The sequence below is a fragment of the Planococcus sp. YIM B11945 genome, from assembly GCF_050864155.1.
Lineage (GTDB): Bacteria > Bacillota > Bacilli > Bacillales_A > Planococcaceae > Planococcus.
In genome coordinates this window covers 1-55,326 of the sequence record NZ_JBOZWR010000001.1, presented here as the reverse complement: position 1 = coordinate 55,326, position 55,326 = coordinate 1, and the positions used below count along the sequence as shown (strand labels likewise).

At 46.6% G+C, this 55,326-nt stretch carries 54 protein-coding genes, 20 tRNA genes, 2 rRNA genes, 1 riboswitch and 1 other annotated feature (1 of these 78 only partly in view); of the genes, 15 read left to right on the top strand and 61 right to left on the bottom strand.

Translation table 11 applies throughout. From position 1 onward, the window contains the following. The 12 genes from ACRRQV_RS00380 to ACRRQV_RS00325 form a co-directional block, all read right to left on the bottom strand. Window positions 1–151, bottom strand: the 5' portion of a protein-coding gene (locus tag ACRRQV_RS00380; RefSeq protein ID WP_432526516.1) for a bifunctional 3-deoxy-7-phosphoheptulonate synthase/chorismate mutase. 935 nt of this gene lie to the left of the window's left edge; 151 of the gene's 1,086 nt are visible here — the first part of the coding sequence; the start codon lies at window positions 149–151; the stop codon falls past the left edge of the window. 235 nt (window positions 152–386) lie between these two features. Further along, window positions 387–716: a bacillithiol system redox-active protein YtxJ gene (ytxJ, locus tag ACRRQV_RS00375; RefSeq protein ID WP_432526514.1), complete on the bottom strand. Its 330-nt coding sequence runs from the start codon at window positions 714–716 to the stop codon at window positions 387–389. A 17-nt stretch (window positions 717–733) separates the two neighbouring features. Continuing rightward, a complete protein-coding gene (locus ACRRQV_RS00370; protein ID WP_432526512.1) occupies window positions 734–1,627 on the bottom strand; it encodes a YtxH domain-containing protein in 894 nt (297 codons plus the stop codon). A 32-nt stretch (window positions 1,628–1,659) separates the two neighbouring features. After that, window positions 1,660–2,151, bottom strand: coding sequence for a DUF948 domain-containing protein (locus ACRRQV_RS00365; RefSeq protein ID WP_432526510.1), 492 nt, complete (start codon window positions 2,149–2,151; stop codon window positions 1,660–1,662). A gap of 138 nt (window positions 2,152–2,289) precedes the next feature. Then, window positions 2,290–3,603 (bottom strand): UDP-N-acetylmuramate--L-alanine ligase, encoded by a 1,314-nt coding sequence (gene murC / locus ACRRQV_RS00360; RefSeq protein WP_432526508.1) that lies wholly within the window; start codon window positions 3,601–3,603, stop codon window positions 2,290–2,292. A 154-nt stretch (window positions 3,604–3,757) separates the two neighbouring features. After that, window positions 3,758–6,301 (bottom strand): DNA translocase FtsK, encoded by a 2,544-nt coding sequence (locus ACRRQV_RS00355; protein WP_432526506.1) that lies wholly within the window; start codon window positions 6,299–6,301, stop codon window positions 3,758–3,760. Window positions 6,302–6,307: 6 nt separating this feature from the next. Continuing rightward, complete coding sequence (ytpR, locus tag ACRRQV_RS00350; RefSeq protein WP_432526504.1) at window positions 6,308–6,916, bottom strand: YtpR family tRNA-binding protein; 609 nt, start codon at window positions 6,914–6,916, stop codon at window positions 6,308–6,310. Continuing rightward, the gene (locus tag ACRRQV_RS00345) at window positions 6,913–7,728 is read right to left on the bottom strand and encodes a DUF1444 family protein (RefSeq protein ID WP_432526502.1); all 816 of its coding nucleotides are present in this window, start codon (window positions 7,726–7,728) and stop codon (window positions 6,913–6,915) included. Before ACRRQV_RS00345 ends, ytpR begins: the two co-directional genes overlap by 4 nt. Before the next feature lie 62 nt (window positions 7,729–7,790). Next, a complete protein-coding gene (locus tag ACRRQV_RS00340; protein WP_432526500.1) occupies window positions 7,791–8,108 on the bottom strand; it encodes a thioredoxin family protein in 318 nt (105 codons plus the stop codon). A 12-nt stretch (window positions 8,109–8,120) separates the two neighbouring features. After that, window positions 8,121–8,636: a hypothetical protein gene (locus tag ACRRQV_RS00335; protein WP_432526498.1), complete on the bottom strand. Its 516-nt coding sequence runs from the start codon at window positions 8,634–8,636 to the stop codon at window positions 8,121–8,123. A 60-nt stretch (window positions 8,637–8,696) separates the two neighbouring features. Next, window positions 8,697–9,218: a DUF84 family protein gene (locus tag ACRRQV_RS00330; protein ID WP_432527689.1), complete on the bottom strand. Its 522-nt coding sequence runs from the start codon at window positions 9,216–9,218 to the stop codon at window positions 8,697–8,699. A gap of 63 nt (window positions 9,219–9,281) precedes the next feature. Then, window positions 9,282–10,355, bottom strand: coding sequence for a M42 family metallopeptidase (locus ACRRQV_RS00325; RefSeq protein ID WP_432526496.1), 1,074 nt, complete (start codon window positions 10,353–10,355; stop codon window positions 9,282–9,284). A 170-nt stretch (window positions 10,356–10,525) separates the two neighbouring features. Between ACRRQV_RS00325 and ACRRQV_RS00320 the strand changes: the two genes are divergently transcribed. Then, window positions 10,526–10,840, top strand: coding sequence for a PepSY domain-containing protein (locus tag ACRRQV_RS00320; RefSeq protein ID WP_432526494.1), 315 nt, complete (start codon window positions 10,526–10,528; stop codon window positions 10,838–10,840). A gap of 426 nt (window positions 10,841–11,266) precedes the next feature. Here the strand turns inward: ACRRQV_RS00320 and ACRRQV_RS00315 are convergent, their stop codons facing one another. The 6 genes from ACRRQV_RS00315 to pepV all read right to left on the bottom strand — a co-directional run bounded on the left by ACRRQV_RS00315 (window position 11,267) and on the right by pepV (window position 16,603). Then, a complete protein-coding gene (locus ACRRQV_RS00315; protein WP_432526492.1) occupies window positions 11,267–12,121 on the bottom strand; it encodes a YtnP family quorum-quenching lactonase in 855 nt (284 codons plus the stop codon). Between the two features lie 18 nt (window positions 12,122–12,139). Next, window positions 12,140–12,790, bottom strand: a complete 651-nt coding sequence (gene trmB / locus ACRRQV_RS00310) for a tRNA (guanosine(46)-N7)-methyltransferase TrmB (RefSeq protein ID WP_432526490.1) — start codon at window positions 12,788–12,790, stop codon at window positions 12,140–12,142. Next, complete coding sequence (locus ACRRQV_RS00305) at window positions 12,787–13,719, bottom strand: diacylglycerol/lipid kinase family protein (RefSeq protein WP_432526488.1); 933 nt, start codon at window positions 13,717–13,719, stop codon at window positions 12,787–12,789. Before ACRRQV_RS00305 ends, trmB begins: the two co-directional genes overlap by 4 nt. 32 nt (window positions 13,720–13,751) lie before the next feature. After that, window positions 13,752–14,291 (bottom strand): RNA 2',3'-cyclic phosphodiesterase, encoded by a 540-nt coding sequence (gene thpR / locus ACRRQV_RS00300; RefSeq protein WP_432526486.1) that lies wholly within the window; start codon window positions 14,289–14,291, stop codon window positions 13,752–13,754. Window positions 14,292–14,363: 72 nt separating this feature from the next. After that, complete coding sequence (gene dat / locus ACRRQV_RS00295; protein ID WP_432526484.1) at window positions 14,364–15,212, bottom strand: D-amino-acid transaminase; 849 nt, start codon at window positions 15,210–15,212, stop codon at window positions 14,364–14,366. Between the two features lie 17 nt (window positions 15,213–15,229). Further along, a complete protein-coding gene (pepV, locus tag ACRRQV_RS00290; RefSeq protein ID WP_432526482.1) occupies window positions 15,230–16,603 on the bottom strand; it encodes a dipeptidase PepV in 1,374 nt (457 codons plus the stop codon). Between the two features lie 301 nt (window positions 16,604–16,904). On the opposite strand from pepV, the gene ACRRQV_RS00285 reads away from it, so the two are divergent. Next, a complete protein-coding gene (locus ACRRQV_RS00285; RefSeq protein ID WP_432526480.1) occupies window positions 16,905–17,126 on the top strand; it encodes a DeoR family transcriptional regulator in 222 nt (73 codons plus the stop codon). Between the two features lie 166 nt (window positions 17,127–17,292). Here the strand turns inward: ACRRQV_RS00285 and ACRRQV_RS00280 are convergent, their stop codons facing one another. Next, window positions 17,293–18,006, bottom strand: coding sequence for a pseudouridine synthase (locus tag ACRRQV_RS00280; RefSeq protein WP_432526478.1), 714 nt, complete (start codon window positions 18,004–18,006; stop codon window positions 17,293–17,295). A gap of 9 nt (window positions 18,007–18,015) precedes the next feature. Continuing rightward, entirely contained in the window at window positions 18,016–19,623 is a 1,608-nt protein-coding gene (locus ACRRQV_RS00275) for a putative polysaccharide biosynthesis protein (RefSeq protein WP_432526476.1), read from the bottom strand. A 129-nt stretch (window positions 19,624–19,752) separates the two neighbouring features. Between ACRRQV_RS00275 and ACRRQV_RS00270 the strand changes: the two genes are divergently transcribed. Next, a complete protein-coding gene (locus ACRRQV_RS00270) occupies window positions 19,753–21,030 on the top strand; it encodes an NAD(P)/FAD-dependent oxidoreductase (RefSeq protein WP_432526474.1) in 1,278 nt (425 codons plus the stop codon). A gap of 361 nt (window positions 21,031–21,391) precedes the next feature. Here the strand turns inward: ACRRQV_RS00270 and leuS are convergent, their stop codons facing one another. From leuS to ACRRQV_RS00250, 4 genes are all read right to left on the bottom strand, one after another. Next, window positions 21,392–23,803 (bottom strand): leucine--tRNA ligase, encoded by a 2,412-nt coding sequence (gene leuS, locus ACRRQV_RS00265; protein ID WP_432526472.1) that lies wholly within the window; start codon window positions 23,801–23,803, stop codon window positions 21,392–21,394. A 44-nt stretch (window positions 23,804–23,847) separates the two neighbouring features. Further along, window positions 23,848–24,054 (bottom strand) — a binding site (T-box leader). Window positions 24,055–24,099: 45 nt separating this feature from the next. Further along, entirely contained in the window at window positions 24,100–24,753 is a 654-nt protein-coding gene (locus ACRRQV_RS00260) for a 3-oxoacid CoA-transferase subunit B (RefSeq protein ID WP_432526470.1), read from the bottom strand. Window positions 24,754–24,771: 18 nt separating this feature from the next. Then, a complete protein-coding gene (locus ACRRQV_RS00255) occupies window positions 24,772–25,464 on the bottom strand; it encodes a CoA transferase subunit A (RefSeq protein ID WP_432526468.1) in 693 nt (230 codons plus the stop codon). Window positions 25,465–25,594: 130 nt separating this feature from the next. Then, window positions 25,595–26,791: an MDR family MFS transporter gene (locus tag ACRRQV_RS00250; RefSeq protein ID WP_432526466.1), complete on the bottom strand. Its 1,197-nt coding sequence runs from the start codon at window positions 26,789–26,791 to the stop codon at window positions 25,595–25,597. 561 nt (window positions 26,792–27,352) lie between these two features. On the opposite strand from ACRRQV_RS00250, the gene ACRRQV_RS00245 reads away from it, so the two are divergent. The 6 genes from ACRRQV_RS00245 (at window position 27,353) to ACRRQV_RS00220 (ending at window position 32,564) form a co-directional block, all read left to right on the top strand. Beyond that, complete coding sequence (locus ACRRQV_RS00245) at window positions 27,353–28,306, top strand: TIGR01212 family radical SAM protein (RefSeq protein ID WP_432526464.1); 954 nt, start codon at window positions 27,353–27,355, stop codon at window positions 28,304–28,306. Then, window positions 28,303–28,866: a class I SAM-dependent methyltransferase gene (locus ACRRQV_RS00240; RefSeq protein WP_432526462.1), complete on the top strand. Its 564-nt coding sequence runs from the start codon at window positions 28,303–28,305 to the stop codon at window positions 28,864–28,866. Before ACRRQV_RS00245 ends, ACRRQV_RS00240 begins: the two co-directional genes overlap by 4 nt. Before the next feature lie 147 nt (window positions 28,867–29,013). Continuing rightward, the gene (locus ACRRQV_RS00235; protein WP_432526460.1) at window positions 29,014–29,436 is read left to right on the top strand and encodes a MarR family winged helix-turn-helix transcriptional regulator; all 423 of its coding nucleotides are present in this window, start codon (window positions 29,014–29,016) and stop codon (window positions 29,434–29,436) included. A gap of 12 nt (window positions 29,437–29,448) precedes the next feature. Next, window positions 29,449–30,672, top strand: a complete 1,224-nt coding sequence (locus ACRRQV_RS00230) for an MFS transporter (protein ID WP_432526458.1) — start codon at window positions 29,449–29,451, stop codon at window positions 30,670–30,672. Between the two features lie 254 nt (window positions 30,673–30,926). Then, window positions 30,927–31,985, top strand: coding sequence for an LLM class flavin-dependent oxidoreductase (locus ACRRQV_RS00225; protein ID WP_432526456.1), 1,059 nt, complete (start codon window positions 30,927–30,929; stop codon window positions 31,983–31,985). Between the two features lie 12 nt (window positions 31,986–31,997). Further along, window positions 31,998–32,564 (top strand): NADPH-dependent FMN reductase, encoded by a 567-nt coding sequence (locus ACRRQV_RS00220; protein ID WP_432526454.1) that lies wholly within the window; start codon window positions 31,998–32,000, stop codon window positions 32,562–32,564. Between the two features lie 119 nt (window positions 32,565–32,683). On the opposite strand, the gene ACRRQV_RS00215 is transcribed toward ACRRQV_RS00220, so the two are convergent. Further along, window positions 32,684–33,691: an LLM class flavin-dependent oxidoreductase gene (locus ACRRQV_RS00215; RefSeq protein WP_432526452.1), complete on the bottom strand. Its 1,008-nt coding sequence runs from the start codon at window positions 33,689–33,691 to the stop codon at window positions 32,684–32,686. An 18-nt stretch (window positions 33,692–33,709) separates the two neighbouring features. Then, window positions 33,710–34,513, bottom strand: a complete 804-nt coding sequence (locus ACRRQV_RS00210) for an alpha/beta fold hydrolase (RefSeq protein ID WP_432526450.1) — start codon at window positions 34,511–34,513, stop codon at window positions 33,710–33,712. 105 nt (window positions 34,514–34,618) lie between these two features. Here ACRRQV_RS00210 and ACRRQV_RS00205 point away from each other — a divergent pair, with 105 nt between their 5' ends. Then, window positions 34,619–35,155 (top strand): gamma carbonic anhydrase, encoded by a 537-nt coding sequence (locus ACRRQV_RS00205; RefSeq protein WP_432526448.1) that lies wholly within the window; start codon window positions 34,619–34,621, stop codon window positions 35,153–35,155. A 164-nt stretch (window positions 35,156–35,319) separates the two neighbouring features. Here the strand turns inward: ACRRQV_RS00205 and metK are convergent, their stop codons facing one another. Next, window positions 35,320–36,519, bottom strand: coding sequence for a methionine adenosyltransferase (gene metK / locus ACRRQV_RS00200; protein WP_432527687.1), 1,200 nt, complete (start codon window positions 36,517–36,519; stop codon window positions 35,320–35,322). Between the two features lie 190 nt (window positions 36,520–36,709). Next, window positions 36,710–36,822, bottom strand: a riboswitch (SAM riboswitch). 236 nt (window positions 36,823–37,058) lie between these two features. On the opposite strand from metK, the gene pckA reads away from it, so the two are divergent. Next, entirely contained in the window at window positions 37,059–38,648 is a 1,590-nt protein-coding gene (gene pckA / locus ACRRQV_RS00195; RefSeq protein ID WP_432526446.1) for a phosphoenolpyruvate carboxykinase (ATP), read from the top strand. Window positions 38,649–38,762: 114 nt separating this feature from the next. Here the strand turns inward: pckA and ACRRQV_RS00190 are convergent, their stop codons facing one another. From ACRRQV_RS00190 to ACRRQV_RS00180, 3 genes are all read right to left on the bottom strand, one after another. Continuing rightward, window positions 38,763–39,539, bottom strand: coding sequence for an alpha/beta hydrolase family protein (locus ACRRQV_RS00190; protein ID WP_432526444.1), 777 nt, complete (start codon window positions 39,537–39,539; stop codon window positions 38,763–38,765). Beyond that, window positions 39,520–39,981, bottom strand: a complete 462-nt coding sequence (gene ytkD / locus ACRRQV_RS00185; RefSeq protein ID WP_432526442.1) for an RNA deprotection pyrophosphohydrolase — start codon at window positions 39,979–39,981, stop codon at window positions 39,520–39,522. The genes ACRRQV_RS00190 and ytkD overlap by 20 nt, the downstream gene beginning before the upstream one ends. Window positions 39,982–40,048: 67 nt before the next feature. Continuing rightward, on the bottom strand, window positions 40,049–40,495 hold the full coding sequence (locus ACRRQV_RS00180) for a Dps family protein (RefSeq protein ID WP_432526440.1): 447 nt from the start codon (window positions 40,493–40,495) through the stop codon (window positions 40,049–40,051). Between the two features lie 110 nt (window positions 40,496–40,605). Between ACRRQV_RS00180 and yidD the strand changes: the two genes are divergently transcribed. The 3 genes from yidD to ACRRQV_RS00165 all read left to right on the top strand — a co-directional run bounded on the left by yidD (window position 40,606) and on the right by ACRRQV_RS00165 (window position 42,350). Continuing rightward, window positions 40,606–40,836 (top strand): membrane protein insertion efficiency factor YidD, encoded by a 231-nt coding sequence (yidD, locus tag ACRRQV_RS00175; protein WP_432526438.1) that lies wholly within the window; start codon window positions 40,606–40,608, stop codon window positions 40,834–40,836. An 88-nt stretch (window positions 40,837–40,924) separates the two neighbouring features. Beyond that, on the top strand, window positions 40,925–41,872 hold the full coding sequence (locus tag ACRRQV_RS00170) for a metal ABC transporter solute-binding protein, Zn/Mn family (protein ID WP_432526436.1): 948 nt from the start codon (window positions 40,925–40,927) through the stop codon (window positions 41,870–41,872). Window positions 41,873–41,966: 94 nt separating this feature from the next. Then, window positions 41,967–42,350 (top strand): iron chaperone, encoded by a 384-nt coding sequence (locus tag ACRRQV_RS00165; protein WP_432526434.1) that lies wholly within the window; start codon window positions 41,967–41,969, stop codon window positions 42,348–42,350. Window positions 42,351–42,385: 35 nt separating this feature from the next. Here ACRRQV_RS00165 and ACRRQV_RS00160 read toward each other — a convergent pair whose 3' ends face one another. From ACRRQV_RS00160 to ACRRQV_RS00120, 9 genes are all read right to left on the bottom strand, one after another. After that, window positions 42,386–42,787: a group-specific protein gene (locus ACRRQV_RS00160; RefSeq protein WP_432526432.1), complete on the bottom strand. Its 402-nt coding sequence runs from the start codon at window positions 42,785–42,787 to the stop codon at window positions 42,386–42,388. Beyond that, entirely contained in the window at window positions 42,788–43,507 is a 720-nt protein-coding gene (locus tag ACRRQV_RS00155; RefSeq protein ID WP_432526430.1) for an AAA family ATPase, read from the bottom strand. A 72-nt stretch (window positions 43,508–43,579) separates the two neighbouring features. Further along, complete coding sequence (locus tag ACRRQV_RS00150) at window positions 43,580–44,239, bottom strand: MOSC domain-containing protein (RefSeq protein WP_432526428.1); 660 nt, start codon at window positions 44,237–44,239, stop codon at window positions 43,580–43,582. Window positions 44,240–44,329: 90 nt separating this feature from the next. Next, window positions 44,330–45,394: an o-succinylbenzoate synthase gene (gene menC / locus ACRRQV_RS00145; protein ID WP_432526426.1), complete on the bottom strand. Its 1,065-nt coding sequence runs from the start codon at window positions 45,392–45,394 to the stop codon at window positions 44,330–44,332. Next, the gene (locus ACRRQV_RS00140) at window positions 45,385–46,818 is read right to left on the bottom strand and encodes an o-succinylbenzoate--CoA ligase (protein ID WP_432526424.1); all 1,434 of its coding nucleotides are present in this window, start codon (window positions 46,816–46,818) and stop codon (window positions 45,385–45,387) included. Before ACRRQV_RS00140 ends, menC begins: the two co-directional genes overlap by 10 nt. 64 nt (window positions 46,819–46,882) lie before the next feature. Beyond that, the gene (gene menB, locus ACRRQV_RS00135; RefSeq protein WP_432526422.1) at window positions 46,883–47,701 is read right to left on the bottom strand and encodes a 1,4-dihydroxy-2-naphthoyl-CoA synthase; all 819 of its coding nucleotides are present in this window, start codon (window positions 47,699–47,701) and stop codon (window positions 46,883–46,885) included. Window positions 47,702–47,712: 11 nt separating this feature from the next. Then, window positions 47,713–48,525: a 2-succinyl-6-hydroxy-2,4-cyclohexadiene-1-carboxylate synthase gene (menH, locus tag ACRRQV_RS00130; RefSeq protein ID WP_432526420.1), complete on the bottom strand. Its 813-nt coding sequence runs from the start codon at window positions 48,523–48,525 to the stop codon at window positions 47,713–47,715. Then, window positions 48,516–50,222 carry a 2-succinyl-5-enolpyruvyl-6-hydroxy-3-cyclohexene-1-carboxylic-acid synthase gene (gene menD, locus ACRRQV_RS00125; protein ID WP_432526418.1) on the bottom strand — a complete coding sequence of 569 codons (1,707 nt, stop codon included), beginning with the start codon at window positions 50,220–50,222 and terminating at the stop codon, window positions 48,516–48,518. The genes menH and menD overlap by 10 nt, the downstream gene beginning before the upstream one ends. Next, window positions 50,209–51,600 carry an isochorismate synthase gene (locus ACRRQV_RS00120; RefSeq protein WP_432526416.1) on the bottom strand — a complete coding sequence of 464 codons (1,392 nt, stop codon included), beginning with the start codon at window positions 51,598–51,600 and terminating at the stop codon, window positions 50,209–50,211. Before ACRRQV_RS00120 ends, menD begins: the two co-directional genes overlap by 14 nt. 161 nt (window positions 51,601–51,761) lie before the next feature. Here ACRRQV_RS00120 and ACRRQV_RS00115 point away from each other — a divergent pair, with 161 nt between their 5' ends. Continuing rightward, window positions 51,762–52,682, top strand: a complete 921-nt coding sequence (locus ACRRQV_RS00115) for a 1,4-dihydroxy-2-naphthoate polyprenyltransferase (protein WP_432526414.1) — start codon at window positions 51,762–51,764, stop codon at window positions 52,680–52,682. A 313-nt stretch (window positions 52,683–52,995) separates the two neighbouring features. On the opposite strand, the gene ACRRQV_RS00110 is transcribed toward ACRRQV_RS00115, so the two are convergent. The 22 genes from ACRRQV_RS00110 to ACRRQV_RS00005 all read right to left on the bottom strand — a co-directional run. Beyond that, window positions 52,996–53,067: transfer RNA gene (locus ACRRQV_RS00110), tRNA-Glu, on the bottom strand. 6 nt (window positions 53,068–53,073) lie between these two features. Next, window positions 53,074–53,164, bottom strand: a tRNA-Ser gene (locus ACRRQV_RS00105). 4 nt (window positions 53,165–53,168) lie between these two features. Next, window positions 53,169–53,243, bottom strand: a tRNA-Asn gene (locus ACRRQV_RS00100). 1 nt (window position 53,244) lies between these two features. Then, window positions 53,245–53,321, bottom strand: a tRNA-Ile gene (locus ACRRQV_RS00095). Window positions 53,322–53,335: 14 nt separating this feature from the next. Further along, window positions 53,336–53,409: transfer RNA gene (locus ACRRQV_RS00090), tRNA-Gly, on the bottom strand. 4 nt (window positions 53,410–53,413) lie between these two features. Continuing rightward, window positions 53,414–53,489 (bottom strand) — tRNA-Phe (locus tag ACRRQV_RS00085). 20 nt (window positions 53,490–53,509) lie between these two features. Continuing rightward, window positions 53,510–53,585, bottom strand: a tRNA-Asp gene (locus ACRRQV_RS00080). A 3-nt stretch (window positions 53,586–53,588) separates the two neighbouring features. Then, window positions 53,589–53,665, bottom strand: a tRNA-Met gene (locus ACRRQV_RS00075). A 162-nt stretch (window positions 53,666–53,827) separates the two neighbouring features. After that, a tRNA-Ser gene (locus ACRRQV_RS00070) sits at window positions 53,828–53,920 on the bottom strand. Between the two features lie 15 nt (window positions 53,921–53,935). Beyond that, window positions 53,936–54,012: transfer RNA gene (locus ACRRQV_RS00065), tRNA-Ile, on the bottom strand. An 8-nt stretch (window positions 54,013–54,020) separates the two neighbouring features. Continuing rightward, window positions 54,021–54,094 (bottom strand) — tRNA-Met (locus ACRRQV_RS00060). Between the two features lie 20 nt (window positions 54,095–54,114). Next, window positions 54,115–54,190: transfer RNA gene (locus tag ACRRQV_RS00055), tRNA-Ala, on the bottom strand. Between the two features lie 7 nt (window positions 54,191–54,197). Further along, window positions 54,198–54,274: transfer RNA gene (locus ACRRQV_RS00050), tRNA-Pro, on the bottom strand. 27 nt (window positions 54,275–54,301) lie between these two features. Next, window positions 54,302–54,378: transfer RNA gene (locus ACRRQV_RS00045), tRNA-Arg, on the bottom strand. Between the two features lie 24 nt (window positions 54,379–54,402). Further along, window positions 54,403–54,491, bottom strand: a tRNA-Leu gene (locus ACRRQV_RS00040). Window positions 54,492–54,522: 31 nt separating this feature from the next. Beyond that, a tRNA-Gly gene (locus ACRRQV_RS00035) sits at window positions 54,523–54,597 on the bottom strand. Between the two features lie 5 nt (window positions 54,598–54,602). Then, window positions 54,603–54,687, bottom strand: a tRNA-Leu gene (locus ACRRQV_RS00030). 22 nt (window positions 54,688–54,709) lie between these two features. Further along, window positions 54,710–54,785: transfer RNA gene (locus ACRRQV_RS00025), tRNA-Lys, on the bottom strand. Between the two features lie 7 nt (window positions 54,786–54,792). Beyond that, window positions 54,793–54,868, bottom strand: a tRNA-Thr gene (locus ACRRQV_RS00020). 7 nt (window positions 54,869–54,875) lie between these two features. Beyond that, window positions 54,876–54,951, bottom strand: a tRNA-Val gene (locus ACRRQV_RS00015). Between the two features lie 9 nt (window positions 54,952–54,960). Continuing rightward, window positions 54,961–55,076: ribosomal RNA gene (gene rrf / locus ACRRQV_RS00010) — 5S ribosomal RNA — on the bottom strand. A 131-nt stretch (window positions 55,077–55,207) separates the two neighbouring features. Continuing rightward, a 23S ribosomal RNA gene (locus ACRRQV_RS00005) occupies window positions 55,208–55,326 on the bottom strand; the annotation flags it as partial.

The window sequence follows — 55,326 nt, the reverse complement described above, 5'->3', positions numbered from 1 at the left end:
CGCGAAGTGGATCATAACGATTGATTCCTTGTTTTTCTTTTAGTTTACCGATATCTTGGACGATCGAAGCCCTCTCGTTGATAAGAGACAAGATTTCCAAATTCACCTTGTCAACTTTTTCTCTTAGTTGTTCTAAATCTAAATGGCTCATACTGTCTACTTCCCCTTTCGCAAATCACCTTTACTTAGTGACTCATCTTAACATATTAGAACTAGTATAAGCAAAAAATTCGGTAAAGTCACGAAAAATGTTTTAACGATTCAACGCGCTAAAGTGTTTTTGTTAATAAAACCTGAAGTGAAGGAATTTTTAACACGGTTAGCTAGAAATTTACAATAAAACAAGCTTAAACAAAAAAAGCTGAAGCCCGAGGGCTCCAACTTTTTTATGCGATAAACTCTTGCATCGCTTTGCTTTTGATGTCGTTATGGGAAGCATGCCAATCGACTTTTTGATTCGAAAAATGAAACACTTGGGGTGATTCGTGTTTGATATTCGTAATCGTTTCAATCGAAGTAGACAATTCCCGGTCTTCTTGTACTACTAGAAATAAAAACAATTGGTTCGGATGCAGCGAGCAATACTCGTTGTATTCATTCCAAGCAGCTGCCGATACCGGGCATGTGCTGCTATGTTTGAATAGCCAGTAATGTTCCGTGCTTGTAGTAGCATTTTTCAAACTGTCTAAGTCTTGAACGCGCACTAAGTTTTTCATGAAACCCGCTCCCAGATTTATTTCGTTGAATTGCCTTTTTTGTTGTTCGAGTTGTTCGAGTTGTTTGAGTTATTTGAGCTTGAATTATTTGATGATTTGTTTGAATTGTTTGAGCCCGAGTTGTTTGACGATTTGTTTGAGTTGTTCGAGCCTGAATTGTTTGATGATTTGTTTGAGCTGTTTGAGTTGTTCGAACCTGAATTGTTTGAGCTGCTTGCACTTCCAGTAGAACCTGAAGTGCTGCCGCTTGCAGAAGAGCCTGACGTGCTGCTCGTTGTCGAGCCTGCATTCTTATCGTCTTTCACTTCTTCCACTGCTTCTCTTAGCGCTGCTGCTGTTGAAGTGAATGATTCTGTATCGGTATCATTGACTGTGCTGTGCACTGTAACCGTGTCCAGCATTTCAATTGATTCTTCTCCTTCAGAAGAAGCTGTGCCGTCGTCCATCGGCGATTTTCCGCCTTTGAGATTTTTCACTTTGTCGACAACTTTCGATGTTTGGTCTTTTACTTGCTGAGTGATGCCGCCGCCTGAAGAATCCGATCCGCCTGAAGTTTTTTCTTTAATGGCATCTGTATAACCAGACGTTTTTTCTTTCAATGTAGACGCATGGGTGTTCAAATCAGAACGGAATTCTTTCCCTGATTTTGGCGCTAAGAACAATGCTGTTGCTGCACCGATGATGCCGCCGATAATCGCTCCAAGGATAAATCCTTTTGAGCCTGCTTCTTCTTCGTAGTCATATAAGTCATCGTAGCGGTTGGACATGCCGTATGATTGAGGCACATAATCGCTTTGGCCGTAGTCTTGGCCATTTTGAGCATTAAAATCTTGGTTGTAGCTTGTCGATTCGTACGAATTGCTTTGCTGCTGGTTGTTTTGGTTGTCGCGGTTGTTTTGGTTTTGAGTCATTATCCATTCCTCCAATAATTTGTTAGAATCAATTAAAATTGTTCGTTATGTGGCAATTGCTTTTGTCCAGGTACTGGTTCGTACGTGGACGTTGCACGTGCTTCATAAATCTTGCGCTCTTTCAATGTGTCGCGAATTCCCATAAGTACGTTGCTCCATTGAACGACCTGTGCGATTTTTTCTTTGTTCCCTTCAACTTGTGTTGCCACAGATGTCGTAATTTGGCGTACAGATGAGTTCAAATCAGTAACTGAATTGCCGACACCTTTGACTGCATCCACTACCGAGTTCAGCTTGACCGATTTCTCTGCAATATCTTCTGCCAACTCATTTGTTTTGTGCAACAGGTTAGTAGTTTCCAATGTAACCCCCTGCAACTGGTTTTCTAATCCAGCCACTGTGCCTGAAACTTCGTTCAAAGTTTTCTTGAGCGAATTCAAGGTCATCGCTAAAGCTACGCATAGAATTAAAAATCCGACTGCAGCCACGATAGCGGCTATGTAAAGCAGTATTTTCCAATCCATTGCTTATTCCTCCTTTTTAACTATCGGTTATATAGTTTTCTACCCCTACTGTAGTTGGACTAAACCAACCCCTTTACTATAATTCCACAAAAACATGTGAATTCCTTCCCAAATAGAAAAAACAGTTTAACTCGAAAGTTAAACTGTTTTTTCTATTTGTATAGAGTTTTCAAACGCTTCTTGGAATTTCGTGACATCCCCAGCTCCCATAAACAAGAACACGGCGTTGCCATGATCAAGCAGTGAGCTAATCTCTTCTTCTTTCAGGATATGGCTGCCTTCTACTTTATCTGCCAAGTCGCCGATGGTCATTGTCCCGGCTGCCTCGCGGGCTGACCCAAAAATATCGCAAAGGTAGACGTGGTTCGCTTCGCTTAAACTATCTGCAAACTCTTGCAAGAAGGTTTGCGTGCGGCTAAACGTGTGCGGCTGAAAAATGGCAATCAATTCACGATCCGGGTATTTTTGGCGAGCCGACTGCAGCGTTGCCCGAATTTCTGTCGGGTGATGTGCGTAGTCGTCGATTAAAATGCGGTCGCCTATTGATGTTTGCGTAAAGCGTCTGTTCACTCCGCCAAAATCAGCAAATTGCTGCTGAACAATGTTTGCCGGAATGTTTTCGTAATGGCATAGCGAAATTACGGCAAGCGCATTTAAAATCGCATGGTCGCCGAACATTGGAATGGTAAACGTATGGTAGAACTCGTTGCGGATCACCACATCAAATGTCGTGCCTTCTGTGGTTTTGATGATGTTTTGCGCTTGGAAATCATTTTCAGCGCCCATGCCATAATAGACGACCGGAATCGGCGCTTGGATTTTTTGCAAATGTTCATCATCGCCGCAAGCAATAATGCATTTTTTCACTTGCTGGGCCATTTCCTCAAACGCATTGAACACATCGTCAATCCCTGAGAAATAATCCGGGTGGTCAAAATCGATGTTGGTCATGATGGCGTAATCCGGATGGTAGGCTAGAAAATGACGGCGGTATTCGCAAGCTTCGACGACGAAGAAATGCGAATCCTCCATGCCGTATCCTGTGCCGTCCCCAATCAAATAAGAAACGGGTTTGTAGCCGTTCAATACGTGCGCCATCAAACCGGTCGTAGAAGTTTTTCCGTGCGCCCCTGTAATGGCTACAGAAACGTATTGCTTCATCAAATCGCCAAGGAACGTGTGGTAGCGGATAACCGTTGCCCCAAGCTCTTTCGCTTTTACAAGTTCTGGGTGTTCATCATTAAAGGCATTGCCTGCAATGATAGTCATGTTTTCTTCAATATTGTTTGCGTCAAACGGCAAGATTGTAATGCCTCTTTCACGAAGGCGGTCTTCTGTGAAAAAATGCTGTTCTATATCGGAACCTTGTACTTGTTCCCCCATGTCATGCATGATTTGTGCAAGCGGGCTCATACCGGAACCTTTTATGCCGGTAAAGTGTAAGACTGTCATAAACGAACCTCCTGTGGGAGTTAGAAATGAGTCTGCAGTAGCGATTCGAGGCTGCTGCAGCTGGTAGAAATTAAACATCATCAGCACATTATATCATATTCTTATTAATTCTTTAAATAACCAATAGTTTTTACTATTTCGGCAATAGAAGATATTATTGAAATACTTCGGCCATATCGTCTTCAGTAATCAAAACTGAACGCGCTTTGCTGCCGTTTTGTTCGGAAATAAAGCCATGCTGTTCGATCAAATCCATCAACCTGGCTGCCCGGTTGTAGCCGATATGGAATTTCCTCTGCAACAGTGACGTCGAAGCCGTGCCTTGCGCAATGATGAAACGGCAGGCCTCTTCAAACAAATCGTCCTGCTCTGCAGGCGACTGATTGCGCTTAATCAATTCTTCTTCTTTGAAAAAGTATTCCGGTTCGCCTTGTTTACGAACATGGGCAATGACGGCTTCAATTTCTTCATCGGTCACAAAAGTTCCTTGTAAACGGACGGGTGCGGACATGCCATTTCCTAAGTAAAGCATGTCTCCCCTGCCGAGAAGGCGCTCAGCTCCTTGTGAATCTAAAATGGTCCGGCTATCGACTTGAGACGATACCGAAAAGGCGATGCGCGTCGGAATATTGGATTTGATCAATCCCGTAATGACATCTACCGACGGGCGCTGAGTGGCAATAACCAAATGGATTCCGCATGCACGCGCTTTTTGGGCAATGCGGCAAATGGCGTCTTCTACATCCGAAGGCGACATCATCATCAAATCGGCCAACTCATCGATGATAATTAAAATATACGGCAAATGCTGGGCATGGTCGCCTTTTTCTTTCACCATTTTGTTATAGCGGCCAAGATCGCGGACGCCAACATGGGCAAACAATTGATAGCGCCGCTCCATTTCTTCTACAGCCCACTTAAGCGATGCCGTGGCTGCTTTGACATCGGTAATGACCGGGCTGACCAAATGCGGAATATGGTTATAAGGTGCAAGTTCCACCATTTTCGGATCGATCAACAGCAGTTTCAAATCACGCGGCGATGATTTATACAATAAACTTACCAGTAGCGAATTGATGCACACACTTTTTCCTGAACCGGTTGCGCCGGCAATCAGGCCATGCGGCATTTTACGAAGATCCAGTGTAACAGGCTTTCCGGTCAAATCCAGTCCGAGTGCCGCTTCCATCGGAGATTCCGAATCCTTGAATACCAAACTGTCGATGATTTCCGAAATTCTGACCGCACGCGATGTCCGGTTCGGAATTTCAATGCCGATCGAACTTTTCCCCGGAATCGGGGCTTGAATACGGATATCTTTTGCAGCTAAGGCCAGTTTTAAATCATCCGCCAAATTGCGGATTTTGCTGACTTTTACGCCTTGGGCGACAGTCAATTCAAATTGGGTGACTGCTGGTCCTTGGACAATGCTTAAAATGGAAGCTTGAATTTGAAAATGCGACAACGCTTCAATGAGCCGTTCGCCTTGCTCTTCCATCCACTCATCGTCTTTGCGGTCATCTTCCGGTGCTAACAGCATGCTGCTGTCCGGATGCAAATAAACCGCGGGCTCAGCTTCTTTTTCAATCGGCATGTGAGCAGAATGATGGTTTATTGGTTCACTTTGTTTTTGCGGAGTCATATCTTGTACAACTTCTGTTGGCTTTACTTCTTCCTGTTTTCTTAGAAGAGCCGGAACGGCTTTTTTCAAACGTTCTTTGTCTGACTTCAGCATCAAGACATTAAACGGAACGATCTTTTCGCGTTTTTTCTCTGGAGCCGCTGCCTCTACTAGGTCTTGCTTCGATTCTTGTGCTGCAGTCGTATGTACTTCTTTTTCAACTACTGCCATCGGCTGTTCTCCCGCTGCCAGAACTTCTTGTTCTCTTGGTTCTTCGATGTGGGGCTCAGCTTCTTTTTCAGCCGTAAGCTCTTCCGTCATACCCACGTCTTCCAGAAGAAGAGGGATATTTTCTTTGTTCGGTTCTGCTAGTTCAACAGAAATTTCCGTTGCCGGCATTTCTTCTACAACCACTTGTTCTTGAACAACTGGAGTTTCCTCAGCCTCAAACACATCTGGATCAACCGGAGTTTCTTCAACAACAGTTGCACCCTTAAAAATCGGAGCTTCTTCAGCCATTGGCTCCGTGTGAATAACTGGTTTTTCTTCCACAACTGGCGTAGAAACGATCGGCTCCCCTTGGCGTCTTGGTTGTTCTGCGATAACCGGCTTTACTTCTACAGAGCGAAGTTCTGGTTCTGACACTTTATTTTTCGGGTAAAAGTGAACGTCTTTTCGTTCCAGCAATTTTTCAATTGGGGCAGGCCGCACTTCATCAAATCCATAAATGGGAGATGGCACACGCGTCGGCTCAAAGCGACGCGTTTTTTTGAAGGCCTTCGGCTCATTTTTGGGAGCTTGCCATACGGGAGCAGACGATTCGATCCGAGTAGGCTTGCGTCTTGGTGCTGTTTCAATCCGAACCGGCTCTTGGTAAAATGCAGGCTCTGGTTTAATCGATTCAGCTGCAGCTTCACGATTTATAAACACGTCTTTTTCGTTATCAGGAATCAGCGGAAAACGAAACGGCGGAGCAGTTTTTTTAGCTGCTGGCACTTCTTCCCGTTCTACTTGTACATTTTCCTCTTCGGCGTCGTCGGGAAACATACGGTTCCAAATATTTTTAATCCAACTCAATTTGCGTCACGCCTTTACTTCAAATGGCGAACCGACTTCTGCATCTGCCGGCAAAACGAGAATGCCCTTTTCCTGAGGCGCATCCGGCAGCGCCAATTCTTTTGCCGAACAAATCATTCCACTTGATGCCACTCCGCGAAGTTCCGCATCTTTGATCAACAAACCTGAAGGCATAACAGCTCCGACTTTTGCCACTACCACTTTTTGCCCTTGCTCAACGTTTGGCGCCCCGCAGACGATTTGCAATTGTTCCGTGCCGACCGAAACCTGGCAGACATTTAATTTATCCGCATTGGGGTGTTTTTCTTTCGCTTCAACATACCCAACAACGAATTTCGGGGAAAGGTCCACTTCAAGCGTAAAATCAATGTCATTTTTCTCCAACGCATTTTGCAAAGACGTCACCAATTCTTCAGACAAGTCGATGGCTTCCGTTTCCGGGAAATCGATGTAGCTAGAAGCCTGGAACAAGTTAAATCCAACAATTGTCCCTTCTGCATCTTTGATTAACGTGATGTCGCCTGATTGTTCTGTTTGGATTTCTTCTGGTTTTTCAGTCTGTAATTGAACCAGCAGCACATCGCCGATTCCGTTTTTATTGTAAAAAGCATTCATTTTTTATCGTTCTCCTTATTTGGTCTGTTTTTCGCCATAATGAAGATTGGCTCTAATTCGCCTTTTTCGTAAATAAAAGATAAAGACGTAATCGGCACTTTGCCGTTTGTAAAGAAATGCATGGCCATTTGAGCCAGCACATCATATCCGGATTCATTGCGGATATCCCCAATAATCAGCACGTCTTGGTGAGGCACTGATACGGTCATATCGCCGGTGATTTTTGATTTCATGTCATTTAGGAACGGCTCATTCAAGATGCGCGAGGCATCGTATCCGTCATTTTCGTTTAAAAAATAAAAGACGTTGCCCGCTACGTGGTCTTCTTTCACGGCAGTTTTCAGTTTTCTCACTTGAAATTTCGCAATTTCTTGAATCTGCTCTTCAGTGAGACTTAATGAATTTAACACATTTTCATCAATTAAGCGATAGGTTGTGCCAGCGTCCAGCGCAAAATAAATCCGTGTTTCTGCTGTATGCTCCGCTGTAATGAACTTATGCCCTTCCTTCGATTCAAGCGGGAAAGACGTCGAACGGATCACGGGATAAATATGCTCGGACGACTGAAGTTTGCCTTCCGCTTCTTTTTTCATGGCATCGAAGGTTTCATTGATGGTATAGACGATTTCCTGGATCGCTGAATCGCCTTTGGCTTGATGGCGGTTGATCACTTGAGGCAGCGAAATGGAGATGCCTTTTTTCAGCTGTTCGTGGCGGATGTGAAGCATATCTTTTTCGCGGTCAAAGCGCCATTCCAACTGGCGGTCCGGCATCCGTTCTCTTAAGAGATTCACTAGTTCCGTCGATTTCATCAGTCTTCACCCTTTCTTTCAAAAATAAACGGCTCAGCCTTTTCAGGCGAACCGTCTTGATGCTACTTCGGCAAGGCTGCCAGGAATGATTCAATTTCTTCTTGGGTTTTCCGGTCTTTGCTGACAAAACGGCCGCTTTCCTTGCCATTGTTGAATGCTAAAAAGCTTGGAATGCCGTAAATGTCTTGTTCGATGCACAAATCGATAAATTCATCGCGGTCTACTGATACGAATGTAAATTCGTGAAAAGATGTTTCGATGTCTGGCATCACTGGATCAATCACTCGGCAATCCGGGCACCATCCGGCTGTAAACATAAAGACCACCGGTGTTTCATTTGTTAATTGCTGAAATTCTTCTGTGGATTGCAACTTTCTCATTCTTTTTATCCCCTATTCTTCAGAAGTAATGGAGCGGACCGTTTTCATCATCCAATCCATGTTCTCCCTTAATTTACCTTCTTCGGCAACGGTAGTCATTTTTACGCCACCTGCGTTTTCGGTGATTTCGTACCGGCCATCAGCTACTGCGCGGACCGTCGTAAACCCGAAGCGCCCATTTTGCTCAAAGGTTTCATCAACGAGCCATTTATGGTCAGCTGCTGCTTTTTGAAGCTCATAGAAAAACGTGCTGTCGCTTTTTTCATTCGGATTAATCGACAACGCAAAAGAATCGCTGCCTTTGGTAATGATGATGTCTTGGTCGTCCGAAGGCTCTTCAACCGTGTAGCCGCCAGGAAGATACATTTCATGGCCCTCTACCGTTTCGTTTGTGTTCATCGGAGCTTGTTCAAATGCTTTTTTCGCCTGCACGAGGCCATCCGAAATTTGTTCTTCCGGTGAAGGCATACAGCCTGCCAATGCAACAGCCGCTAGTACAAGCATTCCCGTTAATCTCTTTTGAGGCACAGTATTTCCCCCTTACCTTTGCTTGTTCCTATTTTAAAGATGTTTTTAGGGACATGCAACTTAATCGGTGCCGAACAAATATTGACCCAGCAAAAGTTTAACGACATGTTGGAACATTTCATCTCGGTTGATGAGCCCTGCAGTCAATATGCCGACCGCTCCTTTATGGTGCCGGATCCCTTTTTCGTTTGTGTACGCATCCATGATCGGACCAAGTTCCACACCGGTTTTTAATTGCTCTGCGATTTCATTCGGAAGTGGAAGTTGGGCGCCTCCCGCTGTATAAAGCTGTCCTTCTTTTGTAGCAAGCGCTCCCCAATTGCACAGGTAAAGGCCGTTCTCCATTTCAAATACGCCGCCTTCCAAGCCAATTGCCACATCAAAGCCTGCTTTGACGGCGGTTTGTGCCCGGTTAACCGCACCGTGGCGCGTTTCCTCGATAGAAAAAGGCTGGGCGGAAACGCCGGAAGCTGCATCTACCGGCTGGAGATCAAAATCAAAGTTTAGTTCGGTTAAAACAGTGGAAACCGCATTGATTTTTGCAGGGTTATTCGATGCGATGGCTGCATGGATTTTTCTCATCAGTTTCATTCCTTCCCTTCTAGCTGGCAGTGGGCAAAAAAAAGAGCCCGAAGGCACTTTTTCTTACACGTTTTGTTTAATTGTTTCGACTGTTGTCCGGTCTGCAGCTTTAACCAGTTTCGTCAGCAATTCTTTTGCTGCCGCATAATCGTCCGTGTGGATAATCGATGCGGAGGTGTGGATATAGCGCGAGCAGATGCCGATTACGGTACTCGGGACGCCTTCGTTTGATGTATGAACGCGCCCTGCATCCGTTCCGCCTTGCGAAACAAAAAACTGATGCGGAATGTTGTGGGTGGATGCGGTGTCCAAGATAAATTCCCGCATGCCGCGGTGAGTAACCATGCTTTTATCTGTGATGCGGATCAATGTGCCTTTGCCGAGTTGGCCAAATTCGTTTTTATTGCCGTTTGCGTCGTTGGCCGGGCTCGCGTCAAGCGCAAAAAACAGATCCGGATTGATCATTGTAGCAGCTGTTTGGGCTCCTCGGAGACCGACTTCTTCCATCACCGTCGCTCCAGAATATAATGTATTCGGCAAAGTTTCCCCTTTTAATTCTTTTAGCAATTCAATCGCAAGTCCGCAGCCGTAGCGGTTATCCCATGCTTTTGCCATGATTTTCTTTTCGTTCGCCATCGGAGTGAACGGGCTGAACGGCACAATTTGCTGCCCTGGGCGAATGCCGATTGCTAGCGCGTCTTCTTTATCGTCTGCGCCGATATCAATCAGCATGTTTTTTATCTCCATTGGTTTTTTGCGCATTTCCTCGCTCAATAAATGCGGAGGAATCGACCCGATAACACCCGGAATGATTTTATCGCCTGCCATGATTTCGACGCGTGTTGCAAGCATCACTTGGTTCCACCAGCCGCCAAGCGGTTGGAAGCGGATCATGCCGTTATCGGTAATTTGCGTCACCATAAAGCCGACTTCGTCCATATGCCCTGCCACCATAATGCGCGGGCTGCCTTGTTCGCCGTGTCTAACGCCAAAAATGCTGCCCAATTTATCTTGCACGATTTCATCTGAGTAGGTTTCAAGTTCTTGCTTCATAAATTTTCTGACTGCATGCTCATTTCCTGGAGTACCTGGAAGTTCTGTCAATGTTCTGAATAAATTCATTGTTTCATTGTTCATATCACTAATTCCTCCTAAATGCATTGCCTTTCACTAGTTTAGAGGTTTTTACAAGTAATTTCCACCCTTATATTTCGTTGCGCGAAACGAATTTAACGAAGCGGCACTTTAGTACCTTGCCGCCATTTTTTTATGTTACAATTTATTCAGCACGTATAGGAGGGATTCTAGTGAAAAATCGTGATTTATTGATCGGATTTGCAGCAGGCGCGGCCGCTACTTTTCTAGTGAAAGAGGCATACGACCGCAAAGAAAAGCTCTACCCAGCAGACGATGTGCTCAAAAATGTCAAAGAAGCGTTTAAAGAAGAAGGGCCGATTGATGGCTCCTGGATTTTCATGAAGACCGAACCATACAAACAACACGCCATCACAACAGAAGTTTATAAAGGCGGCATCACGCGCCACTACCAAGATGCATTAGAACAATACGAATTTTTAGCAGACGCTTACACCGGCGCTGTGCTTGAAGTGAAAAAAGTATAAGGAAAAGGAGCCGCAGCTGGTTGCTGCGGCTCCTTTCGGACTGTAGACAAATTCTGGTATAGATGAATGGTAATGAATAAACCCAACCGGCACGGCCTTAGCCGCTTCACTCGCAAAGCTCGCTCCAGGGTCTGCGGCTCGTGTCGCTTCGCTGCTCCCACAGGAGTCTCCGTGGCCGAACCGGTTAGGGCGTCGCTTTCAATTCAAGGCGACGAATGAGTTAGAGTTCATCAAATGAATAAGTAAGATATCTTTTAGTGTGCGATACTTGAGGATCTGGAGCGAAAGCCGGCGACGCCTGCGGCAAGCGTCCGGCTGAAGCGTAGGATCCGCGATTTCACCGCTGTACCTGTATAAAGAGTTATTGGTCTTAATATAAATTCTTTTGTTTACAAGCTTAAAGGAGCCGCAAATGCGGCTCCTTTTTTAAATCTCTTTTTCTTTTCGCACAATTGATTCGATGATTTCTTTGCCGTCTTTGCTCCATTTCAGCACGCGGTAATAGGCATCGTGGTAAAAGAAGAAATAATAATCGTTTTCAAGTGCTTCTTTCATCAGCTTTTCTTTTGCGTAGATCGAGTCCATCGGATAATCGTCAAAAGCGAGCACCCAAAGCGGGTTTTGGTGGGCATGTGTCGGCATGATGTCGGCCATGTGAAGCATCGTTTCGTTTTCTTGCTGTAATTTCACGACACTATGGCCGTTCGAATGGCCGCCGGTGTGGATCATTGTAATGGCGTCAAACAGCGTGAGTTCCCCTTCAAAGGTTTCCACTTGGCCGACGATCGGCTCCCAATTTTCTTTCCAATATGTATTTTTGGATCGAATATTCGGATGCTGCATTTCTTCCCATTCAACGGCAGAGACGTATATAGTGGCGTTCGGGAAAAAAGAAATATAGCTATCTCCGTCGCGTTTGGTCAAGCCCGCAGCATGGTCGCCGTGCAAATGCGTCATCAGCACTGTGTCAATGTCTTCCACCGTTAGTCCGAGTTCCGCCAAGTTTTCTTCGATTTTAGACTCCGAAGAAACGCCCAAATTGCGCTTTTGTCGATCCGTCAGCTTGCCAGCGCCTAAACCGCTGTCGATGACAATATTATGGTTTTTGTATTGAACCAAAATCGGATGCGCCGGCAGTTCGATTTGATTGGCTACATTAACTGGATATTTTCTCGACCAAACCGCTTTTGGCACTACCCCAAACATCGTGCCGCCATCAAGCCAAGTCGTTCCCCCATCTAACCATGTCAATGCCATATCGTGAAATTGAAATTTCTCCATCATCCATCCCCCTAAGAATTAGTTCGTCTGAAATTGCGCTTCCATCCGGTAGATCGGCTGGCCTTTTTTTGAGAATTTTTCTTCGTATTCCGTCATGATGTTCCACTCGGGTTCGTTGGCATGCAAATCCAGCGACACATCTTTTAATAGCATGCCGTATTCAGAAATGCTGGTAAGCGAGTATTCAAAAAGGCCGCGGTTATCCGTCTTGAAATGGATTTCTCCGTTTGCTGGAAGAACCGACTCGTACAGCCGCAAAAACGTTTCATGCGTCAAACGCCGTTTGGCATGGCGTGTTTTTGGCCAAGGATCCGAAAAGTTCAAATACACCCGGTCCACTTCCCCTTTTTCAAAAAAAGAAGCCATTTCTTTCGCATTCACTTTCAGCAAACGAAGGTTTGGAATGCCGCCTTCTTCTTCCAAAACGCGTTCCAAAGCCGTCACGATGACGCTATCGAACAGTTCAATGCCAATGTAATTAATTTCGGGATTCATTTTGGCCATGCCGACAATAAAACGGCCTTTTCCGGTTCCCGCTTCAATATGCAGCGGATTGCTGTTGTCAAACTCTTCCTGCCATTTTCCTTTAACCGTTTCCGGCTGCGGTATAACGATTTCGGGATGGGATTCGATTAATTCCAAAGCCCATGGTTTAAAACGTGATCTCATTTTGCATCCTCTTTCTTTTCTATAATTGCTGATTTCCAGTGATTATTGCTGACAGAATAAATTGCTGCTTCATTCATCGGTGTCTTTCCAGCTCCATCGCCGTCCACATGGCGATAAACCGCTCGATCGGAAGTTAATTTGAATTCAGGGCCGCTCATTTGCACAACTTCCTTGAACCGTGTATGTGTTCCGGTAAATACCGTACCAAAAATGAATAAGAGTTTCAAACGCCGCAAATTATGTACGAGGGTCAATTCCATTAAACCGTCATCCGTTTTGGAGTTCGGCGAAATTTTCATGCCGCCGCCAAAATATGGCTGATTGCTGACCGTGGCAAACCAAACGTTTTCGAAGGTGCGCTGTTCATTGGCCGTTTCGACCGTTAATTGAAATTGTTCAAATCTCGCTAAGGTTTTAATGACATACAACAAATAAACAATTTTTCCGGCTCCGATTTTATTCAGCCATTTTTTAGCGGGCGAGCGGTTCACGAGAACGGAAATTTCCGCATCAAATCCGATGCCCGAACTGCTGACAAATTGCCACCTGCCATCATTTGTGAACTCGCCTAAATCTTCGGACAGCCACTTCGGTCCTTCCAAAAAAACAGCAATTGCTTTGGCATCCAGAAACGAATAAAATCCTCTGCCAAAATCGTTGCCAGACCCGGCAGCAACCGATCCCACAATCAAATGGTCGGCCCCGGCTGCGCCAACGATGATTTCACGCAATGTGCCGTCTCCTCCAAATCCGACGATCAGCACCGATTCGCTCAAAAAGTGCAGCGCTTTGACCATTTCAGTGGCATGGCCATGATGCTTAGTCAGCTTCATTTCATATGGAAAATGGATGGTTTCTTTAAATTGCCGCCACTTTTTTAACGCTTTGCCGTTGCCGGCAGTTGGATTGATAATGAATAGCGTTTTCATGGTTCCTCCTGTACAGCACTGCATCACAGCGCCTAACTCTCTGCTTTTAATGGATACGTATGAATCGGTATATACCGCGGCACTTCGGAAGGTTCGATTTGAAATATCGAGAATTCAGTTACTTCAAACGACTGCTCTTCAACTGCCAATTGTTCCTCGATCGGTTTTCCGCCTTTCCATTTTCCGGCGAGTGTAATATGCGGGACAAACGGTTTAGCATCTAAATGAAAGCGGTAAGGCTCCAGCGCCTGCCTTACTTGTTGCTGCAAGTGATTCAACTCCATGCTGTTTTCGACGGAGGCATAAATAATGCGAGGCGTTGATGGATTGCCAAACGTTTTGACTCCGTTGACTGTCAGCCGAAAAGGAGCTTGTTCCACATTTCGCAGCGATTTTGCCGTTTCTTGAATGTCTCCATGCGCATCGTTTCCGATAAAAACGAGCGTAATGTGCATATCGATTGCCGGTGTATAGCGCTTATGGCTTGTCAGATTCCAACTTTTGCGATCAGCGTCTAATTTGGCCGCAGCAGCTGCGGGAATTTTAATGCCGATAAAATAATGTTTGGACATTTTGGCCACCTCTCTTCAGTTTAACATTTGAAGCACTGTAAAAAAATAGCGATCGGCTTTCGCCGATCACTTTTATGCGTTGACGCCTATATGCAAATTTCGTGTAAACGCCGTTTGGATTTTCCGTGTTACCGTTCCAGGCTGGCCGCTTCCGATTGCTTGGCCGTCAATTGCCGTGATGGGAATAATTTCAGCGGTGGTTGAAGATAGGAAAAATTCATCCATTTCTAGCGCCTCTGTTTTAGTAAAAGCGATTTCCCTTACCGGGATGCCGTTTTCTTCGCATAAGGTTAAAATAACACCTCTTGTAATGCCATGGAGAATTAAGTTATTGGCCGGATGCGTGAACACGACACCGTCTTTTATTCCATACATATTCGTCGATGAACCTTCTGTCACCGTTTCGCCGCGGTGAAGGACGGCTTCGTAAGAGCCATGGTCATGCGCTTCTTGTTTCGCTAAAACATTGCCAAGCAGATTCAAGCTTTTGATGTCGCAGCGCAGCCAACGGACATCTTCTACAAATTTCGCCTGCACACCAGTTTCCATCAGCGCAACCGGACGTTCCACTGTTTTCGTATAAGCAATCAATACCGGCGGGCAATCCACTGGAAATTGGTGCTGTCGGATAGAAGCTCCGCGCGTAATTTGAACGTATACTTGGCCCGTTGTGATTTCATTCATTTCCACCAAATCGTACATCATTTTATGGAACACGTCTTTTGTAAATGGGATAACGATTTTCACTTTATCAGCACTCGCATAAAAGCGGTCGATATGTTCTTTTGCGGTATACATGCTGCCGTCGTACACCCGGATTACTTCGTACACGCCATCGCCAAATTGATAGCCTCGGTCTTCTTTAGAAATTGTTAATTCTTCTTCACGAATAAATTCTCCATTATGCAAAAGCCATTCCATGTGAATTCCCTCTTTTCTCATTTTCTGCAGGCCAATTGATAAATTGCTTCTGCATAAATTGCCGTGGCTTTGACCAAATTTTCGATTTCCACAAACTCATCCAGTTGATGGGCAACGTCTGCTTCTCCCGGGAAAAGCATCCCGAACGCTACGCCTTTATCAAGCACGCGTGCATAGGTCCCTCCGCCGATTGCCAAAAGGTCGGCCGTTTGCCCGGTTTGATTTTCATAAGCACTTTGCAAGGTTTTGATGAATGGATCGTTTTCGTCCACATGATGGGGCGCTGAATTGGAAGCGATCTTCAACTGATAGCCATCAATCTGGAAATCAGCCAGTTTTTGTTCAAACGGATAGCTGACCGAATAACGCATGCTGACGGAGACTGTTGCCGTTTTTCCACGTTCAAAGCGAAGGACGCCGGCATTAAACGTCGTGTCTCCTGACACCTCGTCGGAGAAATCGAGTCCGAACCGTTTGCCGCGGGAATCTTCGTAGAAATGATCCACAATAAAGTCCGCGAACGAACGGCCGTCGCCTGATAGCTCGCCTCTTAAAAATAGCGCCAAGAGAATGCCGGCATTGACGCCCGCGTCCGGTTCCATCGCATGCGCCGATTTGCCGTGCAAGGTCAATATGGTTTCACCATCTTGCTCAGAAGCCAATCCTTCGATTTTCAAGTCTTCGCAAAAGGCGTTAAAGCTTTTTTGCCATTTAGGAAAGTCCCCGCTCAATCTCGCTTCCGCCAAATCCGGCACCATATTGGTCCGCTCGCCTGCGCTAAAATGCTGCAATTCGTCTTGCTGGGTCCACTCTGATTTGGAGAACACCAGTCCCGCAATTCCTTTTTCGGCATTGATAATCGGGAAATCCGCATCCGGAGCAAAGCCGATTGTCGGCATTTCTTCCGTTTCAAAATACCGATTGACACAGCGGAAGCCGCTTTCTTCGTCGGTTCCAATAATCAACCGCACCCGTTTTGAAAACTCAAAACCGGCATCTTTCACCATATTCAAAGCTGTCCATGCCGCAATCGTCGGGCCTTTATCATCAATGGCACCTCTGCCATAAAGTTTGCCGTTTTCAATCACGCCGCCAAACGGATCTTTCGTCCAGCCGGCTCCAGTCGGCACCACATCGACATGGCCAAGTATTCCGAGAAGTTCTTTGCCTTCCCCGATTTCCAGATGGCCGGCAACATGGTCGACATTTTTTACCGCAAAACCATTATTTTTTCCTTTTGCTAAAAACCAATCAAGCGCTCGTTTGACGTCTTCCCCAAAAGGAGCATCTTTCGTGGTTTCTTCGCTTAGCACGCTCGGTATCGCAATCAGTTCCTGCAATTCTTTAAGCATGCTGTCTTTTCGCTTTTCTGCTTCTAGCTGCCAGTCCATATTCCACTCTCCTTTTTTGTTAAAGCTATTGTACACCTTTTTTGAATAAATGAAATAACTCATTTTAAAATCGTATGCAATTGATGAAGTCATTTTTGTTAATAATTAGGTGAAAAGATGAAATATCTAGTAAAAAAATTGTTTTTCCGATATAATCAAATTGTCAAATAAATCAATTTGGCAGACTTTTTCAGAAAAAGGAGATGTCGTTTCATCATTATTAACCTTGCTGTATAAACCTCAGCATTTCGTCCGCTAGTCTTTGCCAATGGGAAAAAAGATGAAGGAGTGGTTCTTTTACATGAAACCTACTACTGATCGTATGCTCATTCGAATTAAAGATATGTATAAGTACATCCGGGATAACGGAACTGTAACTACGCAAGATTTAGTCGATGAATTCGGCATCACTCCTCGCACCATTCAAAGAGATTTGAATGTGTTAGCCTTTAACGATTTGGTTACCAGTCCAACTCGGGGCAAATGGACAACGACGCACAAAAAAGTGAAAGTGACATCTTAAGAAAAGCGGAAGCGCCTGTTTAGCTCCGACAAGCGCTGGAGGATTTGACTATCATGGCGCTTTTTGCCATGATGGGCAAAACCGAAGCGACTCGAGGGGCTAGGCGCTGGAGTCTAGACACCATAGTAATATCATCATACAAAGAAAATGACCGCAGAAGCTGCGGTCATTTTCTTTGGGTTAGGCGATTCAATTCCTCTTCAGTCAACGGCCGGTATTCCCCGAGCTTTAATGCCGGATCCAATTGCAGCGGCCCCATCGACAGCCTTTTTAAATACGTGACTTCTTTGCCGACGCTTTGGAACATCCGCTTGACTTGATGGAATTTTCCTTCGGTAATTGTCAATTCAATTTCCGATACCAGTCCGCTTGTTAAAATCTTTAGGCGCGCCGGTTTGGTCATATAGCCATCATCAAGCATGACGCCTTTTTCAAAAGCCATGCCGTCTTCTTCCGTCACGGTTCCTTTGATGACCGCAAAATACGTTTTGTCGACATGCTTTTTCGGCGACAGCAGTTCATGTGCCAGTTTGCCGTCATTGGTCAATAACAACAGCCCTTCGGTGTCTTTATCAAGCCTGCCGACTGGGAACGGCTTGAAATGCTGCTCATCTTTAGCCAAAAGGTCAATAACGGTTTTGTCGTAATTGTCTTCTGTGGCCGACACCACGCCTGCCGGTTTGTTTAACAGCAAGTAGATAAATTCTACGTATGTTACCGGCTCACCGCCGACAAGCACCACGTCGACTTTTTCATCTACGTGCTGTTTGGGATCCCGGATTATTTCTCCGTTCACCTCTACAGCTTTTGATTTCAGCAAGTCTTTAACTTCTTTGCGAGAGCCGAAGCCCATATTGGACAGAAACTTATCTAAACGCATATGGACCTCCTAGAAACCAAATTTACGGGTAATTCGCGTCAAGCGATCACCAAGCAGCTTTTGGGCAATTCCTGATCTCAACCCAAGGAAGCCATAGACGGCTGCTCCGACGGCGCCAACAATCAAAATGCGTGCAATCGATTTAAGTTTGCTGTCCATGTCGAGGAACAAATCGACTCCTGCTAATGAAACATATACAGCAACTGCCATAACTGCGTTCATCAATACAATCAAGACAATGCGGCGAATAACAAGCGTTGACCGGTAATTCAACGTGACAGAAATAACGGCCAAGTTCATGCCGATTGCCACTACATAACCGATCATCGTCGCCGCAATCGCTCCGTCTGTTTCAAACAATTTGATAAGCGGGATATTCAAAACCAACTTCAATAACAAGCCGGTCAATAAATTCAAGATAATCCATTTTTGTTTATTGATTCCCTGCAAAATGGAAGCCGTTACCGGGAACAAGGCGAACAAAATCGCGGCTGGCAAATAATGGGCCAGCACTTCAGATCCAGCATCGCTGATTTGGTAGAAAATATGGTAGAGTTCGTCGGACAGCATCGCCATGCCAACCACTGCCGGCAATGTCAAAAACAACAGGATTTGAAACGACTGGTCCAGCGTCCGGGTTACTTGAAGATGGTCATTCTTCGTAAAATAACGGGTGATCAGCGGAATCAGCGCCATGGAAAAACCAGTAGCAAGCATAACCGGAATCATCACCAGTTTATGGGCTGTAAAGTTGAGCATCGTTAAATACGTGCCCGCCTCTGCTGCATGTTCTGTCGTACTCATGGCATTGCTGAACGTCAGCATATCGACGAATTGGAAAAGTGAGTTGGCGATGCCGAGGAACACGACCGGCACGGCATAAACCAAAATTTCCTTATACATGTCACGCAGCCGCACATCGTATGACTGGACAGACTTTGAACGAAGTTCGTTGTATTCGGGTTTTTTCTTTTTCCAATAATAGAACAAAACCGCGACTCCGCCTAGCGCTCCAATAGATGCGGAAAGCACAGCCACTTGGACAGCTACATTCGGGCTAGAATCAAAAATATTCAAGACAATATAAGCTCCCGCAAGCAAGAAAACAATACGGACAATTTGTTCGATCAGCTGAGATACCGCAGTCGGCATCATGTAGTTGTAGCCTTGGAAGAACCCACGCCATAAACTCATGAACGGCACAACAATCAAAGCGAAACTGACCCAGCGGATCACTTCTGTTACATCTTGTACGGAATGGATTTTGTCTTTTGGATCGATCGTCATATTAGCAATCGGTTCAGCCAATAAATAAAGCAGCAAAAAGGATATAAAACCGGTAATCAACATCGTCAACAACCCGGATTTCAGCAACCTTCTGCCGGTTTCGTAATCGCCAAGCGTGTTGTACTTCGCGACGAATTTAGAAAATGCGATCGGTGCACCGGATACGGCGAGCGACAGCATCAAGTTATACGGTATGTATGCATATTGGTAAAGGCCAACATTTTCTTCGCCGACCATGCCGTAAAACGGAATAACATATATAACACCTAAAATTTTCGATAAAAATAAACCTAAGGTTAAAATGGCGGTTCCTTTAATGAGTGATGACATTTTGCACTTCCTGACATGATAGTTGTAAAAGCAATCTACACGATAGTGTACACCTATCGAAGAAATTACTCAACGAGTTTCCGCGCTTCGTGTATACTGAAAAGAAAAACGAAAGCGAGTTCCTATCTTATGTATGACGTCATCATTATCGGCGGGGGTCCCTCAGGCTTAATGGCTTCCATTGCCGCTGCTTCTAGAAAACAAAAGGTTTTATTGATTGAAAAAGGAAAAAAGCTCGGAAAAAAATTGGTCATTTCCGGCGGTGGACGCTGCAACGTCACCAATCGTTTGCCTCTTGACGAAATTGTGAAGAATATTCCAGGGAACGGCCGTTTTTTGCATAGTCCGTTTTCCGTCTTTAATAACGAAGACATCATTTCGTTTTTCGAAGGCTTGGGCGTAGCGTTGAAAGAAGAAGACCATGGCCGCATGTTTCCTGTCTCCGACCGGGCGCAAGACGTCGCGGACGCCATGTTCCACGAAATGGACCGCCTCGGCGTAACGGTGCTGCTCGATTCACCCGTGAAAAAATTATTGATGACCGATGAAAAAGTAACGGGCGTCCGGCTGCATTCCGGCAAAGAATACACTGCAAAAGCGATTGTTGTCGCAGTCGGCGGTAAAGCGGTTCCGCAAACCGGCTCGACGGGCGACGGCTACCCATGGGCGGAAAAAGCGGGCCACACTGTAACCGATTTGTATCCAACCGAAGTGCCACTGTTGTCGAAAGAACCATTTATCGTCAGCCGCGAACTGCAAGGGTTGGCGCTGCGCGATGCAGCTGTATCTGTGCTCAATAAAAAAGGCAAAGCGCTCATTACCCACCAAATGGACATGCTGTTCACGCATTTCGGCTTGAGCGGTCCTGCCATTTTACGCTGCAGCCAATTTGTTGTGAAAGAAATGAAGAAAAATGGCGGCGTTCCAGTGGACATGCGCATCAACTCGTTGCCAACTGAGAATGCAGAATCAGCGTTTCAGCTTCTTTTTAAGCTCATGAAAGACGAACCGAAAAAAGCTGTGAAAAACGTCTGGAAAGGCGTTGCCCAAGAACGCTGGCTGCTGTTTTTGCTGGAGCGCGCAGGCATTGACCCGCAAGCGATCGGCGCAGAACTGGCAAGCGACAAAGTCCGCGCCATGGCGGTTCAGCTGACAGCCTTCACCATGACAGTTACCGGCACTCAACCGATCGAAAAAGCTTTCGTCACCGGCGGCGGCGTTTCCATCAAGGAAATTGAGCCGAAAACGATGGCTTCTAAAATGAAGCCTGGCCTCTACTTCTGTGGCGAGATTTTGGACATCCACGGCTACACCGGCGGCTACAACATCACGTCTGCGCTCGTAACCGGCAACGTCGCTGGCCAAAGCGCCGCACGATTTGCCGCAGAATCTGCCGCCAACGTCTAATTTTCGATTTTAAAGCCATCCGCAGCTGCGGATGGCTTCTTTGTCGGCGTTTGATTGTGGTTTTATGTTGTTTTACGCACGTGGAGTGAAGTTTGTGCACGTTCACGAAAAAATACGCACGTTCAGCGAATTTTATGCACGTTCACGAAAAAATACGCACGTTCAGCGAAACTTATGCACGCTCACGGGAAAATACGCACGTTCAGCGAAACTTATGCACGTTCACGGGAAAATACGCACGTTCAGCGAATCTTATGCACGTTCACGGGAAAATACGCACGTTCAGCGAGAAATACGCACGCTCCTCAAAAACACAAAAAAGCCTGTTCGCCAGCACAATGCGGCGAACAGGCTTCTTTTATTACCCTACAACTATATTAATCAATTTCCCTGGAATGGCAATGACTTTGCGGATTTGTTTGCCTTCTGCTGCTTTTTGGACGTGTTCATCTGCAAGCGCGGCTGCTTCCAATTCCTCTTTCGTGCTGTCTTTCGCGACAACCAGTTTCGTTCTCACTTTGCCGTTTACTTGGACAACGATTTCAACTTCGTCGGTCACAAGTTTCGACTCATCAAACACCGGCCATGCTTCATACGCTACCGTTTCGCTGTGACCCAATTTTTCCCACAGTTCTTCCGCTACGTGCGGTGCAATCGGCGACAAGAGCTTCACAAAACCTTCGACGAATTCTTTAGGAATTGCGTCGGCTTTATAGCCTTCATTGATGAAGACCATCATTTGGGAAATCGCCGTATTGAAGCGAAGCCCTTCAATGTCTTCTGTCACTTTCTTCACTGTCTGGTGGTAGGCTTTGTCCAATTTGCCGTCATTTGAATCGACAATTTTCGAACTTAACTCGCCTTCTTCGATGAACAAACGCCATACACGGTCCAAGAACCGGCGCGAACCGTCAAGGCCATTTGTCGACCAGGCGATGGACGCCTCAAGCGGCCCCATAAACATTTCATACATGCGAAGTGTATCGGCTCCATGGCTCTCGATCACTTGGTCCGGATTGACGACATTGCCTTTGGATTTCGACATTTTTTCATTGCCTTCTCCCAAAATCATGCCTTGGTTGAATAATTTTTGGAACGGTTCTTTCGTTTCAACTACACCGATATCGTAAAGCACTTTATGCCAGAATCGTGCGTACAATAAATGAAGAACCGCGTGCTCAGCGCCTCCGATATATACATCAACCGGCAGCCAGCGTTTCAACAATTCTGGATCCGCCAACATTTTGTCGTTGGTTGGGTCGATAAAGCGTAAGTAGTACCAGCAGCTTCCTGCCCATTGCGGCATTGTATTGGTTTCGCGGCGCCCTTTCATGCCCGTTTCCGGATGCACGACATTCAACCAGTCTTCGATATTGGCAAGCGGCGATTCGCCGGTGCCGCTCGGTTTGATGTCGGTCGTCACTGGCAATACCAATGGCAAATCTTTTTCATCAACCGGTGTCATTGTGCCGTCTTCCCAATGAATGATTGGAATCGGCTCGCCCCAGTAGCGTTGGCGGCTGAACAGCCAGTCCCGCAGACGGAACGTGATTTTCTTTTCGCCGACTTCGTGCTCTTCCAGCCAAGCAATCGCTTTAGCAATTGCTTCTTTTTTGTTCAAGCCATTCAAGAAAGCCGAATTGATTAATTCGCCGTCTCCTGCATACGCTTCCTCTTCAATATTTCCGCCTGATACGACTTCAACGATCGGCAAATCGAATTGCTTTGCGAATTCATAATCCCGCTCATCGTGTGCCGGAACCGCCATGATGGCACCCGTTCCGTAAGTTGCAAGGACGTAATCGGCGATCCAGATCGGCATTTGATCGCCGCTTGCTGGGTTAATGGCATACGCGCCTGTGAAGACACCCGACTTTGATTTCGCCAAATCGGTGCGCTCCAAATCACTTTTCGTTTTCACTTCATCGATATACGCTTCAACTGCTGCTTTTTGCTCCGGTGTGGTGATTGCTTCCACTAATTTATGCTCCGGCGCGAGTACCGCATACGTTGCACCGAAAATCGTATCTGGGCGAGTCGTGAATGCGCGGAACGAATGATCCGTTTGATCCACATGAAATTCCAATTCTGCCCCTTCGGATTTCCCAATCCAGTTGCGCTGCATGTCTTTCAAGCTTTCCGGCCAATCCAAATCATTCAAATCTTCCAGCAAGCGGTCTGCATATTCCGTAATGCGCAATACCCATTGGCGCATCGGGCGGCGTTCGACCGGATGTCCGCCGCGTTCGGATTTGCCGTCGACCACTTCTTCGTTGGCAAGTACTGTACCAAGTGCAGGACACCAGTTGACCGCTACTTCGTCCACATACGCCAAGCCTTTATTGTAAAGCTGAATAAAAATCCACTGTGTCCATTTGTAATATGCAGGATCGGTCGTATTGATTTCACGGTCCCAGTCATACGAGAAACCGAGTTCCTGGATTTGGCGCTTGAATGTCGCGATGTTTTTCGCGGTAAATTCAGCCGGATCATTCCCTGTATCAAGTGCGTATTGTTCTGCAGGAAGGCCGAATGCATCCCAGCCCATAGGGTGAAGAACGTTATAGCCTTGCATGCGCTTCATGCGGCTCAAAATATCGGTTGCCGTGTAGCCTTCCGGATGGCCAACGTGTAGGCCGGCGCCTGATGGATACGGGAACATATCCAGTGCATAAAATTTCGGTTTGGCTTCGTCATTCTCCATTTTGAACGTTTTGTTGTCGGCCCAGTATTTCTGCCATTTCTTTTCTACTTCTTTGTGCTTGAATGTCATCAATTTTCCTCCTCATAAATAAAAACTCCCGCCCCTTAAATAAAATAAGGGACGGGAGTTTCCCGCGGTACCACCCAAATTAGCGAGTTACTCGCTCAACTTGATTCCTTAACGCGGAAAACGGTGTATCTTACTAATTTCACATACACTGGCTCCAAGGCGAGTTCAATTGCGTTTATCACCGGCTTGCACCAACCGCCGGCTCTCTTTTAGATAAAAAGCAATTTACTATTCCTCTTCACTGCCATTTGCTATTGATATTCATTTTAGACGAAGCCCCGTTTTTTGGCAATAGCTTAGGACACTTTGACGTTTTCTGTATTCAGCGGCGCATCGGTTGAATCAATGATGTCTTGGACCGTAAAGCCGTCGAACACTTCCAGCAATTCAAGCCCGTTTTCCGTCACTTCAATTACCGCGCGTTCCGTAATGATTTTATTGACCACGCCTTTGCCGGTCAGCGGCAAGTCGCATTGCTTTTTGATTTTAGCAGAGCCGTCTTTTGACACATGGTCCATGATGACGATGACTTTTTTCGCGCCGTGGACAAGATCCATCGCACCGCCCATGCCTTTGATCATTTTTCCTGGAATCATCCAGTTTGCCAAGTCGCCATTTTCGGCCACTTCCATGCCGCCGAGTATCGCTACATCAATATGGCCTCCGCGGATCATTGCGAATGATTCAGCGCTTGTGAAAAACGCAGAACCAGGAATCGTTGACACCGTTTCTTTGCCGGCGTTGATCAGATCCGGATCGACTTCGTCTTCAGTTGGATATGGCCCGATGCCTAAAAGGCCGTTTTCCGACTGAAGAACCACGCTTTTATTGTCAGAAATAAAATTGGCGACGAGTGTCGGCATGCCAATTCCTAGGTTGACGTAATCGCCGTCTTTGATTTCTTTTTCGGCGCGTCTTGCAATTCGTTCTCTTACCATTTGTTTATCCACGAAATTCCCCGCCCTTTCTTAAACCGTCCGAGTTGTTAAGCGCTCGATGCGTTTTTCTTGTTTGGCTTGCAGCAGCCCTTGCACGTAAATGCTTGGCGTTTGGACATGATTCGGATCAATGTCGCCGGTCTCCACAATTTCTTCCACTTCTGCAATGGTGATTTTGCCTGCCGCTGCAGCCAACGGATTGAAATTTTGCGCCGTTTTGTTGTAAACCAAGTTGCCCATTTTATCCGCTTTGGCAGCGCGCACCAAGGCAAAATCCGCTTTCAGCGCGTGTTCAAGGACATATTCCTTGCCTTCAAACTCGCGGATTTCCTTGCCTTCAGCGACCGTCGTCCCAACGCCTGCTGGAGTGAAAAAGGCCGGAATGCCCGCTCCGCCTGCCCGCATTTTTTCAGCAAGCGTGCCTTGCGGCGTCAATTCAACTTCGATTTCGCCGGACAGCACTTGGCGCTCGAACTCTTTATTTTCGCCTACATATGAACCGATCATTTTCTTGATTTGCTTGTTTTTTAATAATAAACCCAGTCCCCATTCATCCACGCCGCAATTGTTCGAGATGACGGTCAAGTCGGTTACGCCTTTATCCACCAGCGCCAAAATCAATTGTTCCGGGATTCCAACCAGCCCGAATCCCCCAACCATAATGGTCGCGCCATCTTGTATTTGTTCCACTGCTTCACGAGCAGACCCATATATCGGTTTCATACCGAATGCCCCCTTTTTCGTCAATCTTTCTACTATTATAATAATTAAGCGCTTTCACTATTAATTTAAACAAACTCCCTATTAAAACGCAACTTGCAGAAAAAAGGCAACCCTTTGAGGATTGCCTTTTTCATTGCGTAAAATTTTCTTGAAGTTGTTCGTTCAATTCTTTTTTCAGTGGACGATCGTATAAAAGCGACGTAATAATCGCCGCTGCGACCAATACCGTAATAACCATAAAAAGCGCCTGCATGCCGTATAAATCCACCATCAAACCGCCAAAAAGCGGACCGATCATCCGGCCGCTCGTCGCGACACTGTTGACGATGCCTTGGTAAAATCCTTCTCTCCCTTTCGGCGCCAATTGATTGGCAAGTGCCGGAACAGCCGGCCAGACAAACATTTCCCCGATCGTTAAAATCACCATTGCGATAACGAACATACTGAAATCCTCTGCAAATGCGACAACCAAATAAGACACCGTCATGATCAAAATCCCAATGACAAGCTGGCTCTTGATGTTGTCTTCAATCCGTTTCATGATCGGACGGATAAACGGCTGGCCAATGACAATCAATAAACCATTGATCGTCCACAATAAGCTGTATTGCGGCAATGTGATGCCGATTTCCTGCGTATATGCAGAAATGGTCGATTGCCACTGGACGTAGCCGATCCAGCAAAGCAAATAGCCGGCACACACAATCATCAAGGCATAAAAAGGGCCGCGTTTGCGAATTTTCTTTTTTTCGTTAAAAACCGATGTATGGCTGGATGGTGAAATTGACATCGATTTGAAACCGAAAACCGCAATTAAAAAGAACAGCAAGTACATGCCCAAATTCGCTGCAAAAATATAATCAAAGCTATATGCGGCTAATACGCCAGCCATTGCCGGCCCGATTGCCACGCCGACGTTTTGTGCAAGATAAATGGCATTGAACGCTTTTCTTCCGCCTTCTGGCCAAGCCGTTCCGACCATGGCATACATGCTCGGAAACACAATGCCGCCGCTAAAACCGATAATCGTGTAAAAAACGGCAAACTGCATAAAATCATGCCAAATCGTCAGCCCGGTTAACGCTAGGCTTGTCAAAATGATGCCGCCGATTACCGATTTGTAGCCGCCGTATTTATCAAACAGCGCGCCGCCAAGCAAATTACCAACAATGGCTGCTGCCGCATTGACCATCAAAACGAGCCCGGCTACCGACAATGACTTCCCTAAATAATCGTGCATATATATAGTAGTTAACGGCCATAAAAACGAATTCCCCGTAACATTCACGAGCATTCCAATGATTAACAGCCAGACGCGTTTTGGCATAAAAGTCTCTCCTTCAGTTCACTTTCCATCAGTCATTGTATTCGTTTTTCAAACACTCTACAAGAAAAATTTTCGAAATGCGAAATATTTAAGCAGAATTAAAATATGAATAAATAGCTGACATTCCGCTAAACCCGTGTGCTCCTGCATCGCTGCGCTAGCTTCGTCGCAATGGCATTGCCCGAACTCCTTTCAGTCACTATCTTTCCTGCGGGCTTGCGGGAGCCTCCGCTGTTTTGCTACATATCTTCTAGACTTCTAGCAATAATAGAACAATCATGATGATTATCTCTATCTAGTAATAAGAAATCTCTTAGCTTCGGCGCGTCCACGGGCGGCAGGCGTAAGCCGACGAATGCCGACGAAGCGATAAGACGAGTGTTCTTCCCGGCTCTTTGGCGACGAGCTTGCGCAGGAGCAATCGTCTTTGCCTTACCCTAAGCGACCGAAGCAGTATATAAAAGTGATATTTCCTACGTTCATCTTATATAGTTAGCTTTTTTCGATATTGTCGTCTATTTTTCCGGCATGATACAATACCAGGCAGAGGAGTTGTTTTGCATGGAAAACCTACTGCCCTTTCCTTCAGACGGAAAGCGCTATTATACATGGAATCGCCATTTGCGCGATGAATTTGGCTTTAAGGTCATGAAAATTGCACTGGATGCCGGGTTTGATTGCCCAAACCGCGACGGCACGGTGGCACACGGGGGCTGTACATTTTGCAGCGTCGCCGGCTCTGGTGATTTTGCCGGAGACCGCATCGACTCGATCCCGGTACAATTTGAAAAAATAAAATCAAAGATGCACCAGAAATGGAAAGACGGAAAATATATGGCGTATTTCCAAGCCTATACGAATACTCATGCCCCGCTGCCGGTCATCAAAGAAAAATTCGAAGCGGCGCTTGCACTGGAAAATGTTGTGGGTCTGAGCATCGCTACGCGCCCCGACTGCCTGCCGGATGACGTCGTCGAGTATTTAGCGGAACTTAACGAACGGACGTATTTGTGGGTCGAACTCGGTTTGCAGACGGTCCACGAACGGACGGCGCTTCTTGTCAACCGCGCACACGACTTCCCTTCTTACATAGAAGGTGTTGAAAAATTGCGGAGACATGGCATTCGCGTCTGCACCCACATCATCAACGGCCTGCCTCTAGAAGACCGGGACATGATGATGGAAACGGCACGCGAAGTGGCGAAGCTCGACGTGCAAGCGATCAAAATCCATTTGCTTCATTTATTGAAAAACACGCCAATGGTCAAGCAATACGAAAAAGGCATGGTAGAATTTTTGGAAAAAGAGCAGTATATCGAACTTGTCGCGGATCAACTGGAAGTGCTGCCGCCTGAAATGGTCATCCAGCGCATTACGGGCGACGGGCCAATCGATTTTATGATTGGGCCGATGTGGAGCGCCAATAAATGGGATGTATTGAACGGCATCGATACAGAAATGGTTCGCCGTGAAAGCTGGCAAGGAAAGTTTTTTGCGGGGAGCGTGAAAGCATGAGTTTACAGCGCGTTTTGCCTTTTACCAAAAGCTTGTTGGAATTTGCCGTTGCCAGCGGCGACACAGTAATCGATGCGACTGCCGGCAATGGACATGACACTTTGTTTCTCGCGGAGTTGACTGGGCCAACCGGAAAAGTTTATGCGTTTGATATTCAGGAGCAAGCGATTGCCTCCACCCGGCAGCGCGTTGACGGATACAGCCACGTGGAGCTAATCCACGACAGCCACGCAAAAATCGATCAGTATGTAAACGAATCCGTATCCGCTGCGGTGTTCAACCTCGGCTATTTGCCGAAAGGCGATCACAGCATCATCACCGTCGCGAACAGCACCATTTCTGCATTGGAACAGTGCTTGGCCAAATTAAAACCGAATGGCTTATTGCTCGTTGTCATCTACAGCGGACATGCGGGCGGCAGCGAAGAACGGGACGCCGTGATGGCATTCGCCCAAAACTTGCCGCAAACGCAATTTGATGTGCTGCAATATGGTTTTATCAACCAGCAGCATTCCCCTCCTTTTTTAGTGGCCATTGAAAAAAAACCAACAAAAATTTAATCGGAATGGATTCACCCCCTTGGAAATTCTCCAAGGGGTTTTATTTGCTTGAAATACTCTTCTAGACAGAAGCGGTTTTTTTTGCTATCCTTTTAGTTACCTTGAGTAACAGTTATCAAGAGTAACTAAATGACAGGAGCTGGTACTGTGAACACAACTTACCAGAAATTTTTCCATCAACTCATTTTGCTCTACAGGCCATTCGAGCATCAGTTGAACTTAGAGCTTGCCAAGCATGACTTACACCGGGCGCAATGGTCAACGCTGTATTATTTGGCCAATCACGGCTCTTCGACATTGGTCGAACTTGCCAGCTACCAAAGCACTGAAAAACCCACCGTTACCCGCACCATCACCCGCTTGGAAGAAATGGGCTATATCGAACAGCTGCCGACAAAGGACAAACGGGAAAAACGGGTTCAGCTCACAGAACTCGGACAAACCCTTTACAAAAAGGTCCGCGTGGCAATCGACAAATTTGAACAAGACATTCTCCAAGGAATTACAGAACAACAACAACTTGAAACCATTCAGGTCATGGAAGAAATTCGGGCAAATCTATTAAATTAAGGAGCAATAGCGTTGAATCAATCACAAACAAAACTTTGGACGAAGGATTTTATCCTCGCCTCATCCGTCAATTTTTTATTAACATTGGTCTTTTATCTTTTAATGGTGACGATGGCGCTTTATGCAGTTGAAGAATTTGATGCTTCAACCAGTGAAGCAGGACTCATCACCGGTATCTTTATAGTCGGGACGTTATTCGGCCGGCTGTACATTGGCCGCATGATCGACATTATCGGCCGCAAACGGACATTGGTCATCGGGCTGATATTCTTTACCTTGACCACTCTTTTGTATTTTATTAATCTCGGCCTACCTGTTTTATTAGTTACCCGCTTGATTCACGGGATGGCGCTTGGCATGGCAAGTACGGCAGCCGGCACAATCGTAGCCCAAGTTATTCCTCCGACTCGTCGAGGCGAAGGCATCGGCTACTACAGCATGAGCGCGACGCTGGCCACTGCCATCGGACCGTTTATCGGTCTGTACATGAGCCAGATCACCAGCTTCCAAACGATCTTTGCGTTTTGCCTTGCACTCGGTGTGGTTTGCCTGCTCGTCGGTTTGCTCGTGCGCGTTCCTAAGTTGGCGCCAATTTCAAAAACGGCAGAAGCTGCTATCGAAGCAAAAGGATTCAAACTTTCCAATTTTATCGAACCGAAAGCTTTGCCGATCGCTTTGATCACCATGCTGATCGCATTCTGCTATTCCAGTATTCTTTCCTTCATTAATTTTTATGCCATCGAAATCGATTTAGTCGAAACCGCGAGTTTCTTCTTCGTCGTTTACGCCGTTGCGGTATTGCTGTCGCGTCCATTTACCGGCCGTCTCATGGATGCTAAAGGCGCAAATTTCGTCATGTATCCGGCATTTTTCTTGTTTGCAGCGGGATTGATGCTATTGAGCACCGTCACGACAGGCGTTATGCTGCTTATGGCAGGCGTGCTTATCGGCCTGGGCTTTGGCAATATGCAGTCGAGCACCCAAACGATTGCCGTCAAATTGACCGAGCCGCACCGTTTGGGCCTTGCCACTTCGACGTTCTTTATCGCCCTTGATGCAGGACTCGGGTTCGGGCCTTACTTGCTCGGATTTGTCGTTCCGGTTCTCGGCTTTGAAAAATTATATGTCGTTTTGGCAATTGTCATTTTGCTGACGGCCGTCTTGTACTATTTCCTTCACGGCAAAAAAGAGAAAAAAGCGTTCGCTGGAATAAAATCAGCCACTATCCAAGAATAAATGTCAAATGAGCAAAAATCCTTTCGTGGGTTTTCGCTCTTTTTTCATTTCAAAAAGGTTGCTTGGCTCCTAAAGAAAAGAAAACGACTGCAAGTAAAGCGCTCAATGGAAATGTAAAGAGTATTCTAGTTACTGCCTCTTTTCATTTCCTCTCAAAGCTGAATCCTCACTTTGGTAACTTTTGGCACACTATGATACTTTTAGAAGTGTATTTAGGATCACAATAGTCACTCATCAGAAAGGCGGCTTTAATCATGGAAAAATATCGCATCAACCCGGATAACGGACTGGAGTTCGGGATCTACACTTTAGGGGACCATTTGCCGAATCCAGCCACTGGCGAAAGAATATCCGCACAACAGCGCGTTCAAGATATCATTGAATACGCGTTGCTTGCCGAACAAGCGGGCATCGACTTTTTCAGCGTCGGCGAAAGCCATCAGGAATATTTCGCAACTCAAGCGCATGCTGTCGTGCTTTCTGCGATTGCGCAAGCGACCAAAAAAATTAAGATTGCCAGTTCTTCCACCATCATCAGTACCTCCGATCCTGTACGAGTATATGAAAATTTCGCAACGCTTGATTTGATTTCAAACGGCCGGGCCGAAATTGTCGCAGGGCGCGCTTCTCGGATCGGGCTTTTTGATTTGCTTGGCTATGATGTCCACAACTACGAAGATTTGTTTGAAGAAAAATTCGACCTTCTCCGGCTAATCAATGAAGAAGAAATCGTCAATTGGAGCGGCGAGTTCCGTGCACCGCTGCGGAATGCTAAAGTTTTGCCGCGCCCTGTGAATGGTTCGATGCCGATTTGGCGAGCAGTTGGCGGAACGCCTGCCAGCGCTATGAAAGCAGGATACGCTGGAGTACCAATGTTCATGGCTCATTTAGGCGGCGCCTCTTCAGTATTCAAACGCACCATTGATGCTTACCGGGAAGCGGCACGTGCCGGCGGACACAATCCAGATGAACTGCCTGTGGCAACGGCCGGATTTTTCTATGCTGCTGAATCGTCCCAGCAGGCATTGAAAGAGCTGTATCCGCATATCAACGAAGGCATGAAGCTGACAAATGGCGGCGGCTTCCCTAAGCAGCTCTTTGCCCAAGGCGTCGATCCGCATAACATCATGAACATCGGCAGCCCGCAGCAGATCATTGAAAAAATTCTGCATCAGCACGAAGTGTTCGGCCATCAGCGTTATATTGCCCAAATCGATTTTGGCGGCATGCCGATGGACAACATCAAGAAAAACCTCGACATGATCGGCAGCGAAATTTTGCCAGCCATTAAAAAATACACAGCTAAAAAGTAAGGAGGATGGAACATGAAAGTGGTTGGATTATCCGGCTCTCAAATTGGTTCGAAAACTAGAACCGCTGTTGAGGCAGCCATGCAAATGGTTGCTGTAAAATACCCGTATGTGGAAACAACTATGATCGACCTCGCTGAGTTTAAAATGGAGTTTAGCGACGGACGCAACTTTCTCGATTATGAAGGCGATACGGGCTATGTCACGAAAACTTTGATGGAAGCTGATGCGATCATCATCGGAACGCCTGTATTCCAGGCATCTATTCCAGCAGCGCTTAAAAACATTTTTGATTTACTGCCGGTCAACGCATTTCGCGACAAAGTCGTCAGTATGCTTGTAACTGCGGGATCTTCCAAACATTATTTAGTGGCGGATTTGCAGTTGAAGCCTATCTTGTCGTATATGAAAGCGCAAATCGTCCAGACCTTTGTTTTTATTGAAGAACAAGATTTTCGCAACAAGCAAATTGTCAACGATGATGTGTTGTTCCGCATCGAACGTCTGGCGGAAGACACGGTGGTTTTGACGGAAACGTTCACGAAAATACGAGAGGCAAAAGAAGCGGAGTATGATTTTTAATGAATGGATGCAATTGCAGCCACTAAAAAAGCGTATAAACCCAGAACCGGGTTCGTACGCTTTTTTACGTTAAAGAGTATGCAAATCGAAGCAGGATGATGATAAATTCAGTAATAACGCTATTGGCGTTTCTGCATTTCTTCCGCAATCAACTGGAACGTCGTTAATTTGTCATCAAAGTCATAAGCAATTGATACGAGCATCACTTCATCTGCCGCATAGGATGCGGCAAGCTCCTCCAATCGATCTGCTACTTGTTCCGGTGTGCCGACAATCATCCGCCGGCGGTTTTCCTCGACGAGCAGACGCTCGAATTTAGAATACGGATAAGCCATTGCCCGTTCCGGAGGCGGCGTGCCTTTTGACGGCATTGCCTGCGCGCCCATGCAAAGTGCCAAGTCCATCGAAGAAGCGACCCATTCCGCTTTCTCTTCCGTTTCCTGGCAGACGACGAATATCGCCACGCCTTGGTAAGGCTTGCTTTCCTCAGTTGAAACAAAGCGGTCCCGATATGTCCGTGCGAAGCTTTGCCCGCCTTCGCCGTTGATAAACTGGGCAAACATATACGGCAGCCCTTTTTCAGCAGCGAGTTCCGCCGAACTTTGGCTGGATCCCAAAACCCATATGGGCGGCGCTGCATCAGTAACCGGCGTTGCTTTCATGCCGAAATACGGATGTTCTTCCGGTATTGCATCGTTCAAATACATCCGGAGATCATCAATTTGTGTTGGAAATTGGTTGATATCCCGTTTCTTTCCTTCATTCAATGCATAGCTTGCGCGCGGCATGCCACCTGGTGCCCTCCCCACTCCGACATCGATGCGGTCCGGATATAGCGCTTCGAGCAGCTTGAAATTTTCTGCCACTTTGAACGCCGAGTAATGCGGCAGCATCACGCCGCCAGATCCGAGACGAATCGTATTAGTGACGGCACCCAAATGCGAAATGAGCACTTCCGGAGAAGAGCCGGCAAGCGTTGTGGCGTCGTGGTGTTCAGATACCCAAAAACGCGTATAGCCCCATTTCTCGGCATGGACCGCCAGTTGCGCCGTCTGTTTCAGCGCTTCTTGCGGGGTGCTGCCTTCCGAAATAGGGGATTGATCGAGAATGCTGTATTTTAATGCCATAAGTTGTCCAAGTCCTTTCTATTCCACCAAATAGCCAAGCGAGCGCATTATATTTTTAACAAATAAATGCGTCGATATGAAAATGTCTTCCCTCTCTGGCTCTTGAAACAAATCGTGGTAGCCATTCTTCCATTCCTTGTAGCTAAATTCTCTCAGATTCTGCTGTTTCAACCACAGTTTTGCTGCTTCTTTGTCTGCAATTTGATCGTGTTCACCGGTTTGGACAAACGTCGGAATGTCAGGAAAGCGCGTTTTTCCAAGCTCAGTCTGTTTCATATACGCTTGTAATTCCGCATACCATCCGGATGTAACCATCGTTTGATAGTACGGATCATCATTTTCGACCATCATCACTTCAATATTCCGTGTCAGGTTCCGGATTTGGATATCGTGGTCCAGTTTAATATTCGACATTAATTTGTGCAGTCCGGGCAAGGAATTGGATACGGGCGCAGGCGTTTTCAAAAGGCGCAGCCATGGAGATGTAAAGACAGCTCCCGCAATCGAAGCGGAATATTTGCCCAGCACATTCATCGCCAATGTGGCGCCAAGCCCATGTGCTATTACAAAAACCGGCAGCTCATGCTCCATCGCAATTTTGATCGACATGCGCACCGACTCTTCGTAATCGTTGAATGCTTCATCGTGAATGGCCCCTTTTGAAATTTTCTCTCCGTGTCCCGGCAAGTCCCCCATGACAACATGGAAATCTGCGGACCGCCATTGCTCGATTTGCCAGGCGTACCGAAGATGGTGCTCATAAGCATTATGTATAAGAACAATGACCGCTTTTGCTTGGCCTACCGCTTGCCATTTCCACATCACTCGCGCCTCCCTTCCCTGCATTGCCGGAACTGTCTCTGTTTGACCTTTACCCTAGTTTTGATAAGATTAAATAAAAGTTCATCTTTTAAAAGGAGTTTTTTTATGATCTATCCATTCAAAGACAAACAGCCTTCCATTGATCCTACTGTTTTTATTGCCGATTATGCCACCATTACAGGCGACGTGACAATTGGAGCCGAGTCATCGGTTTGGTTTAACACCGTAATCCGCGGTGACGTCGCCCCCACGATTATCGGAAAAAAAGTCAGCATCCAGGATTTGAGCGTGCTTCACCAAAGCCCGGGCAAAACCTTATTGATTGAAGACAACGTCACCATCGGCCATCAAGCGATGCTCCATAGCTGCACCATCCGAAAAGGTGCTTTGATCGGCATGTCCTCCATTATTATGGACGGTGCTGAAATCGGTGAAGGCGCATTTATCGGCGCCGGCAGTTTAGTGCCGCCCGGCAAAGTTATCCCGCCCGGCATGCTGGCAGTTGGCCGCCCTGCCAAAGTGGTACGCGAGCTCCGCGAAGATGATGTACAAGACATGGAGCGAATCGTCCGGGAGTACGCCGAAAAAGGCGCTTATTATAAATCGTTGCAACAGCCAAAAACTTCGGCAGCCAGTGAATAAATTACAGGCATTTTCGCTAGGAATATTCTCTCATTTTTATTATTAGAATTTTTAGTCTTTTATTCGAATAAATTAATCATACCTTTAGAACTAACAAAATTCAATTGCCAGTAAATCAAAAAAGACGATTCAGCTAAATGCCGAATCGTCTTTTCTAGTTGCTATTAAACGCCTGCTTGCTCTTTCAACAAATCGGCTTTGTCAGTGCGTTCCCATGGAAGATCTACATCTGTGCGGCCAAAGTGGCCATACGCTGCAGTTTGTTTGTAGATCGGGCGGCGCAAGTCAAGCATTTTGATGATGCCTGCCGGGCGCAAGTCGAAGTTTGCACGGACAAGATCGATCAACGTTTCTTCGCTGACTTTGCCAGTTCCGAATGTATCGAATGCTAATGATACCGGATGAGCAACGCCGATTGCGTAAGCCAATTGCACTTCACAACGGTCTGCAAGTCCTGCAGCTACAATGTTTTTCGCAACATAGCGCGCAGCGTATGCAGCTGAACGGTCAACTTTTGTTGCGTCTTTCCCAGAGAAAGCACCGCCGCCGTGGCGCGCGTAACCGCCATATGTGTCAACGATGATTTTGCGGCCAGTCAATCCCGCATCCCCTTGTGGTCCGCCAATAACAAAACGTCCAGTTGGATTGATGAAGTATTTTGTTTCTGCATCCATCAATTCCGCTGGCACCACTTCGTTGATGACATATTCCTTGATGTTGCGCTGAATTTGCTCAAGCGTCACTTCTGGGTGATGCTGAGTAGAGATAACAATCGTATCCACGCGAAGCGGTTTGTTGTTTTCATCGTATTCAATCGTCACTTGCGTTTTGCCGTCCGGGCGCAAGTAAGGAAGAATTTCTTCTTTGCGCACTTCTGCCAAACGGCGCGCCAATTTATGGGCCAATGAAATCGGCAATGGCATCAATTCTTCTGTTTCATTGCAAGCGAAACCGAACATGAGGCCTTGGTCTCCTGCACCGATATCGTCCAGTTCCTTATCAGTCATTTGTCCATCGCGCGATTCAAGCGCTACGTTAACTCCAGCAGCGATATCAGGCGATTGCTCATCGATAGAAGTCAAGACTGCGCTTGTTTCAGAGTCAAAGCCATATTTTGCACGTGTGTAGCCGATTTCGCGGACAGTTTCACGCACGACTTTCGGAATATCAACATATGTAGATGTTGTAATTTCTCCCGCTACAAGGACAAGCCCTGTCGTTACAGTTGTTTCGCATGCTACGCGAGCATTTGGATCTTCTGTTAAAATCGCATCCAAGATGGCATCTGAGATTTGGTCACAGATTTTATCCGGATGGCCCTCTGTTACTGATTCTGAAGTAAATAATCGACGGTTTTTCAAAATGTGTATTCCTCCTTATATCCTGCGAGATTGCTCCCGAAATTGATCTGATACTCATTTCCCATGTCAAGCCCATTTGAAATGGACTTCAAGCCGTTGTGGCCTTTATACACGAGGATAAAGGGCATTTGCACAAAAAAATCCCTTCCTTTTAGTTCATAAGGAAAGGGAAAATCATCATAAGCACCTTTCACTCTTATCATCCAAGGACTTTGCACCTTGTTTCAGGTTTGGCACCTTCGCTGCACCTGCAGCAGGTTGCCGGGTTTCATAGGGCCTGCCCCCTCCACCAGCTCGGAATAAGAGTATCCGTTCAATTTTCCATCTTACTTAATGTGCAAGTTCATGTCAACTTTTTTTCGCATTTCCTATCTTTTAATAGCAAAAACTTTTATTATTTATAAAGGATTATGTACGAATTGGAAATTTTGCATTTGCCGCAGCTATTAGTATAGACTATTGGGCACAATGTGTTATACTAATCTTCGAATCTATTTCCTCCCCATTTCCATGGGAATACACGAAAAGGAAGGTACATATATATGAATACAGTGAACTTCGCAAGCGGCCTGAATGATTTATTGAATGGCCCTAACGTACGCATTCAATTATCTGTTCCTCAATTAGTAGAAGAAGCAACATCACGCGGTGAAGCGGTTTTAACCGTTGATGGAGCTGTCAAAGCTGAAACAGGAAAATACACAGGACGTTCTCCTAAAGACAAGTATATCGTAGAAGAGGAGATTACGAAAAACAAAGTGGATTGGGGCAATGTCAACCGCCCAATTTCTTCTGAGATTTTTGAAAACCTTTATACGAAAGTCATCAATCACTTGAAACAAAAAGATGCTTTATATGTCTTTAAAGGGTTTGCCGGAGCTGATCACCAATCTCGCCTTTCTATTCAAACAATCAACGAATATGCATGGCATAATTTATTCGCTCATCAATTGTTTATTCGTCCGAATGCAGAAGAACTGGCGGCACATCAAGCAGACTTTACGGTTGTTTATGCCCCTACCTTCCATGCGGACCCAGCAGTAGATGGCACGGATTCTGAGACGTTTATCATCGTTTCGATGGAAAAACGCATCATTTTGATTGGCGGCACGGAGTATGCCGGTGAAATGAAAAAATCGATCTTCTCTATTATGAACCATATTTTGCCTGAAAAAGGCATTCTTCCAATGCACTGCTCAGCAAACGTTGGCCCTGAAGGAGACGTTACGTTGTTCTTCGGCCTTTCGGGCACTGGAAAAACGACGCTATCTGCTGACGAAAACCGCAAATTGATCGGCGACGACGAGCACGGCTGGTCAGACAACGGCGTCTTCAATATCGAAGGCGGCTGCTACGCGAAAACAATCAATTTGACGCGTGAACACGAACCGCAAATTTACGATGCCATCCGTTTCGGATCGGTTCTTGAAAACGTGGTCGTGGATCCAGAAACACGCATTCCGGATTACGCAGACGGTTCATTGACAGAAAACACGCGTGCGGCTTACCCAATTCAAGCAATCGACAATATCGTCGACCCTTCAGTTGCAGGACATCCAAAAACAATCGTCTTCTTGACTGCAGACGCATTCGGTGTATTGCCTCCGATCAGCCATTTGACGAAAGAACAAGCGATGTACCACTTCCTGAGCGGCTATACATCTAAACTTGCTGGAACTGAGCGCGGCATCACTGCTCCAGAAGCAACGTTCTCAACTTGCTTCGGATCGCCTTTCCTTCCATTGCATGCAACAGTTTACGCTGAAATGCTTGGCAAAAAAATCGACGAGCACGGCGTCCAAGTCTTCCTTGTCAACACGGGCTGGACTGGCGGCGAATACGGCGTCGGAAACCGCATGAAATTGTCTTACACACGCACAATGGTGCGTGCGGCAATCCACGGTGAGCTAAACAATATTGAAACGGAAAAAGAAGAGATTTTCGGCTTTGAAATCCCGAAAGAAGTTCCTGGAGTTCCGACCGAAGTATTGACTCCACGAAAAGCTTGGGCTGACAAAGAAGCATACGACCAAAAAGCACAAGATCTTGCTCGCCAATTCCAAGAAAACTTCAAGAAGTTCGGAACTGTCGCGCCTGAAATCGCTGTACAAGGCGGACCTGTTCAAAACTAAAACTTATAGTACCCATCTTAAACTTATAAGAAACGATTTAAAACCCTGTATCGCTTTTGCTGATACAGGGTTTTTTCAAAGTTTATTGGAAAATCATGTTGATGCTGAAGAACTTCACTCGTGCCTCCGCATCCATTCCGCTGCCGCCCGGACTGTCCGGCGGTTTGCCGCTGGCGGGAAAAAGTGGGTATAATCCGGGAAATACCATGTTTCGTGCGGCTGGTTGTTCAGTTTCAGTGCTTCTTCAAGCAAATATGCCTGGCCAGGCGATACGTTTTCATCCTGCAATCCGTGTATGATCAACATGGGGGCTGTAGCTTCATCCAACCGCAGCAATGGATTGCGTTCTTCGTAAGCCGCAAGCGCTGTGTTTGGCGTGCCGCCATAAATGCGCTTCATCATACGCCGCATATCGGGGCGCTCTTTATACGTCAAGACCGTATCGGTCACGCCTGCCCAAGTCACAACGGACGTGATGTCGTCTCGAAGCACCGCGGTCCATAATGCCATGATGCCGCCTCTTGAAAATGCCAGCAAATGAACCTTGCCGTTGCAATGCGCTTTTAGCACATCCACAGCATACACCGCATCCCACCGGTCGGCGCCTGCAAATTCGTCGCGCCCTTCCCCTCCGCGGTTTCCGCGGTAATAAGGAGCAAATACGACAAAGCCTTGCGATGCAAACTGGGCGATGCGCGCCGGCCGGACCATGCCGATCGACTGGATGCCGCCCCGCAAATACAACACGCCGCTGTAGTCACCCGGCGCTTTCGGTTTCGCCAAGAGGCCTTTTACTTTCAGCCCTTCTGACCAATACACGATTTCTTCAATGGAAACATGCGGATTTGGCGAAGGGTATCTTTTTCTCGATTCAATCGTTCCATTTTCCAAGCTGTTTCACCTTCTCTATAATTGCCTGCATTCCTTCGTCTTTCATTAAAAAACTGAACGAATCATCTACTGCTAATTTTTCTAATAAAACCGGGCCTTCTGTCTCCATCAGCTCGATCGGTTCCATTCGGCTCACCGTGCCGATCATGACCGTTTTGCAAAACGGCTCTTCCGAATAAACCACGTATTCCGCAAACCATTCAAGTTGTTCGACAAACGCTCCAGTTTCTTCATATACTTCCCTTCGAGCTGCACCGAGTAAACGTTCACCCGGTTCCACTTTGCCGCCTGGAAATTCCAAGCCTCTCACTGCATGTTTCGTCAATAGCCAGCTGCTGCCGTATTTTGCAATGACCAATACGTGCTTGCTGTCGATGGGGAAAGCATTTTGTTGAAAAGTCAATTCGCATTTATTGCCGTTCAAATCTCTGTATTCCATCATCGTCCACCTCTTAGCCATAAGAAAAAGCGTACACTCACGTTCAAGCGTACGCTTTTGTATCTTTAGTTTACTTCTTTTCACCCAAGAATGCTGACAGCATCCATGAATGTTTTTCTAAGTTTTGGTGAATGGCATTCAACATGTCTTCCGTCATGTCGTCGCCGTCTTCAGCAGCGAGCTCCATGCCTCGTTTTAATGATTTCATAATTTTATCGTAATCCGAAACAACCGTTTGAACCATTTCATCCGAACTTTCTTTGCTAGTCGCTTCTTCAACTACTGACAATTCCAATTGTTCTTTCATTGTAGCAACCGGTTTGCCGCCTAACGCCAATAAGCGTTCTGCGATTTCGTCCATATGCAATGTAGCTTCGTTGTACAATTCTTCAAATTTCACGTGCAATGTAAAGAACTGATGGCCTTTTACGTACCAATGGTAGTTATGTAATTTCGTATAAACAACCGACCATGTAGCGACTTGCACGTTTAATTCTTGGTTTAATTCCTTTGACATTCCAATCACTCTCCAATTAGTTAATTAAGTTCTTATACTTTATTAATACCTTTAAATTGCCTACAATAAACATTAAGAGCTTTAGACTACTTGAAAGAAGCTGACAAAACATGAAAACCGTGCTTTTAAAAACGTTTCGTTTTTACCAGCGTTTCATTTCTCCGCTTAGCCCGCCGAGCTGTCGATTTTACCCGACCTGCTCGCATTACGGCATCGAAGCCGTCGAAAAACACGGCGCAATAAAAGGCGGCTATTTGGCAATCAAACGCATTTTGAGCTGCCATCCGTTTCATAAAGGCGGAATCGATTTTGTTCCGGACGAATGGCCCCCCAAAAAATAATTTTGGGGTTTTTCTTGTTTTTTGGAAACCTTTCGTGTAACATACGATTAGTCAATAAAACGTAATCGTTACAATTTGGAGGCCTCATATGAAAAAGCTCGTCCCATTACTTGCCCTTATTTTATTATTAGCAGCCTGCGGACAAAATCCACAAACCGGATCTGAAGAAGACGGAAAGCTGCATGTCTACACCACCGTTTATCCGCTCACTTATTTTGCTGAACAAATTGGCGGCGAACGGGTTAACGTCGAGTCCGTTTATCCGGCTGGAGCAAATGAACACACATTCGAACCAACGCAGCAGGACATGATTGCACTCGCGGAAGCCGATTTGATGTTTTATGTCGGGCTGGGCCTTGAAGGCTTTATCGATAATGCGAAGAAAACCTTGAAAAACGAGGACGTGGAATTTGTGGCGACTGCCGATGCCATTTCAGACGAAGAACTGGAATCCGGACATTCCCATGAAGAAGAGCACGGCGAACATGAAGACCACGAAGGACACAACCACGGCGATACGGATCCCCACGTTTGGATGTCGCCTGTCTTGAGCCAAAAACTGGCAGAATCCATCAAAGATTCGTTGGTGAAAGCAGATCCTGAAGGTGCTGAAATGTTTGAAAGCAATTATGCAAAACTTGTGGAAGAACTTGAACAATTGGACCAGTCCTTCACTGACCTTTCAAACAAAGTATCCAATAAGACATTCTTTGTGTCGCATGCGGCATTCGGCTATATCGCTGAACCGTACGGCTTTGAACAAGTCGCAGTTGCAGGATTAAATAGCCAAGACGAACCGTCACAAAAAGAATTGACCCAAATCGTCGATTTAGCAAAAGAGAAAAAAATCAATTACATCGTTTTTGAACAAAATGTCTCTTCTAATTTGGCCGAAGTCATTCAAAAAGAAGTCGGTGCAGAAGCATTGGAAATGCACAACCTCGGCGTCTTGACCCAAGAAAACATCGACAACAAAGAAACTTATTTCACCTTGATGGAGAAAAACCTTCAAGTATTGGAAACGGTCATGAAATAAAAGCAAAAAGGCGAATCCCTCTAGACGGATTCGCCTTTTTGTTTATACTGGGCTTATAAGCGCTCGTGATGTCTAAAACGAAAGAGGAGAAACGATGGAAACCAACAATCTTTCTTTCAACTCCGTTGACGACTACATGCTGCAATTCTCTCCAGAAATTCAAGAAAAACTGCAAATCTTGAGGGAAATCGTGAAAGAAGAAGCTCCGGAAGCACAAGAAACGATCAAGTATGCCATGCCCACTTTTGTATTAAATGGAAACTTGCTGCATTTTGCTGCTTTCAAGCATCATATTGGTTTTTACCCGACGCCCAACGGAATCGACTATTTCAAAGACCGCTTGGCCGTATACAAAAACGCCAAAGGAAGTGTCCAATTTCCTTTAGACGAACCGCTTCCTTATGAGCTGATTCGGGAAATTATCCAATTTCGAGTAAATGAAAACAGGAAAAAAGGAAAAAAACACGGGAGCCAGTAGCTTCCGTGCTTTCATTTTTCCTGTCACTTTTTATATCAACCTTCCAAGCCAAGCTTTTCCGTGCAGATTGCTTCCACTAGATCATCAAGCGACCCGATAACAATTTCAACTTCCGGCAAATGATAAAACGTGCTTGTTGTTTCAACATCCATCACCGCATCAGTCAATGAATGCAAATACACTTTTTTATTAGCACCGAGCGCAATGCCCATTTCAATATGGCTGTCTTTCCCCGCAGGCAGCAACACCACTACAAAATCGGCAGCTAAAACCGCTTGCCTTTCGTATGCGCCGATTTTTTGCAATTGGCCAATGGTGGACGCCCGGCCGTTCAGCGTCCAATCGTAAGTCTGAACATATCCAAGCTGATTGAGCTTCTCACCGACGACCGAAACCGCTTCGACATTGGCAAAACTTGAGGCTATGTAAAAATTCATTTATTGATCCTCCAGCAATTCTTTTAAAAAGCGTTCCCGGTGGTCCAAGAAATACTTGGTGATTTGATAGTGATCGGTCATTTCATAGCTCATTTCCTGGATTTCGTCATCAAAACTTAAAATTTGAGCATCGGGGTATCCAAGAAGAATCGGCGAATGCGTCGCGATAATAAACTGGCAATTTTCCCGTTTCGTTAAGTCATGCAAAATCCGGAGAAACGCCAACTGGCGCTGCGGCGAAAGCGCTGCTTCCGGCTCATCGAGCAAATACAGCGCCCGGCCATTAAAACGGTTGGCGAACAACGAAATAAACGATTCCCCGTGCGATTGATGGTGCAGCGACCGCCCACCGTACGCTTGAAAACCGGTGCTGTCGATTTCATCAATATGCGTCGCAAAATGATAAAACGATTCCGCCCGCATGAAAAAGCCATTAGTCACTTTCGGCATCCACGACAACCGGAGATAATCGCCCAATACAGCTTCTGCTGAAGGAACTTCATAAAAATTATTACGCCCGCCGCCCGCTGTATTAAATTCGCATTTTGCAGCAACAGCTTCCAAAAGCGTCGACTTCCCGGAGCCGTTTTCCCCGACAAAAAATGTCACATCGCTCGTTAAATCCAGCTGCTCAAAGTTTTTCAAAGACGGGATATTAAACGGGTATTGTTCAAAATCCGTTATCTTGTCCCGCAACAGGCTGATTCGTTTCAAAAACATCGATTCACTTCCTTTCTGCTTCAGCGTAATTTATTTAAAACTTAAAATGAATAAAGCAACTGCGCTTCCTACTCAGTTGATTCCTTTAAGTTTTTTCAGCCGCGTTTCAAACTTATTGCGCCATTCATCGGCCAATTCCGGAACCGCTAATATTTGCTTTATGCCTTCTACGTCTTTTGGCCGGTGAAAATAAACATCGTTCGTGTACCACACCGAAATTTTCTGAGGGTTCGCTTCTACTAGTTTTATTTCAGCGTCCGCACGCACACTGCCTTCTTCCAATACGCGGCACATGAATCCAGTAAACCCAGTTTTAATCATGGCTTTCATCAATGGCGTCATATCCACATAGCGGTCAATTGTATGGCATGGCACGCGTCCTTGCGTCACTTGAATCAAGGCTTCACCCAGCTGATAAATGTTGCCGATGTAAACATCTTCCTCAAGCATATTGGTCGCGGTCACATTTTCGCCAAATGTCGCATTTGGCAAAGGTTTGCCGAATGCGTTTTCCCAGCGTGCATAATGTTCATACGGATAAATGCACACGGCGCGGTCTGGGCCGCCGTGGTGTTTTAAGTCGGCTACTTGATCGCCTTGAAAACTTTCTTTTGATAGAAATACTTCTTCCACCTGCTTCTTGCGAATCGCGGTAAGCATCTCTTTTCCTTCGCCATACTTCATCGTTTCCGGCAAGCCAATCGCCAAGTTTTTAATTTCAATAGTTGCCATATTGCCTATCCCCGCTTTCACTAAAAACCATCTATACTGCCATGGTAACATAGAAAAAGCCTGAATTCTCGTTGAATTCAGGCTTACTGCTTAAATCTTCACTTGGTATCCAATGCCGTTTTCAACACTAAGCTGGATCTCGCCGTTTGCCACATGGATTTCCGGTGTGATGACGTCTTCCTGCCAAAAATGGCCGGAATCTGAAAAATCGCCGGGCAAGATGATGCCGGGCAACGACGCCAGCGCCAAATTATGCGCTTTGGAAACGCCAAACTCGATCATGCCTCCGACCCACATTCCGATGCCGTGTGCTCGGCACAATTCAACCACTTTCAAGGTTTCGCTCCAGCCGCCGAGCCGCCCCATTTTCAAAACGACGATGTCGCCTGCTCGCGCCTCCATCATACGGCGCACATCTTCTACACTCCGTATGCTTTCATCCAAACAAATCGGTGTTTTCATTTCCCTTTTCGCCCGTGCATGCAGCTGCCATTCTTCTTCGCCAAACGGTTGTTCAATTAAAGCAAAGCCCACACCATCAAACGTCCGCAGCTGCTCGAAGGTTTCTTCATTAAACCCGCCATTGGCATCCGCAAAAAACAATAGATCCGGATACTCTTTAACCACTTGTTTCAGCATTTCGACATTTGTGGCCGGGTTTATCTTTATTTTTATGCGCTTGTAGCCGTTTTTTGCAGCATCACGGACTTGCTCCACAATTTTTTCTTCATCGGCTGCTACGACGACACCCGCCGGTATGGATTTCTGGACCCCGCCCACCAGTTTCCAAAGCGGCACGCCTTGTTTTTTTGCGAATAAATCCCATATAGCCATTTCAATGCCGGCTTTGGCCATGCGGTTGCCTTTAACATGGCGCATTCGTTCACTCGCTTCTCTCGGATCATTCAAGTTTTGATTGGAGAATAAGGGGACAAGCACTTGCTCCAACACAAACCGGCAGCTGGCGACCGTTTCTTCCGTGTACCAAGGAGTGGAAAACGCCACGCATTCCCCGTATCCTTCAAGGCCGCCGCTATCTGTGATTTTGATGAAGATGCTTTCGCGCTCTTCGACAAATTGCAAAGATGTCTTGAACGGCCGTTTCAGCGGCTTTTTTACCGAATAAAGCTCGATGGTTGAAATGCTTACGTCCATGCCTTCAGCTCTCTTCTAAGCAATTTATTCGAAGCGTTGCGCGGCAGCGACTCCACTGCACGGATTGATTTCGGCACTTTATAGGATGCGAGCCGTTCCCGGCAAAATACGATCAGTTCGTCCATGTCCATTTCCTGGCTGAGGACCACATAAGCCGCCGGAACTTCTCCCCATTTTTCATTTGGCACACCGCAGACACCTGCTTCGCGTACGAAAGGATGAGCGAGCAGCACTTTCTCGATTTCCGCCGGGTAAATGTTTTCCCCACCGGAAACGATCAAATCCGAACGCCGGTCGACGACAAATAAAAACCCTTCCGTGTCCATGTATCCGACGTCTCCCGTATGCAGCCAGCCGTCTTCTTCTACAGGCCGCTCCGAGAAACGGCCGATATAACCGGGTGTCACTTGTGGCCCGCGGATTAAAATTTCCCCGGTTTCGCCAGGAGCTGCGGCCCCTTCAATTTTCACGCCATACAAAAACAGCGGCTTGCCGGAAGAACCGATTTTTCGGGCGGCATCTGCAGGCTGCAAGGTCGTCGTTTGTGAACTTGTTTCCGTCATGCCGTACGTTTGCAAGACGGAAATGCTGTATGCCGATGCCCGTTCAATATAAGTGACGGGCACAGGGCCGCCGCCAGCCAAAATCGATTTAAAGCGCGGCGACACCGACATATGTTGCTCATCAAGCACGGTGAGGATCCTCTCCATCATCACGCCGACGACTGACATATGGGTGACACTGCCTTTTTCTAGTTCTTCAGCAGCAGCCATCGCATCGAATTTCGCATGAAGCCGGACGCCCATGCCGTAAATCAGCGAACGCATCAAAATCGAAAACCCGCTGATATGGAACAACGGCATAAAGCACAACCACACATCATCCGGTGAAATCCCGATATTCAACGCCGACGACACCGAACTGGAAAAATGGTTTTCCGCCGTTTGCCTCACGCCTTTTGGATTTCCTGTCGTCCCGGACGTGTACATGATCGAAATGGTCTGCTCCTGCGCCCATTCCTCCTGCGGAGCAAATTCACCCGGAGCCGCTTCGTTAACTTCGCTGAATAAAAGAAGGCTTGCCGCATCAATTTTTTCCTGCAGCTGGTCATCCACCAAGACAAAATCCGCTGCCGAATCTTCGATTTGATAAGCCAGCTCAGCTTTTGCCAGCCGCTCATTGAGCATGACCATTTCACAGCCGATATGAAGGCAGCCATACATGACAAAAACAAATTCCGGATGCGATTTGGAAAGAATAGCGACGCGGGAGGTTTTATTCACACCAAGCGCCGTTATTTTTGCAGCATAGGTTAAGGCAATGGCATTGATTTCCGAAAATGTCCATTCCCGGTCTTCAAACGACAGCGCCATTCGCCCGCCGCTTAAATAAGCCCGCTGTGATAGCCAGTTTGGGTACATCATGCTAAAAAATCCTTTCTTTAAAAAAAGCCGTCCCCAGAAGAGGACAGCTTTCAATTATTCAAAATCACGGGAAACGAGGGAATTGACCGAAATCCGGTTTGCGTTTTTCTTTAAACGCATCGCGGCCTTCTTTCGCTTCGTCTGTTGTGTAGTAAAGCAATGTTGCGTCTCCAGCCATTTGCTGAAGTCCAGCAAGGCCATCGGTATCAGCATTCATCGCAGCTTTAACAAAACGAAGTGCAGTCGGGCTCATTTCAAGCATTTCCTCACACCATTGAACCGTTTCGTCTTCAAGGCGCTCATAAGGAACAACCGTATTGACTAAGCCCATATCAAGTGCTTCTTGTGCATCGTACTGACGGCACAAATACCAGATTTCGCGCGCTTTTTTATGCCCGATGATGCGAGCCAAATAGCCAGAACCGTATCCAGCATCAAACGAACCGACGCGCGGTCCAGTTTGGCCGAAACGTGCGTTGTCCGCAGCAATCGTCAAATCGCAAACCACGTGCAAAACATGCCCGCCGCCGATTGCAAAACCTGCAACCATTGCCACTACCGGTTTTGGAATGACACGGATCAAGCGCTGCAGATCCAATACGTTCAAGCGTGGAATCTCATCTTCTCCCACATAGCCGCCGTGTCCGCGGACGGATTGGTCGCCGCCTGAACAGAAAGCTTTTTCGCCTTCACCCGTTAAGATGATGACGCCTACTTTTGAATCATCACGTGCACGTGAAAATGCATCGATCATTTCATGGACCGTTTTTGGACGGAATGCGTTGCGCACTTCCGGACGGTTGATCGTCACTTTGGCAATGCCGTTGTACGTTTCGTATTTAATATCTTCATATGTACGTTCTGTAACCCATTCTCGAGTCATGATGTTCCTCCTCAAAATTTTAGTAGCAAATACTCCTCTACTATTGTAGCAAACTCAAGCGGTTTTTCCACGTGAATTGCATGCCCCGCCTGCACAACTTTAAATTGCGCATCCCGAATCCGCTCCTGCATCGCTTTTGCAATCCCCATAAACTTCGGATCCAGCGCCCCTGCCACCAATAAAACCGGCATCCGCATGTCTTCAAGCTGGCCCCAATACGACTCTTGCGAACCAGTTCCCATGCCGAGCAAACTATTGGCGAGGCCGACCGGATGCTGTGCCAACCGTTCTTCGCGAACCGCTCGCTTAACAGAATCCGGCAAATGTTTTTGGCTGTCAAACAGCTCAATGTTTTCCCAGAAATCCACAAACGCCGGCACGCCGTCTTTCAGTAGCCGTTCAGCAAGCATTGCATCATTTGTCCGCCGCTGTTTTTGCTCTTCTTGAGTTCGCAGCCCCGGAGACGCACTTTCTAAAACTAGCGCTTCTACTCGCTCTGGATACGTGCACGCATAGGCAAGAGCCGTGCGGCCACCCATCGAATAACCCACAAGCATAAACTGCTCCAATTCCAATTGGGCAAACAGCTCTTCCAAATCGTTTAGTTGCTGAGCCATGGCATATTTCTCAACTTGCTCAGGGCTGTCGGTCTGTCCATGGCCAATCAAATCGACCAAGACAATCTTAAACTCCTGCAAGCGAGCAATTACCGGAAGCCAGGTTTTTGAACTTCCCGTAAAACCGTGCAAAAAAACCAGCGTGGGCTTTTTCGTTTCATTGACTATTTCCACATGGTAGCGGACACCATTTGCTGTCAGGTCCATTGCTTCGCCAGCTCCTCATCAAACCGGCTCCACAATTTGCGGTGCACCAGCACATTTTCCTGCCGGTCGGTAAACACTTCAATGATTTTCACAGATTTTGTTTTTTCCGTCTGCAGCGCATCCGCTAATTGCGTTTTCGTGTGCACAGCCGCGTACTCCGTGTCGTACATGTTTGCTGCGTCGCTGAACGTCAGGCCGGTCGGCGTGCCGAACAGCTCTTCAAAATGGCGTTCTTCCTGTGACTGGGGCAAATACGAGAAGATTCCGCCGCCATCGTTGTTCATGATAACAATCGTCAAATCCGTCTGCTGCATTTTTGATGCAATCAAGCCGTTCATGTCATGCAAAAACGACAAATCACCGATAAACAAATACGCCGGGCGTTTTCCTGCTGCCTGAACGCCAAATGCGGTCGATACCACGCCGTCAATGCCATTCGCTCCGCGGTTGGCAAAAATGCGGATGTCGCGCTGGGTCGCTTTAAAAAACGTATCCACGTCGCGTATCGGCATACTGCTGCCGACGACCATGTCGCACGCATCCAATTCGTCAAAGAAAACTTTTGCCAAAACGCCTTCATCCAGTTCTTCTTCACAATGCTGTTCCATCACGCGCCAAAAAATTTCAGACGCCCCGGTCCATTTCAGCCGGTATTCTGATGCCGGCTTTGCTTTGATTGGCAGTTGCCATAAATTATCTGCAGAAGCCTGGATATGATGCGTAACAACCGATTGCGCATCCCGCACCATTGCGCTTTCGTCAAAAACTACATAAGTTTTTGGCCGAACGGCAGTCAAATACAGCGACAGCGGCTTTGAAACCGGCTGCGGCCCAACACGGATTACAACATCCGGCACCATTTCGTCTTTAAAGAGTTTATTTTTCAATAATGCATCATACGAATCAATGATTAAATCCTTGCAAGAAGGATCAATTTTAGCCCGCAAATTGGACAATGGATCTGCCAGCACCGGCCATTGCAATTTTTGGACAAACTGCCAAAATTCCTGTGAAACCGGTGCAGTCATTTCGCCCATCACCAAAAGCCCTTTTTCCTGTTTCAGCACGTCCTGCAAAAATACTTCCGCTTCATTCGTTAAAGCAGTTGCAGCGCCGAAATGCGCAATTTCCCCTTGGCTTTCGTAATGCTGTTCAAAATCAATGCGCAGCGGCTCCCGAAAAGGCACATTGATGTGGACCGGCCCTTTTGGTTCCGTTTTCGCAGAGGCGACCGAACGGTGCAAATGGCGACCGAGGAAATCCAAGCGATTGTCCAGTTCCGGCATCGGCAAATCAACCGACCATTTCACATGCGACCCGAACAAATTGATTTGATTGATAGCTTGTGGCGCGCCGACATCCCGCAATTCATGTGGTCGATCCGCCGTTACGACAATAAGGGGAATTCGTGCGTAATAGGCTTCGACAATAGCCGGGAAATAATTGGCAGCAGCCGTTCCCGATGTGCAAAGAAGCATAACCGGCTCCCTAGAAGCTTTTGCTAAGCCAAGCGCAAAATAAGCGGCTGAACGTTCATCTATTTGGCGGTACACCGTCAATCCTTCTTGCTTCATGCATGCATAGGCAAGAGGCGTCGACCGGGATCCCGGGCTGATCACCGCATTCTTCACTCCTAAATGCACGATAGAATGCGTAAAAGCAGATACATATTCCGTTAAAAATTCACGATTTGTCACTTAATTGACCTCCAAGCGTACGGAGCATCGGCCGGAACTTGACCCAAGTTTCTTCGTACTCTGATTCAGGGGTAGAATCTTCAACAATTCCACCTCCTGCATATAAGTAAGCTTCTTTTCCATTTACAAACGCTGAACGAATTGCCACTGCAAATTCGCCGTCCCCACTTGCATCTATCCAGCCGATCGGTGCAGCGTAATAGCCGCGGTTCATCGTTTCATACTGGCGGATCAAGCTGAGCGCCGCTTGTTTCGGCTCTCCGCCCAATGCAGGCGTCGGATGTAAATCACGCACCAAATCAAGCAGCGTCGACTGCGGATTCAATTTGCCTTGAACCGGTGTATACAGGTGCTGGATATCGCGGATTTTCATCAAACGTGGCGCTTTCGGGACCACAACTTCCTGGCAGTGCTCGTTAAAGACATTATTGATCATGTTGACCACATACTGGTGCTCGGAACGGTTTTTTCGGTCTGCAAGCAACGTTCTGCCCAATTCTTCATCTTTTTCTTGTGTTGTTCCGCGCGGCGTCGATCCTGCCAAACAAGTCGACAACGCTTTACGAGCTTCCACTTTCACCAATCGTTCCGGACTCGCGCCGAAGAAAAACTGGTCTTCTGCTTCAAAACCGAACAAAAAGCTTTCCGGTTGTTCGGTTGCCACTTGGTTCAACACCGAAGATGCCGAAAGCGTTTGGTCAAACGTTAATTTTAAAGATCTTGCAATCACTACCTTATCCGCTTGTTTCGCTTTGATGATCGCCGTCACTTTTTTAATTGATTCCAAATACTCATCTTTTTTCACTTCTTGCCGGTTAAACGCTGCCGGTTTGATGTAGTTTTTCTGCTCTGCTGCTTTAGCTGCGCGAACAAGCATATCACGTTCTTTTCTCAGTACTGAAAAATCGTCCCCAGCTTCTTCTTTCTTGCTGACCAAATGAATGCTAATGTATGAGCGGCCATCTTTGACAAGCAGCTGAAAGGTCGGAACCGCAAAATAAGCGTCCGGAAAATGCGTCCATACGCTTTGCATTTTATTCAATGGATCAAACGAGAATCCGCCGAATAAAACCGGTTGAATGGATTGCTCTTTATTAACGATTTGCTTGCACAAGCTTTGCCAATCCTGTTTAATTTCCTCAAACCGTCCGTGATGATTTGTTGTCGTTAACGTATAGGCATGGCCTAACCCTGCCATCGTAAACGTCTTTTCCCGGTTTTGCCAAAACATCCGTTTTCCTGTGAAGCGTTCTTTTCCTGCTTCAAAAAAAGCCAATGCAGACAATCCGGATACTTCAATAGTTTCAGTAAAAAAGCGATACGCTAAAAACCGCGTATCTTCATATTTATCGGTCGATGAATACGATTGTGAATTCACCAAATTACCTCCGTTTTCAAACAGCTGTTACTAAACTGCTTCACTTTTTAATCTCTATTCTCTATCATACTCTTTTCTCGAAAAATCGGCACACCATTTGCTGTCACTCAGCCGTTTTTGCAGTACAATATAGAGTGGAAAGAATCAAAGGAGAGATAAACATGACACATTCGATTCAAGCAGACCAAGGCTGGCGCGTCTGGTGGCAATTAACCCGCCCCCATACCTTGACCGCTTCTTTCGCCCCAGTATTTTTAGGAACGATGATTGCGCTCGATCAGTCTTCATCAATCGACTGGCTGTTGTTTTTGGCTATGCTGGTTGCCAGTTTGCTGATTCAAGCAGCCACCAATATGTTCAACGAGTATTATGATTTTGCAAGAGGGCTGGATAACGAAAAATCCGTCGGTATCGGCGGCGCCATTGTCCGCAACGGCGTCAAGCCTAAAACCGTCCTAACTTTAGCATTGATGTTATATGTTATCGCCGGCATTATCGGCATTTGGATTTGTTCTCAGACAAGCTGGTGGCTATTGCTCGTTGGCGGAATCGCCATGTCAATCGGCTATTTGTACACCGGCGGCCCGTATCCCATAGCTTACACACCTTTTGGCGAACTATTTTCCGGTGTCGTTATGGGTTACTTGATTGTCATCATTGCCTTTTTTATTCAAACCGGCGAAGTGACCACCACTGCTTCATTGCTTGCAGTACCAAGCACTCTTCTAGTTGCAGCTATAATGTTAACCAATAACATTCGGGATATGGTCGGAGATGCTGCAAGCGGCCGTAAAACGTTGGCTATTTTAGTAGGACGCCCAACTGCTGTTAATATCCTGCTCGCCTTTTTCGCTTTGTCGTATCTTTGGGTGCTGGTATTAGTAGTTATGGGCGCTGTCACTCCTTGGACGCTTCTCGTATTTTTGAGCGCACCAAAAGCTGTGAAAGTTGTTAAGACCTTTAAACGCTATACAGAACCTTTAGAAGTAATGCCTGCAATGAAAGCAACAGGAATTACCAATACACTATTCGCTTTCCTTTTAGGAATCGGGCTTTTAGTCCATCATTTATTCACCCTATAAAAAGAGACTGGCTTTAGCAGAAATTATAGCTGCTAAGCCAGTCTCTTTTTATAATTAAAACATATAAAGCTTGTCACTTAGAATCCGCATAAGCTATTAAAGAATTACTGTGAAGGTCTTTCTCTTTGATGCATTCACCTTCTATTGTTCCCTTTAGATAGTTATTGATCAACTCGTTTTCATTTACAAATGGAGGTTTTATAGACAGCAGACCAAAAATCGCTCTTTAATTAAAAATGATTGGCAAAGCGATAACAAAAGCAGTTTTAGACAAAACAAAATACCATGCATCAGATGCATGGTATTTTAAGGATGACCCCTACGGGATTCGAACCCGTGTTACCGCCGTGAAAGGGCGGTGTCTTAACCGCTTGACCAAGGGGCCATATACTGGCGGAGAAGGAGGGATTTGAACCCTCGCGCCGGTTTCCCGACCTACACCCTTAGCAGGGGCGCCTCTTCAGCCACTTGAGTACTTCCCCAGTATGGCTCCGAAGGTAGGACTCGAACCTACGACCATCGCATTAACAGTGCGGTGCTCTACCACTGAGCTACTTCGGAATGGTGGGCCTAAATGGACTCGAACCATCGACCTCACGCTTATCAGGCGTGCGCTCTAACCAGCTGAGCTATAGGCCCATATGTACAAAATATGGAGCGGGTGAAGGGAATCGAACCCTCATCATCAGCTTGGAAGGCTGAGGTTTTACCACTAAACTACACCCGCAATATGGTGGGTCAGGACGGAGTCGAACCGCCGACACTTAGAGCTTCAATCTAATGCTCTACCAACTGAGCTACTGACCCACATATATGTAAGATAAAAATGGCGGTCCCGACCGGGATCGAACCGGCGATCTCCTGCGTGACAGGCAGGCATGTTAACCGCTACACCACGGGACCATTTGGTTGCGGGGGCAGGATTTGAACCTGCGACCTTTGGGTTATGAGCCCAACGAGCTACCGAACTGCTCCACCCCGCGATAATATTATTTACGAAGATTGGTTATGCTTTACGCTTAATGGACATCTGCTTCGGCTGACGCCTGCATCGATGTTACTTCGCCGTCTTCGTACGGCTCGTTGCTCCACCCCGCGATAATGATAATTCCTTTTAAAAAAGTTGTCCACCCATTTTAAAAATATGGAGGAGGAAGAGGGATTCGAACCCCCGCGGGATTTGACTCCCCTGTCGGTTTTCAAGACCGATCCCTTCAGCCAAACTTGGGTATTCCTCCAGGTTAATATATAAATGGTGGACCTTGCAGGACTCGAACCTGCGACCGGACGGTTATGAGCCGTCTGCTCTAACCAACTGAGCTAAAGGTCCTAAAAAAGTGGCGGCAGAGGGGATCGAACCCCCGACCTTACGGGTATGAACCGTACGCTCTAGCCAGCTGAGCTACGCCGCCAGGATCTTTAAATATATAGTTGGTGGAGCCTAGCGGGATCGAACCGCTGACCTCCTGCGTGCAAGGCAGGCGCTCTCCCAGCTGAGCTAAGGCCCCGTTGTAATGGTCGGGAAGACAGGATTCGAACCTGCGACCCCTTGGTCCCAAACCAAGTGCTCTACCAAGCTGAGCTACTTCCCGAACTGAATTGCTGAGTGTGAAAAAATATGGCGCGCCCGAGAGGACTCGAACCTCTAACCGCTTGATTCGTAGTCAAGTACTCTATCCAATTGAGCTACGGGCGCGTATGTGGTTTTTTGCAAACAAAATGGTGCCGAGGACCGGAATCGAACCGGTACGGTAGTCACCTACCGCAGGATTTTAAGTCCTGTGCGTCTGCCAGTTCCGCCACCCCGGCTTAGGGTCGGCTTGCATTGCATTTGAAAAAATGGAGCGGAAGACGAGGTTCGAACTCGCGACCTCCACCTTGGCAAGGTGGCGTTCTACCACTGAACTACTTCCGCAAAAATGGTGCGGGTGAAGGGAGTCGAACCCCCACGCCCGAAGGCGCTAGATCCTAAGTCTAGTGCGTCTGCCAGTTCCGCCACACCCGCGTGGCAATATGAAATTAAAAAATGGTGAGCCATGAAGGATTCGAACCTTCGACCCTCTGATTAAAAGTCAGATGCTCTACCAACTGAGCTAATGGCTCGTGCAAATGGTGCCGGAGAAAGGACTTGAACCCTCAACCTACTGATTACAAGTCAGTTGCTCTACCAGTTGAGCTACTCCGGCGAAAAAATGGTGGAGGATGACGGGATCGAACCGCCGACCCTCTGCTTGTAAGGCAGATGCTCTCCCAGCTGAGCTAATCCTCCAATATGTATGCCCAGCGACGTCCTACTCTCACAGGGGGAAACCCCCAACTACCATCGGCGCAAAAGAGCTTAACTTCCGTGTTCGGGATGGGAACGGGTGTGGCCTCTTTGCCATCATCACTGGACTCTTTTTTTGAAAGCCAAGTCTTATTATACCAACTCTGGCGAGTTTGGCAAGCGGTTTTTAAAACCGGACTTGTTCTTTCAAAACTGGATAGCCGACATTAGAAACGAAACGCGGGCACGCCTGCCCTTTTTGGTTAAGTCCTCGATCGATTAGTATTCGTCAGCTGCACGCGTCGCCGCGCTTCCACCTCGAACCTATCTACCTCATCGTCTTTGAGGGATCTTACTTGCTTGCGCAATGGGAAATCT

What these genes read in the sequence shown, in the direction of transcription:
- ytxJ (WP_432526514.1), bottom strand. Translation starts at nt 716, where the DNA reads ATGAAAAACTTAGTGCGCGTTCAAGACTTAGACAGTTTGAAAAATGCT.
- ACRRQV_RS00370 (WP_432526512.1), bottom strand. Translation starts at nt 1,627, where the DNA reads ATGACTCAAAACCAAAACAACCGCGACAACCAAAACAACCAGCAGCAA.
- ACRRQV_RS00365 (WP_432526510.1), bottom strand. Translation starts at nt 2,151, where the DNA reads ATGGATTGGAAAATACTGCTTTACATAGCCGCTATCGTGGCTGCAGTC.
- murC (WP_432526508.1), bottom strand. Translation starts at nt 3,603, where the DNA reads ATGACAGTCTTACACTTTACCGGCATAAAAGGTTCCGGTATGAGCCCG.
- ytpR (WP_432526504.1), bottom strand. Translation starts at nt 6,916, where the DNA reads ATGAATGCTTTTTACAATAAAAACGGAATCGGCGATGTGCTGCTGGTT.
- ACRRQV_RS00345 (WP_432526502.1), bottom strand. Translation starts at nt 7,728, where the DNA reads ATGAAATCGACGGAACTAGTGAATCTCTTAAGAGAACGGATGCCGGAC.
- ACRRQV_RS00340 (WP_432526500.1), bottom strand. Translation starts at nt 8,108, where the DNA reads ATGAGAAAGTTGCAATCCACAGAAGAATTTCAGCAATTAACAAATGAA.
- ACRRQV_RS00330 (WP_432527689.1), bottom strand. Translation starts at nt 9,218, where the DNA reads ATGAGAAAAATCCATGCAGCCATCGCATCGAATAACCCTGCAAAAATC.
- ACRRQV_RS00325 (WP_432526496.1), bottom strand. Translation starts at nt 10,355, where the DNA reads ATGAACAATGAAACAATGAATTTATTCAGAACATTGACAGAACTTCCA.
- ACRRQV_RS00315 (WP_432526492.1), bottom strand. Translation starts at nt 12,121, where the DNA reads ATGGAGAAATTTCAATTTCACGATATGGCATTGACATGGTTAGATGGG.
- trmB (WP_432526490.1), bottom strand. Translation starts at nt 12,790, where the DNA reads ATGAGATCACGTTTTAAACCATGGGCTTTGGAATTAATCGAATCCCAT.
- ACRRQV_RS00305 (WP_432526488.1), bottom strand. Translation starts at nt 13,719, where the DNA reads ATGAAAACGCTATTCATTATCAATCCAACTGCCGGCAACGGCAAAGCG.
- thpR (WP_432526486.1), bottom strand. Translation starts at nt 14,291, where the DNA reads ATGTCCAAACATTATTTTATCGGCATTAAAATTCCCGCAGCTGCTGCG.
- dat (WP_432526484.1), bottom strand. Translation starts at nt 15,212, where the DNA reads ATGGAATGGCTTTTGCATAATGGAGAATTTATTCGTGAAGAAGAATTA.
- pepV (WP_432526482.1), bottom strand. Translation starts at nt 16,603, where the DNA reads ATGGACTGGCAGCTAGAAGCAGAAAAGCGAAAAGACAGCATGCTTAAA.
- ACRRQV_RS00285 (WP_432526480.1), top strand. Translation starts at nt 16,905, where the DNA reads ATGAAACCTACTACTGATCGTATGCTCATTCGAATTAAAGATATGTAT.
- ACRRQV_RS00280 (WP_432526478.1), bottom strand. Translation starts at nt 18,006, where the DNA reads ATGCGTTTAGATAAGTTTCTGTCCAATATGGGCTTCGGCTCTCGCAAA.
- ACRRQV_RS00275 (WP_432526476.1), bottom strand. Translation starts at nt 19,623, where the DNA reads ATGTCATCACTCATTAAAGGAACCGCCATTTTAACCTTAGGTTTATTT.
- ACRRQV_RS00270 (WP_432526474.1), top strand. Translation starts at nt 19,753, where the DNA reads ATGTATGACGTCATCATTATCGGCGGGGGTCCCTCAGGCTTAATGGCT.
- leuS (WP_432526472.1), bottom strand. Translation starts at nt 23,803, where the DNA reads ATGACATTCAAGCACAAAGAAGTAGAAAAGAAATGGCAGAAATACTGG.
- ACRRQV_RS00255 (WP_432526468.1), bottom strand. Translation starts at nt 25,464, where the DNA reads ATGAAACCGATATATGGGTCTGCTCGTGAAGCAGTGGAACAAATACAA.
- ACRRQV_RS00250 (WP_432526466.1), bottom strand. Translation starts at nt 26,791, where the DNA reads ATGCCAAAACGCGTCTGGCTGTTAATCATTGGAATGCTCGTGAATGTT.
- ACRRQV_RS00245 (WP_432526464.1), top strand. Translation starts at nt 27,353, where the DNA reads ATGGAAAACCTACTGCCCTTTCCTTCAGACGGAAAGCGCTATTATACA.
- ACRRQV_RS00240 (WP_432526462.1), top strand. Translation starts at nt 28,303, where the DNA reads ATGAGTTTACAGCGCGTTTTGCCTTTTACCAAAAGCTTGTTGGAATTT.
- ACRRQV_RS00225 (WP_432526456.1), top strand. Translation starts at nt 30,927, where the DNA reads ATGGAAAAATATCGCATCAACCCGGATAACGGACTGGAGTTCGGGATC.
- ACRRQV_RS00220 (WP_432526454.1), top strand. Translation starts at nt 31,998, where the DNA reads ATGAAAGTGGTTGGATTATCCGGCTCTCAAATTGGTTCGAAAACTAGA.
- ACRRQV_RS00215 (WP_432526452.1), bottom strand. Translation starts at nt 33,691, where the DNA reads ATGGCATTAAAATACAGCATTCTCGATCAATCCCCTATTTCGGAAGGC.
- ACRRQV_RS00210 (WP_432526450.1), bottom strand. Translation starts at nt 34,513, where the DNA reads ATGTGGAAATGGCAAGCGGTAGGCCAAGCAAAAGCGGTCATTGTTCTT.
- ACRRQV_RS00205 (WP_432526448.1), top strand. Translation starts at nt 34,619, where the DNA reads ATGATCTATCCATTCAAAGACAAACAGCCTTCCATTGATCCTACTGTT.
- pckA (WP_432526446.1), top strand. Translation starts at nt 37,059, where the DNA reads ATGAATACAGTGAACTTCGCAAGCGGCCTGAATGATTTATTGAATGGC.
- ytkD (WP_432526442.1), bottom strand. Translation starts at nt 39,981, where the DNA reads ATGATGGAATACAGAGATTTGAACGGCAATAAATGCGAATTGACTTTT.
- ACRRQV_RS00180 (WP_432526440.1), bottom strand. Translation starts at nt 40,495, where the DNA reads ATGTCAAAGGAATTAAACCAAGAATTAAACGTGCAAGTCGCTACATGG.
- yidD (WP_432526438.1), top strand. Translation starts at nt 40,606, where the DNA reads ATGAAAACCGTGCTTTTAAAAACGTTTCGTTTTTACCAGCGTTTCATT.
- ACRRQV_RS00170 (WP_432526436.1), top strand. Translation starts at nt 40,925, where the DNA reads ATGAAAAAGCTCGTCCCATTACTTGCCCTTATTTTATTATTAGCAGCC.
- ACRRQV_RS00165 (WP_432526434.1), top strand. Translation starts at nt 41,967, where the DNA reads ATGGAAACCAACAATCTTTCTTTCAACTCCGTTGACGACTACATGCTG.
- ACRRQV_RS00160 (WP_432526432.1), bottom strand. Translation starts at nt 42,787, where the DNA reads ATGAATTTTTACATAGCCTCAAGTTTTGCCAATGTCGAAGCGGTTTCG.
- ACRRQV_RS00155 (WP_432526430.1), bottom strand. Translation starts at nt 43,507, where the DNA reads ATGTTTTTGAAACGAATCAGCCTGTTGCGGGACAAGATAACGGATTTT.
- ACRRQV_RS00150 (WP_432526428.1), bottom strand. Translation starts at nt 44,239, where the DNA reads ATGGCAACTATTGAAATTAAAAACTTGGCGATTGGCTTGCCGGAAACG.
- menC (WP_432526426.1), bottom strand. Translation starts at nt 45,394, where the DNA reads ATGGACGTAAGCATTTCAACCATCGAGCTTTATTCGGTAAAAAAGCCG.
- ACRRQV_RS00140 (WP_432526424.1), bottom strand. Translation starts at nt 46,818, where the DNA reads ATGATGTACCCAAACTGGCTATCACAGCGGGCTTATTTAAGCGGCGGG.
- menB (WP_432526422.1), bottom strand. Translation starts at nt 47,701, where the DNA reads ATGACTCGAGAATGGGTTACAGAACGTACATATGAAGATATTAAATAC.
- menH (WP_432526420.1), bottom strand. Translation starts at nt 48,525, where the DNA reads ATGGACCTGACAGCAAATGGTGTCCGCTACCATGTGGAAATAGTCAAT.
- ACRRQV_RS00115 (WP_432526414.1), top strand. Translation starts at nt 51,762, where the DNA reads ATGACACATTCGATTCAAGCAGACCAAGGCTGGCGCGTCTGGTGGCAA.